We start from the raw sequence: 56,561 nt of genomic DNA, 5'->3' as shown, positions 1-56,561 counted from the left end.
CGATGACCACCGCGGGTCGAACGCGCGGGCGTCGTAGTCTTCGCCGTTGTAGATGTCGGCGGAGCTGATCGGCCCCGTCCCGGCGGTCCACTCAGGGCCGGTGCCGATGATCTGCCGTGTGCCGTCGGCGTAGTGGATCTCCAGCTGCGCGAGCAAGCTCAGCTGCGAGCCGTAGAGCGCCTTCTTCTCGCCCCATCCGAGGTAGCCGCGCCACCAGCCATCGCCCAGCCAAGCGCCGATCGCATTGTCCCCGGTGTGAACCAGGTCCGTGACGTCGTAGGTGGTGTAGCGCAACCGGGACTCGTATGTCGTCCAGCCGGGGGCGAGCTCATCATCGCCGACACGGGCGCCGTTGATCTCCAACTGGAACAGCCCGTGCCCGGTGGCGTACACGCGTGCCCGCGTGATCGCAGCATCGGTGGTGGCGAAAGCCGCGCGTAGCAGCGGTGCCGGGATGGCGTCGTCAGCCGGGCCCGCCGGCTGCGCGGTCCAGTCCGAATCATCGAGCAGCCCGGCCTCGACAACTGCCCAGGGGCCCCATTCGCATACGACTCCGTCCGCGCCTATGACGCGGACCCGCACTTCGTGACGCTCGCGTGAGCTGAGCCGAGAGAACGGCCACGGCACCAGCACCGACTCCGGGGACGACACAGAGACCACGTCGCGGTCGCGCTGCTCTATTTCGTAGCCGGCCTGAACCCACCCCGTCGGGGCGTTCGTGGTCTGCCAGGACAAGCGCGGCTCCGCGTCATCGATGCCGATTGCGTTGCGGTGATGTTCGAAGCGAATGGGCGTCACGGTGAGGCTCATAGTGTGCTTTCTCGGTCGGGAGGTGTCAGCGGGCGGAGCGGATGCGGAGGATGACGAGGCCGCCGAGGAGGACGAACGCGGCGGCGATGAAGAACAGCAGGGAGTAGTCCTTGTCTGCTCCGGTGACTCCGATGAGCAGGATGCCGGAGGCGATGAACGGGGCGGCTGCCTGGGGGATGGATGTCGCGAAGCCGGTGATGCCCATGAAGCGTCCCGCATCCGTCTGCTTCTCGGGCAGCACGTCGAGCAGCAGAGCCATATCTACGGCGGCGAACAGGCCGATGCCGAGCGAGACGATCAGCGACCCGGCGAAGAGGAACGGCAGGTCCGACGACAGAGCCATGGTGACCATCCCGACCGCCATGATGGCGCCGCCGATGACGAGGAAGACCTTGCGGCGGCGGAAGCGGTCGGACATGAACCCGCCGCCGAGCGCGCCGGCGGTGGTGGCGAGGACACCGATGCCGCCGAGGGTGCCGATCACGCCGGAGACCTCGGTGATGGAGATGCCGAGCCGGTCGGCGAAGAAGAAGGCCGTGAACGTGGTGTTCAGCGTCAGGCCGAAGTAGAAGAAGAACCGTCCGAGCCAGTTCCACGAGAAGTCGGGGTACTTGCGAGGGTTGTAGACGTACTTGCGCAGCACCCCGGCAGCGCCGATGCGCTCAAGCGGCAGCCCGCGGCTGTCATCCTCGTGCACCAGGGTCACGAAAAGGGTGACGAGCACGACACCCACCAGACCCGGAACCAGGAAGAGCAGCAGGGCGTTCCCGGTGAGGCCCATAGTGGCGATGACACCGATCACGGGGGCGACCTGCGTGGCGAATCCGGTCAGTCCGGCGACCTTGCCGCGCTGGGCTTCGGGGAGGCGGTCGGCGGTGGAGTTCTGCAGGTTGCCGAGGACCGTCCCCCATCCCCACTGCGCGAGGATCCACCCGGCGCCGAGCAGGAGGACCGAGGGCGCGAGGGCCATGACGATCAGGGAGATGACGCCGACGACCATGCCGCCGATCATGAACGGACGGCGTCGGCCGATCCGGGTGCGGGTGCGGTCGCTCCAGATGCCCATGAAGGGGGCGGTCAGCATCACCCAGAGGGCGCCGGCACCGGTGATGTAACCGAGGTACTCCTGGTTGGCCGGAGCCAACTCTCCCAGTCGCACCGCAAGTGAGATGGCGATGGGGGTGATGAAGGCCATGAAGACGCCGAACTGGGCCAGCACCATGAACCAGATGTAGCGGGCGTTGACCGGCGGCAGATCCTCATGCGGGGTGGTCTCGGCGAGGAGCACGTCAGGATCAACCGGCGGAGTGGGAATCGTCGCGGGCATGGGAACGAGGATCGGTTCGTCGCGGTTCGGGTTGGTCACGGCAGGACTCCATCGTCAGGGTACGGCGGACTAGCACGCGCTAGCTACCGAGCTAGTACATACTGGAACTAGCGCGCGCAAGCGAAGGGATTCCGATGACTCTCAAGGACACGACCGTCAAACGCGTGACGGCGGCCGACATCGCTCGCTCGCTCGGGATATCGAGGGCGACCGTCGGCTTCGTTCTCAACGAGACACCGGGGCAGACCATCTCCGCTGCCACTCGTGCCCGTGTGCTGGGAGAGGCCAAGCGCCTTGGCTATCGGCCGAACAATGCCGCCCGCGCGTTGGCGAGTGGGCACAGTCGGATCATCCTTCTGGTTCTGCCGGACTGGCCGCTCGACTACAGCATGCGGGCGAACCTCGACGAAGTCTCGCTCGTCCTGGACGAAGCCGGCTACTCCCTCGTCACCATGACCCCACACCCCGGCGGACACGCTCAGCCCCTCTGGGAAACACTCCGGCCAGATGTCGTGATGGGCATGATGCCGTTCTCGATGGAGCAACTCGCCGAGATCCGAGCGAGCGGCGTCGCGCACATCATCCCCAGCATCAGCGCCGAGGAATTCACACCTGAGCAGCAGCTGGGGTTCGCCGCCGGCCCTCGGATGCAGGTAGCTCACCTCGTCGATCGGGGACGCCGCCGGCTCGCATTTGCCGGATCGACGGACCCCCGCATCGCCGACCTCGTTCAGCAACGCCGCGCAATGGCGCAGGCGAGCGCCACTGGCTTCGCAGGGCAGGCATTGCTCTTCGACGCCGACATCACCGAAGCATCGGTTGGACGATTGGTCGCCGAGTGGGTCGGCGCCGGAGTCGACGGAGTGGTGGCTTACAACGACGACATCGCAGCGCTCGTCGCCGGAGCGGCTCTGCGAGCCGGAATCCGTGTGCCGGAGACACTGGCTGTCATCGGCCACGATGACACTCCGCTGGCGAGACTCTTCGTGCCAGCGCTGTCAAGCGTGCGCGTCGACAGCGCCGGCCTCGGCCGTTACATGGCGCAACTCGCGCTCAGCGCAGCGACCGGGTCTCCTCCTCCCCACGCCGGCCCGGAATCCGAGGCCGTCCTGATTGCACGAGAGACAACCTGACACTTGTCGAAGGGCCTGTTCGGCAGTTCACACATCCGCGCGACCTCCGCCGAAACGAAGGCAGAGGCAGCCAACAGCGATCCTCCGCATGCGCATGTCCCCACCGCGCGTACCCGCACTCAGAACAAACGACGCGGCGATCATCGTCCGTAAGCGGGTCGGCCAACGGACGTTCTGCGTGAGGTCCGCAGTATGTCTGCTCGGCATCCACAGAACCGATCTTCGCGCACAGCGCGCGGGATCATCCGCCGACGGGCCATTCCGCACGGGCTGGACGACACGTCGTGGGTCCGACGCTACGACGCACCCTCTCCCGGAACCCGCAACCCGGTCGACGAACCCCCCTCTCCGAGTGGTGCTCACGCGCCGGGAGGAGGCGAAGTGCCCGTACACTCCGCGCGGTGACAGATACAAGTGTAGGAAACGGTCAGAGTTGTCCACGGCTCGCTTGTGCTCTCGGTCAAGCGAGCCTTAGTTGTCCTTCCGGGATCCACACGGGCTCGCCCCGACATGTCCACGCCAAGGTAGCGATCGTGCCACCTGCGTCCTCGTCTGCTCCCGGCTACACCGCGCCGCTACTTGGTGAAGAGAAATTTCGCCGTGTGTGACGTGCCATCGTCGAGCGTCAGCTGGAAGGTGCCGCACTTGCCCGCCCAGGTCTTGAGCGTCTTCCACACGTAGACGTACTGGCCGGCAACCGCGTCGTACGCGAGAGAGCTGCCGCCGGCCGTCACGGTTTCCTCAATGGCGTCAACCGAGGCGCCCGCCGTGCACGGGGTGAACGTGAGCGACGGAGAACCGATGGCCAGGATGTCGAGGCCCTGGTCGCTGTCGAGGCTGAACTTTATCGGCACGGCGCTGCCGGCCTTGAACGAGTTCACTACGCCCCCCTTGTCGACCGGGCGGAAGAATCCGTCGAAGTGGTACACGACCGAGTAGCCGCATGCGACTTCCTCGGACGTGTTGCCCTCGTCGTCCAGCACCGTGCCGGCCGGGACCGTAGCGGTCTTGGGTCCGACGCTAGAGGTGTTGAGCGCGACGAAACCGCTCGACGGAGACCCGCCTGCGATTCCCGACCCGGGCATCGGGTCGTACGCGGTCCACGTCGCCTCGGACGTAGAACCGAGCAGCACTTCGGCTGCCGGACACGTGAGGACAACGACCGGAGCAGTCCCATCCGCCGGACCCTGCGCAGCCAGGATCGCCAGCGAATGGTACTCGCCGGCGGCGATCGCGACGGCACCGGCGACCCCGGCCGGCACGGTCGCCTGCCCCTGCTCGCTGTTTCCCCAGGCGGTGACGGTCCCGTCGGAGCCGAGCGCAAGGGAAAAGTATCCCCCGGCGGCTATCGCAACCACACCGGCGAGAGGGGCAGGCGGGGCCGCCTGCCCGTAGAAGTCCCACCCCCATCCGGTGACGGTCCCGTCAGAGAGGAGCGCAAGGGAATGCACTCCCCCCGCGGCGATCGCGACCACATCGGTAAGCCCGGCCGGCACATCCGTCTGCCCGAATTCATCCCACCCCCACGCGGTGACGGTCCCGTCGGAGCCGAGCGCAAGGGAATGGTGGAAGCCAGCGGCGATCGCGACCACATCGGTGAGCCCGGCCGGCACATCCGTCTGCCCGCGGTCGTTGTACCCCCAGACGGTGACTGTCCCATCCGAGTCCAGTGCAACGAAATGAATCACGCCGGCGGCGATCGCAACCACATCGGTGAGCCCGACAGGCACCGGAAACGCGGCGGTGTAGCGCCCCCAAGCGGTGACGGTCCCATCGGAACGGAGCGCGAGGGAATGCTCCCCCCCCGGCGGCGATCGCGACCACATCAGTGAGCCCGGCCGGCACACTGGCCTGCCCGGCCTCGTTGCCCCCCCAGGCGGTGACGGTCCCATCCGAGCCCAGCGCGAGGGAATGATACGTGCCTGCGGCGACCGCGACCACATCGGTGAGCCCGACCGGCACAGTCGCCTGGCCTAATCCGTCCCACCCCCATGCGGTGACGGTGCCGGAGGTGACCTGACCACCGGGGGGGATAGTGCCCACCGGCGCAGCCGACGCCGCGGGCGCGACGACCACCGCCACCGCGACCACCAACGCCAGCGCCGCAGCAACCGCTATGACACGGAACCGTCCAGCCGTAATCCCTGTCGAGTACGTCATCGTCGACCACCCATGCTCGGGCCAGCGTCAACGATCGCTCTCGGGCGAAGCGGACGAAATGGCGAGGTGAGCGCAACATACCAGCAGGAGCACCAACCCCAACAGGCCCCACGGTATGGCCCCGTCGCCTACGTGGCAGCAAGCTCCGGACGCCACCGGTCCCGACGACCCGACCATCGACACATCCACGATTTTCACGTCAGATCGGGGCCCAGATCACCAGGCGACGTAAAGGTGTCCGAAATGTCCATTTGGACATCGCGTGGACAAGTCTCCCGCGAAATGGACAACTCCAAAACAGACCTACAGCGCCCTAAACCCCGACCGCCATGTCCATGAAGCGCGAGAAGTGGCCCTGGAACGCGACCGTGACGGTGTCGGTCGGACCGTTGCGGTGCTTCGCCACGATGAGGTCGGCCTCGCCGGCGCGGGGGTTCTCCTTCTCGTACGCGGCCTCACGGTGCAGCAGGATCACCATGTCGGCGTCCTGCTCGAGCGATCCGGACTCACGCAGGTCGGAGAGCGCGGGCTTCTTGTCGGCGCGCTGTTCGGGACCACGGTTCAGCTGCGAGAGCGCGATCACCGGCACCTGAAGCTCCTTCGCGAGCAGCTTGAGCGCACGCGAGAACTCGCTCACCTCCTGCTGGCGGGACTCGACGCGCTTGCCGCTGGTCATGAGCTGCAGGTAGTCGATGATCACCATCTTGAGACCGGCGCGCTGCTTGAGCCGGCGGCACTTCGCGCGGATCTCGACGAGCGTCATGTTGGGGCTGTCGTCGATGTAGAGGGGCGCGTCGTTGATGCGCCCCCGGGTCGCCGCGATTGTCGTCCAGTCACGCGAGTCCAGTGTGCCCTTGCGCATCGCCTGCAGCGGCACGGCGGCCTCCGCGCTCATCAGGCGCATGGCGATCTCGCTCCGCCCCATCTCGAGCGAGAAGAAGATCGAGGGGACGTTGTTCTTGATGGATGCCGCGCGCGCGAAGTCGAGCGCGAGCGTGGATTTACCCAACGCCGGGCGAGCCGCGATGATGATGAGCTGGCCAGGATGCAGCCCGTTCGTCAGCTGGTCGAGCCCCGCGAAGCCGGTGGGCACGCCGGTCATCATCCCGTCGCGGCCCCGAGCGGCCTCGATCTCCTCCACCGCCGCGTCGACGGCGATGGTGAGGGGCACGAAGTCCTCGGTGTCCTGCGTGCCGGTGACGCCGTAGATCTCGGCCTGCGCGTTGTTCACCAGGTCGAGCGCCTCGCCCTGGCCCGAATACCCCATCTGCACGATCCGCGTGCCGGCCTCCACGAGGCGGCGCAGCAGCGCACGCTCGGCGACGATGGATGCGTAGTAGCCGGCGTTGGCGGCCGTCGGCACGATCGACGTCAGGGAGTGCAGGTAATCCGGGCCACCGGCCCGCGACAGTTCGCCCGTCTTGATCAGTTCGTCGGTGACCGCGACGACGTCGGTCGGCTCGCCGTGGGAGTAGAGGGAGAGGATCGCCTCGAAGATGAGCTCGTGCTTCGGCACGTAGAAGTCGGGACCGCGAAGCGACTCGATGACGTCGGCGACGGCATCCTTGGAGAGCATCATCCCGCCGAGAGCGCTCTGCTCCGCGAGCAGGTCATGAGGGGGCGTGCGTTCGCTCGGCCGGGGCCCACCGAGGCGGTCCTCCGAGATGTCGGCGATCGACACGTGCACTCCCCTTCTTCACTTCTGCGGTGTTGCGTTTCGGCTTCGGCGCGCTGGAGCATCGCCTCGGCACACGTGTGGCCGACGCCCATTGTGGGGCGAACCGGGCCCGTGCCGACCACCGCCGGCACACGCTTGAGCACAACACGGATCACCGACATCCGTCTTCGATGACGCATCTCGGTCGGTTCTGCTCGGGCCCACCCCACGCTAGGAGCGGGTTCATTCCGCTGCAACACGTCCTGTGGATAACTCTGTGGAAAGTCTGCGCGAAACGCCGGGGAGCCTGTGTACAACGGCTGTGGAGAACTCTTATGGCCAGGATGATCCTGGGGACGTAATAAGTCCCTGACCTGGGGTTGTCTTTCCCACAGTCTGTGCACTGAGATGTGGTTGAAGTGGGCGTTGAAGGTTGCAGCCGACGCATGTGGGTTGTGTACAAACTGCACGGTCAACGCGGCGACCGCGAGGGGCGCACCGGACGGCGTCGACCTGCGGGGGAGAGAGTTCCGACACCGGACGGCGCCTGCGCGGCCTCCCGGCTGCGCGCCGACACCGAAGAGGGTGCCGGGGGACTTGCGTCCTCCGGCACCCTCGGGCGTGCGTCGCGTCGCTACTTGGCGGCGACGACCTGCAGCGTGATCACGGCGGTCAGGTCGTCGCGCAGACGAACCGTGGCCTCGTGCTCGCCGACCGACTTGATGGACGACGTGATGTGGATCTTGCGCTTGTCGAGTTCACCCAGACCGGCGGCCTTGACCGCGTCGGCGATCTGAGCCGTCTTGACCGAACCGAAGAGTCGTCCCTCGGAGCCGGCCTTGATGGCGAGGCGGACCTTGGTGCTCTCGAGCGCGTTCTTGAGCGACACGGCGTCTTCGTGGTCGTGGATCGCACGGGCGTCACGGGCCGCGCGAATGGACGCGACCTGCTTCTCGCCACCGCGGCTCCAGGCCACGGCGAAGCCCTGGGGAATGAGGTAGTTGCGGGCGAACCCGTCCTTGACCTCGACAACGTCTCCGGCGCTGCCGAGCCCGGCGACCTCGTTCGTGAGAATCAGTTTCGACATATCGGGCTCCTCTACCTGCCGGCGCCGGCGTAGGGCAGGAGTGCCATTTCGCGCGCGTTCTTGATCGCGGTCGCGATCAGACGCTGCTCCTGCACCGAGACACCGGTGATACGACGGGCACGGATCTTGCCGCGCTCCGAGACGAACTTGCGAAGGGTGGCGACATCCTTGTAATCGATGACGCCGACGCGGGTCGGCTTCGCCGGGGCTGCGTTCTTCGCGCCCTTCCGCGGCTTGCGGCGGTCGCCGCTTGACTTTCCAGCCATGTTGTCTTCCTTAGTAAGAGAGTTGTTGAATGCTGCGCTGAAGCGCACAGCCAGCGATACGGCCCCGACCCTTCGACAGGCTCAGGGACCGTTCCCTGTTAGAACGGGGTGTCGTCGCCGTAGGCGCCGGGGGCGGCCCACGAGTCGCCGCCGCCGGCAGCAGCCGGTGCGGCCTGCGAACCGGGGGTCGACCACGGCTCATCGGCGACCTGGCCTCGGTTCTGACCGCCGCCGCCCGCCGCACGGGTCACCTGAGCGGTGGCGTAGCGGAGCGAGGGGCCGATCTCGTCGACCTCGAGCTCGATGGTGGTGCGCTTCTCGCCCTCGCGCGTCTCGTAGGAGCGCTGCTTGAGGCGACCGGTCGCGATTACGCGCGAGCCCTTGGTGAGCGAACCCGCCACGTGCTCGGCGAATTCGCGCCACACCGAGGCGCGGAGGAACAGCGCTTCGCCGTCCTTCCACTCGCTCGTTGCTCGGTCGAAGTTGCGCGGAGTCGACGCGATGGTGAAGTTCGCGACGGGCAGCCCGTTCTGCGTGTACCGCAGCTCGGGGTCGGCCGTGAGGTTTCCCACAACGGTGATGACGGTTTCGCCGGCCATGCGGTTAGGCGTCCTGCTTCACCGGCTTGGCGGGGCGAGCGGCCTTGCGGGCCGCCTTCGCCGCCGAGCGCTCGGCTTCGGCCGCGACCATCGCGAAGGCCTCTTCGGCGCGCAGCACCTTGGTGCGCATGACGGCCTCGCTGAGCTTCAGCTGACGGTCGAGCTCCTGGGTGGCCTCGCTCGTGGCGGTGAAGTTCACGACGGCGTAGATGCCCTCGGTCTTCTTCTGGATCTCGTAAGCAAGACGGCGCTTGCCCCAGATGTCGACCTTGTCGATCGTGCCACCATCATTCGTGATGACCTTCAAGAACTTGTCGAGGCTCGGGGCTACCGTGCGCTCGTCGATCTCGGGGGTCAGAATGACCATGAGTTCGTACTGGTGCGTCACTTACCCACCTCCTTCGGACTAGAACGGCGTTCGGGCATTTCCCGAACGCAGGAGGGTGTGTGCACGTGTCGCGGGCTTCTGCAGACATGGCTGCTGCCGGACAACCTCCACAGTCTACCCGACACTTCGTCTCGCTTCGCTCGCTCAGTGCAGGCGCGCCCATCTGCCCCGATCGGCCGCCCGCCGGCCGGGGGTAGCGTGAAGCGCATGGAGTGGACCGCGGACGTCTCTGCCGGCGATTGGCTGCGCGAGAGGCTGGATGCCGACTGGTCGAGCAGCTCGATGCACCAGGTCGTTCCCCGCGGCTTTCCGGCGTACGCACGCATCTTCCATCGAGCGACCAGGGACCGACCGGCTGACCGGCCGTGGCCGCCGCTTCCCTACGCCGCGCACGCCCGCGAGTGGCGGTTGTTCCAGGCCGCTGACCCGCCGATCGATGTCGAGCGGGTGTCGTGGGCGGAGACCGCGCGGGCCTTCGACACGGTCATGCATCCGCTCGCGCAGTGGCACCGCCTGGTCGGTCACGACCCGGCGGATCCGCTCAGCGAGGACGGGCCGCGGGATCGCAGAGGGTGGCGCTATGGAGATCCACCCGCGGGTGATCTGGATGCCGAGACCCTGAGGGTCGTCGCCGGGGTGCTCGCCCAGCACACCGGCACCCCCGCCGACGGGTGCGTCGGGGTATGGAGCGGGTGGGGCGGGCTCGTGGGCTTCGTCGGAGCGGCGCCTGCGCGCACCCTGTTCCAGCTGAGCGATCAGGATGCCGGTGGCGATGCGGTCGGGGCTGCATCGCTCGCACAGCACAACGACATGCTGGGCCACAGCACGCGCGACCCGTTCAACAAGGTCTTCCGACAGCCGAGTTGGCAGCCGGGCATCCTCCCGGACGAGATCTCGAAGGGGCCGCGGCTCGAGCTGCCCGCACGTGAGCACCTCCTCTTCCGCGGAGGCGTCGCCGAGCTCGCCGAACCCGACTGGACGCAGCGGTCGCCATGGCGCGACCGCGAGCTGGAGAAGCACGGCTTCCCACCCGGTGCCCAGTCGCCGTCGGTCGTGTGGCCAGCGGACCGGGCGTGGGTGCTCGTCAGCGAGGTGGACTACGACTCCACGATCGTGGCCGGCGACGCCGCGCTCGTCCGGGCGCTGGTGGACGACCCGCGCCTCGAGGCGGCGGCCGTCCCGGCCGGCGCCGACCTCTCGTGGGACGGCGATGAGGTGAACGGATGAGCCAGGCGGCGGCATCCGGTCTCACGTTCGACGCCAGGCCACTCGTCGAGCCCATCGACCGGCGCGCCGCGCGCGACTACGCCAAGCGCCTGCGGCAGTCAGGTGCCGTCTCCTCTTTCTACGGGACGGGTACCGGCATCGCCGCGCTGGTCTTCGGCGTGGTGATCGTGGTGGTCTTCGGCTCGGTGTTCCTCACCTTCATCTCCTCGATCATCAACCTCGCGGGCTCATCGACCGGCGGCGGTTTCGGAATCGTCACCCTGGTGCCGTTCCTCGTGATCGCAGCGGTTCTGGTGTTCCTCATCACCCTCGCGGTTCGTGGATCGCTCGGCAGCCAGGAGCGGTGGTATCGCCTGAATCGCTTCGCCGAGGCGAACGGGATGCAGTACGTCCCGAATCTGGCCGGGCCGAGGCTGCCCGGAATGATCTTCGGGGTCGGGAGCGCCCGCGCGGCCAGCGACCTCCTTCGGGGCGAGGAGCCACGGTTCGTCGAGTTCGGCAACTACCGCTACACGACGGGCTCGGGAAAGAACCGGACCACGCACACCTGGGGGTATGTGGCCATCAAGCTCGACGTGCCGCTGCCGAACATCGTGCTCGACGCCGTCGGCAACAACGGTCTCTTCGGCGCGTCGAATCTCACGGCCGCGTTCGACCGCGATCAGCGACTCAGCCTGGAAGGCGACTTCGACACCTACTTCTCCCTGTACTGTCCGGAGGGCTACGAGCGGGACGCGCTCTATCTCTTCACGCCCGACATCATGGCGCGCTTCGTCGACAGCGCCGCAGCGCTTGACGTCGAGATCGTGGATGACTGGCTCTTCCTCTACGCTGAGCGGGATCTTTCCACCCTCGACCCGGCGATGTGGGCGTGGCTCTTCTCCTGCGTGCAGGCGCTGCTGGCGAAATTCGACCAGTGGGCGCGCTGGCGCGACGAACGCCTCGAGCCGACGGCTCAGGCGTTCGCTCCCGGGTCGGGACCGCTGTCGGTGGCAACGGATGCCGCGGCATCCACCCCACCGATGATGCTGCGCCCCCCGCCCGGCGTGGCAGAGCCCGGCCGCCGCCTCAAACGGACGGTGCCCTGGTGGTCCTACGTGATCGCGGGCATCTTCGTGGCGTTCTGGCTTCTCATGCAGGTGCTCCCCGACCTGCTGCCCTGATGACGCGGCGCCGAGGACCAGGTGGGACCGTCACCGGCGAAGCGCGTCGTCCACCTTCTCGGTCAGCGACCGGAACCGCTCGTTCTGCGCCAGGTCGTCGAGGAGGACGGCGGTGCCGGCTGAGTCGGCGAGCGGCACCCGCCAGTTCGGATACTCGTTCTCCGTGCCCGGCTGGTTCTGCACCCGCCGCTCCCCGACGGCATCCACGAGCGCGACTCCGAGCAGCTGGGACGGCGATGCGACAAGGTGCAGGTGCAATGCCTCGACGATCTGCTGCTCCGTGGCGTCGGCCCCGAGAAGGCCGCGTTCACGCAGCGTCGACAGCATGGCATCCCGCTCGGCGACCGCCTCGGCACGCGCCTGCTCGACCGGCTCGACCAGCAGGCCCAGCCGCGCGCGAAGGTCGACGTGCTCGCCCGCCAGGTACCCGGCGGTGGGTGGGAGATCGTGGGTGTTCACCGTGGCGAGCACGGCCCGACGGTAGTGCTCCGGTGGCTTGAACCCGTCGTTCTCGTACTCGAACCACAGCACGGAGGTGCCCAGGATGCCCCGCAGCGAGAGGTAGTCGCGGACCCAGGGCTCCACGTTGCCGAGGTCTTCGCCGATCAGCACAGCACCGGCGCGGTGCGCCTCGAGAGCGAGCACGCCGATCATGGCCTCGTGGTCGTAGCGCACGTAGGTGCCCGCCGACGCACCGAGGCCGGCGGGTATCCACCACAGCCGGAACAATCCGATCACGTGGTCGATGCGAAGTGCTCCGGCGTTGCGAAGCAGCGTGCGGATCATGTCCCGCAGGGGCGCGTAGCCGCTCTCCGCGAGAGCGTGCGGCAGCCATGGGGGCTGATTCCAGTTCTGGCCCTGCTCGTTGTACATGTCCGGCGGAGCGCCCACAGTGATGCCCGCCGCGTACATGTCGCGCAATGACCAGGCATCCGAACCTCGGGTGTGCACACCCACCGCAAGGTCGTGCATGATCCCGATGCGCATGCCGGAGGCCTTCGCGGCGGCCTGCGCGGCGGCGAGCTGCTCATCGACGATCCACTGCAGCCAGGAGTGGAATCGCACGCGCCCGGCCAGCCGCGCACGAAGCTGCTCCACGAGCGGCGACGCGATGTCCCACGCCTCGGCCGGGCGCTCCCCGGCGGAGCCGAGTGTGGCGTCGAAGTGGTCCTCGAGGGCGCACCACAGCGCGAAGTCGAGCAAGGGCTGCCCCTCGCGCGCCACGTATGCCTCGAGCAGAGCCTGTCGTGCCGGCGATCGCGGCACGGCGAAGATCAGCTCCAGGGCCGCCCGTTTGGCCGCCCAGGACGCGTCCCGGTCGATGCGCTCGGCATTCGTGTCGGACGCGGCCACCGGCTCGCGAAGCGCGTCGAGCGTCGCGCGGTCGGACGGAGCGAGGTACGCCGCCTCGCGGATGTCCTCCGGGCGCACATAGAGCGGCGCCAGGAACCGCCGCGTCGCCGGGAGGTAAGGGGACGGTTCGATCGGCGAGGTGACGTCGGCGGCGTGCACGGGGTTGACGAGAAGGAAGTCCGCCCCCCGCCCTCCGGCGATCGAGGCCAGGTCACCGAGGTCCGCGAAGTCGCCGACACCCCACGAGCTCCGCGAGCGCACCGAGTACAGCTGCGCCATCAGCCCCCACGACCGCCCGTCGCGCTCGGCGCGCGACGGCGGTGGGGACAGCGTCTCCGGGGTGACCACGAGCACGGCTTCCGCTGTGCGATCCGGCTCTCCCGCTCCGTGCAGGCTCTGGGTCGCGTGAACGGTATGCCAGCCGAGGGGCAGATCGTCGGGAAGGGCCACGTCCAGCCGCCACACGGTGCCGTCGTGGAGGGTGCGGCGTGTGGCATCCTGTTCCGGAATCGGGATGTCGCGCACCGAACCGTCTTCGAGCGTCACGGTCAGCGCGACGTCGTGACCATCCGCGACATGCACCTGGAATCGGCCCGACCCCTGGCGCACCACGACCGACGGCGGCAGCAGCCGGCGCCACGGTCGGTGCTGGACATCCGCGAGCGCGGCGGCGGCACCCTGATCGGTCTGCACGTCGACGCCCATCGCAGCGAGGATCGTCGTCAGCGTCGCCGCCGGGACGTGCACCCGGTCACCGAAGAAGGACCAGTACTCGGTGGCGATCCCGTACGCCTCAGCGAGCGCGATGAGCGCGGCCGTCGGGGGTTCACCGGTGCCGATGTCGTTGCTCATGCGCGTCTCCCAGCGTGTTCGTACGATCCTGCCAGCCCTCGGCCCCTGAGGGGAGGGGTCTGGCACCCCGATCGCGCCCGCGCTTCGAGTCCGCGCAAGCCGGGGCCACTCAGCCCTGAGCGGCCCACCACTCGAGCAGGCGGCGCTGCGCCTCGTCCGGCCCGAGCACACCCTCGTCGAGCCGGAGGTCGAGCAGGAACCGGTACGCGCGGCCCACCTCGGGGCCTGGTCGGATGCCGAGCACCTGCTGGATGCGGTTGCCGTCGAGCTCCGGGCGCATCGCACCGAGTTCCTCCTGCTCGCGCAGCTCGGCGATCCGGGACTCGATGTCGTCGTACGCGCCGGCCAGCACCGCGGCCTTGCGCCGGTTGCGTGTCGTGACGTCGGCGCGGGTCAGGATGTGCAGACGGTCGAGCTGATCGCCGGCGTCGCGCACGTACCGTCGGACGGCCGAGTCGGTCCACGCGCCCTCGGAGTACCCGAAGAACCTCAGGTGCAGCTCGATCAGCCGGGCGACGGCATCCATCGTGTCGGAATCGAAGCGAAGCGCCTGCAGGCGCTTCCGCGCCATGCGAGAGCCCACGACGTCGTGGTGATGGAAGGTCACGGCACCACCGGGCTCCAGCTTGCGGGTGCGCGGCTTGCCGATGTCGTGCAGCAGCGCCGCGACGCGGAGCGCGACATCCGGCGGGGTCTCCGGGAACCGCTTCTTCTCGTGAGCGATCGCCTGGGTCAGCACCGTGAGCGAGTGCTCGTAGACATCCTTGTGATGGTGATGCTCGTCGACCTCGAGGCGGAGGGCCGAGACCTCCGGGAGGAACTCGTCGATCAGCCCCGTGTCGACGAGCAGACGGATGCCGGGCACCGGGTCATCCGTCTGCAGCAGGCGCACGAGCTCGCCGTTGATGCGCTCGGGGCTGACGATTCCCAACGTCTCGCGCAGCTCGATCATCGCCGAGACCGTGTCTTCGTCGACCTCGAACCCGAGTTGCGACCGGAACCGTGCCGCGCGCAGCATCCGAAGGGGATCGTCCCCGAAGCTCACCCGCGGATCCCCGGGAGTGCGCAGCACGCCCGCCACGAGATCCTCGACCCCGCCCGCCGGGTCGACGAGCTGCACCGCAGGTACACGCAGCGCCATGGCGTTCACGGTGAAGTCGCGTCGAGCCAGGTCGGGGTCGAGCGTCCCGCCGAACTCGACGGTGGGCTTGCGGGTGACGCCGTCGTACGAGTCGGCGCGGTACGTCGTGATCTCCACCTGCTCGCCGCGCACCTTGGCGCCGATCGTGCCGAACGCACGGCCGATGTCCCACCGCGCGGTGCTGATCGGAGTCACGACGCGCAGGATCTCGTCGGGCGTCGCATCGGTGGTGAAGTCGAGGTCATTCGTGGTGCGTCCGAGCAGCGCATCGCGCACGGGACCGCCCACGATCGCCAGCTCGTGCCCCGCGTCGGCGAAGGCCCGGGCGAGGGTGGAGACCACCGGCGACGCGGCGAGCTCGCCGAGGCGCGCGACACCCTCGGCCATGTTCAGCATGCTTCGAGCCTATCGAGCGGGCTCACGCGAACCCGAGGAAGCCGGTGAAGACGAGGTCCCGCACACGCGGCAGCACGTCCGCCCGCAGCGCCGCCGGGTCGACGTCGAGCAGCTGCGCGACGGCGTCGACCAGCACCCCGAGCGGCAGCTCGCCGTCGCACGCCCCGACGACGGCCGCGAGTGCCGAGTCCACCTCGAGCCTGCGGGCCAAACCGCCGCCCTGCCGCAGCTCGAGGACGCTCGGGCCCTCCTCGCCCGGCAGGTGATGGCGCGCTTCGGTGACATCCGGAGCGACGAGAAGACGGGATGACGCGAGCGCCTCGCCGTCGAGCGTCACCAGTCGGTCGTGCGCGGCGAAGGCCCCCGAGACGAGCCCCGAGAGAGTGCCCGGGGCGGACCCGACCGCTTCATAGCGGGCGAGTGTCGGTGCGTCGGCCGGGCGGCGGAGCAGCATCCACCCGAGGCCCACCCCCGTGACGCCTCGCCGGTCGAAGTCATCCAGCCACGCTCCCAGGAGGGTGTCGTAGGCCTCCGATCCTGGCCGCGTGCCGCCGTCGCGCACCCACACCTCCGCGTATCGGGCCGGGTCCAGCCGCTCGCGCTCCAGAACCCACGCATCCAGCGGCACCGGCGAGCCATCGACCCATCCCCGCACCCGGTCGAGTCCGGCAGCATCCTCCCTCGTCTCCCAATTGCCCAGCAGGGTGGCTACGCCTCCCGACGCGAGGAGCTCTCCCACCGAGCCCACGACCGCGGCCATCAGGTCGTCCCCATCGAGTCCGCCGTCCCTGTACTCGTATCTCGGCACGCCATCCGTGCGCGGCGTGATGACGAACGGCGGGTTCGCAGCGATCCGCTCGAAGACGTCGCCGGCGACGGGGTCGAACAGGCTCCCGAGGCGGGTCTCGATGCCCGACACGCCGTTCAGGGCCGCGTTGAGCGAGGTGAACCACAGCGCGCGGGCGGAGATGTCGGTCGCCACGACCCGCGCAGCGTGCCGGCTCAAGTGCAGGGCCTGGATGCCGCATCCGCAGCCCAGATCCAGCGCCGACGCGACGGGTTCCTCGCCGAGCAGCCCCGCGAGGGTGCGGCCGGCGCCGCCGACGCCGAGCACATGGTCGTCGCGGAGCGGCGAGACGCCGGCGAGCTCGTCGAGGTCGCTCGCGATCCACCACTCATCCTCGCCGTTCGCGTCGGTGAATCCGTACGGCCGGATCGCCGCCGTCGCACGCACGTCGTCGCCCACGCGTTGGAGGAGTCCGAGTTCGGTGGCCCCCTCGATGCCGACCTGCGAGAGCGCCACGGCTACGGCCCGCGATTCGGACGCGTCGCCGACGAAGAACAGGGTGGCCAGCGTGGCAAGGGGGGAGTCCGGATGCCGCCCGAGCGCGCGACGGGCGGGCACGGCGTTCCCCCGGCTGAGCGCGTCGTCGGCGACATCGCCCCACAGCTCTCTGAGCGAGCGGGAGCCGTAGTCCGCGTCGGCCAGATCGTGGGCGAGCGATGCGGCAAGGGCGCGCTGAGCGGGAGACAGGTCGTGCACCCGTCCATTCAACCGCGCTCGGGCTCCAGGACCGGCGGCCGCTCACCCTCTTGACGCCCCCCGCCGCGCCGCACGGGAGTCTCCGAGGGTGCCACCCTAGAATCGAGGCTGATCGTGCGGTCGCAATCGCACATGAGCAGAACGCCAGCATGACCGTGACCCTCCCCTCTTCTGGCACGACCGCGCGTCGGTGGCGCCGCACCCTCGCCGGCGCCGTCGCAGCGCTGGGCGTCGCGTTGACGACGGTCGTGGGAGCACCTGCGGTCGGAGTCGAGCCCCGTCCAGCCGTGGTCGTCCGCTCGGCGGAGGCGGTGGACCTCGTTCTCGCCCCCGTCGGTCAGGGCATCGTCGGCCCCGGGGAGCCTCTCAACGTCTCGATGACGATCATCAACGACACGACGCTTCCCTTGGCGCCGGCCGCGGTCGCGCTCTCCCTCGGGACCGTCCCGCTGGCCGACAGGTCGGAGCTGACCGCCTGGCTCGACGAGGGCGCGGCACTGGATCTGCAGGAGGTCGCCACCGGGCCGAGCGAAGCCGTGGCCGCGTCTTCGTCGAGCACGTTCGGACTCTCCGTGGCGGCGGACTCTCCGGCGCTGCTCGGCAGGGTTCCGGGCGTCTATGCGCTCCAAGCCATATACGTCGGCAATGCCGGCCCCATCGTCGCGAACAGCGCCATGATCGTGCCCGAGCCGAACGCTCCTGCCGCTCCGATCGGCGTGGTCGTTCCCATCACGGCGCCGCCGATCGAGACCGGACTGCTCACACCCGCCCAGCTCACGGAACTCACGGGCACCGGGGGCAGTCTTCGCGCTCAGCTCGATGCCGTCGACGGCACGCCTGCGATCCTCGCCGTCGACCCGGCGATCGCCGCCGCGATCAACGTCCTGGGCTCCTCCGCACCGCCGGAGGCGACCGAGTGGCTGCAACGCCTCGAAGCGCTGGCGAATCCGCGGTTCGCGCTGCAGTTCGGCGACGCCGACGTCTCGGCCCAACTCGCGTCCGGGCTGCCGCGCCCGATGGCCCCGGTGTCGCTGCGGTCCCTCCTCGATCCGGCGTTCTTCGTGCCTCCCGAGCCCACGGCGGCACCGACGCCGGGCCCCACCCCCGACTCGACGCCGACCGCCGCGCCCACGGAGCCGGTGCTGCCCGACCTCGAGACCCTTCTCGGCATCGGGGGCAGTCGCACCAACGTGTTCTGGCCGCCGGCGGGCTCCGCCGGGCCGGGCATCGTCGACACGCTCGGGCGTCTCGGCACCGACGCCGTCCCGTCGCTGACCCTCCTTCCCTCGTCGGGAACGGTCGAGGGCGCGGCCGGCGCGACCGTTCCCGCGCGCGGTGCGACACCCGACGGCGCCGCGGTGCTGGTCTACGACGCCGAGATCTCCGCCGCGCTGGGCCAGGCATCGATGATCGACGAGTCGGCGATGCGCGGCGCCGCCCTGACCCGCGCGACCGCGCTGCTGACCTTCGCCACCCAGGACGCCGCCGGCGCCCCGATACTCGTGACCCCCGACCGTGGGCAGGACCGCTCCCTGGTTGCGCTGGGTGTGACCATCGCGAGCGTCGGCAGGGTCCCCGGTGCCCAGCTCGTGCCCCTGGCGGCGCTCACCGAGGCGTCTTCATCGCCCGTCGCTGTGGCGGACGCCTCTCCCGAGCAGGCCAGGGTCGACGCGGCATCCGCCCTCACCGCCGAACAGGACCTCCTGACCGACTTCTCCAGCATCCTGGACGAGCCGGCCCTTCTCACGAGTCCCGAGCGCATCTCCATCCTGCAGCTCCTCGGGATCGGGTGGTCTCCCGAGCCCGAGCGGTGGGCGACCGCCTTCGCCACCCACCGTGAGCGGACGGCGGCCACCCTCGGGGCCGTCGGCATCCAGCCGCCCAGCACGATCCAGCTGCTCAGTCCCGAGGCACCGCTCCCGGTCTGGGTGCGAAACGATCTCCCGTACCCCGTCAACGTCGTGCTGTATGCCGAGCCCGATGACCCGCGTCTGGTCGTCACCCCGCAGACACAGGTGCTGGCCTCCGCCGCGGCCAACACGCGGGTGCAGGTGCCCGTCGAAGCCCGGGTGGGAAGCGGCGAGGTCGTGATCGAGCTGCGCCTGCTCAGCCCTACGGGCGTTTCCATCGGTGAGACCCAGTCCGCCGATGTGACCGTCCGAGCGGATTGGGAGGGCATCGGCCTCATCATCCTCGCCGTGCTCATCGTCGCCTTCCTCGGCCTGGGCGTCGTGCGCATGGTGCTTCGGCGACGTCGTACGAAAAGCGCGGATGAGTAGCCTCGGTCGCGCGAGCGCGGTCATCGGGGCCGGCACGATCGTCTCCCGCATCACCGGGCTGCTGCGCACGATCGTGCTCGTGAGTGCCATCGGGGCTGTCAACTCGCGGGCCGGCGACGCGTTCGCGGTCGCCAACCAGCTGCCCAACAACCTCTATGCGATCATCTCGACCGGCATCCTGACCGCGGTGATCGTTCCGCAGATCGTCAAGGTCAGTGCCGACCCCGACGGTGGTCGCGCGTTCATCTCCAAGCTCTTCACCCTGGGCACCGTGGTCCTGGTCGCCACAACAGCGCTCGCGATGGCGGTCGCGCCGTTTCTCGTGCAGCTCTACGCGAACCGCTTCGAGCCCGACCAGCTGGCCCTCGCCACCGCGTTCGCCTACTGGTGCCTGCCGCAGATCTTCTTCTACGGTCTCTACGCGCTCGTCGGGGAGACGCTCAACGCCCGGCGGGTCTTCGGTCCGTTCACGTGGGCGCCGATCGTCAACAACGTCGTCTCCATCGCCGGGTTCCTGCTGTTCATCGTCGTCTTCGGCTCGGATCTGGTGGCGGTCTCGGAGTGGACGCCCGACGCGATCGCGTGGCTCGCCGGCACGGCCACTCTCGGCATCGTGGTGCAGGCCGGGGTGCTGCTGCTCTTCTGGCGGCGCACCGGCATCCGGGTGCGCCCCGACTTCCGCTGGCGTGGGGTGGGGCTCAACCACATCGGCCGACTCGCGGGCTGGACCTTCCTCATGGTTCTCGCCGGCCAGCTCGCCGGTCTCGTGCAGACCCTGATCGTCGGAGAGGCATCAGGGTCCGGCGCGTCGGTCTTCGCCATGCAGAACGCGTGGCTGATCTTCATGCTTCCGTACTCGATCATCGTGCTGTCGATCGGTACCCCCTATTTCACGCAGCTCAGCGAGCATGCGGTGGCCGGTCGCGACGACGAGGTGCGGAGCGACATCGGGCGCAGCATCCGCATTCTCGGCCTCTTCATCGTGCTCGCCACGGCGGCGCTCGGGGTGGCGGCGATCCCGGCATCCCGCATCTTCACCAACTCGAGCGAGCATGCCGTCGCCGCCGCCGTCGTGCTCCTGTGCTACCTCGTCGGGTTGATCCCGCTTGCGGTGCTCTTCGTCGTGCAGCGCACGTTCTATGCGTACGGCGACACCAGAACGCCGTTCTTCTTCACCCTCTTCCAGTGCGTCGTGGTGGTGCTCACGGCGCTCCTCGCGTCGGCCCTCGTCGCCGGCGGCATCCTGCCGCTCGAGTATCTCGCCGCTGCGGTCGCGCTCGGTCAGTCCCTTGCGAGCGTGCTGCAGGTGATCGTCGCCTCGTGGCTGCTGCACCGCCGCCTGGGTGACCTGGGCATGCGCCGCACGCTGCTCACCCTCGGCCGGTTCACGCTCGCCGCCATCCCCGCCGGCGCCGTCGGATGGCTGACGTTCCAGCTTCTCGGCGGTGTCGACGGCTGGACTGTCGCCGACAAGCTGACCGGCGCGATCGGAACGATGCTGATCGGTGGCGCCTGCTCGCTGGTCTATGTCGCCGTGCTCGCCCTCCTGCGCGCGTCCGAACTGAAGACCGCCACCGACCTCGCGCGGCGTCTGTTGAAGCGCGGATGACGGTGTTGAAGCGCGGATGACGGTTCCCTGAGAAGGCGGCAGTCCTGCGCGCGGCGCGGAATGCCCCGCGGCTACCATGTGTTGAGACACGTGGACGAAGCAAGAGCGAGTGTCCGTCAGTCTTTTCAGGGGGTTTTCGTGCGTCAGGTCATCATCGTCGGTTCCGGTCCCGCGGCTCTCACGGCGGCGATCTACGCCGCCAGGGCCAACCTCGAGCCGCTCGTCGTCGCGAGCTCCGTGGAGGTCGGCGGAGAGCTGATGAACACCACGGATGTCGAGAACTTCCCCGGCTTCCCCGAGGGCATCCAGGGCCCCGAGCTCATGCAGAAGATGCAGGAGCAGGCCGAGCGCTTCGGCGCCGAGATCCTCTACGACGACGTCGTGGAGCTCGATCTGGCCGGCCCGGTCAAGCACGTCAAGCTGGGCAGCGGCGCGGAGCACGAAGCGTCGACGGTCATCTACGCGACCGGATCCGCCTACCGCAAGCTGGGCCTCTCGGGCGAGGAGCGGCTGTCCGGCCGCGGCGTGTCGTGGTGTGCGACGTGCGACGGCTTCTTCTTCCGCGACCGCGTCATCGCCGTCGTCGGCGGCGGCGACTCGGCGATGGAGGAGGCGACCTTCCTCACCCGGTTCGCCTCGAAGGTGTACGTCATCCACCGCAAGGACTCGCTCCGCGCCTCCAAGATCATGCAGGAGCGGGCCTTCGCGAACGAGAAGATCGAGTTCATCTGGAACACCGAGGTCGTCGACATCCTCGGCGACGACGCGGTGAACGGGGTGCTGCTCGCCTCCACGGTCGACCGCTCCACCCGCGAGCTCGCGCTCGACGGCCTCTTCGTGGCGATCGGCAACGATCCGCGCACCCACCTGGTGCACGATTCGCTGCGGCTCACCCCGGAAGGCACCATCTGGGTGGACGGCCGTTCCTCCCGCACATCCCTGCCCGGTGTCTTCGCCGCCGGCGACGTCATCGACCCGACGTACCGCCAGGCGGTCACCGCCGCGGGCAGCGGAACGGTGGCCGCGCTCGACGCCGAGCACTTCCTGGCCGCGCTGGAGCAGGCGGGCGGAAACGCTCAGGCCGCCGAGGACATCGAGGTCGCGACGGAGACGCCCGATCGCGAGACCGACGAAGCAGAGACCAGCATTCCTGTCGCCTGAGACCTCGCTGGGTGGCGGAACAATCCGCGCCTCAGGAGCGTTTCGACAGGTGACAGACTTACTGAAGGAGAACAAGATGACCGCCAAGTCGACCACGTCCGCCACGTTCGAGCAGGATGTCCTGCAGGCCGATGGGCCCGTGCTCGTGGACTTCTGGGCCGCCTGGTGCGGACCGTGTCGCATGGTGTCGCCGGTGCTCGATGAGATCCAGGCGGAGAACCCCGACAAGATCACCGTGCTGAAGCTGAACGTCGATGAGAACCCCGACCTCGCGATGAAGTATCAGATCACGTCGATCCCCGCCATGAAGGTCTTCAAGGGGGGTCAGGTCGAGACGACGATCATCGGCGCCAAGCCGAAGTTCGCGCTCGAGAAGGACCTCGCCGCCTACCTCGCCTAGGACGATCGGCCGCGCCCCGCGCTCGTCCGTGTCAGCCCCGGTCATCTTCACGATGGCCGGGGCTTCTTTCTGTCCGGATCGGCTCCGACGTCCGCGCACCGGCGGCCGCGTCATCCTCGTTTCCGGAATTTCTGGCCAGAATGTCGATATCGTCCCCTCTCGTTCGACGTCAGGGATGAGGGGGTTCACCGGGACTCCAAGAAGGAGAGCGAAATGCGTTACATGCTGATCATGCAGGTGGAGCCGGAGGCCGCTGCCCGCGCCGCCGAGACGCTCGACATGGAGCAGATCGTCGCCGCGATGGGGGCGTACAACGAGGAGCTCCAGAAGGCGGGTGTCTACCTCTCGGCCGAGGGGCTGACGGATGCCGGCGAGGGCTTCCGCGTCGACTTCTCGTCCACACCGCCCGTGGTCACCGACGGGCCCTTCGCCGAGGCACGCGAGGTCTTCACCGGCTTCTGGATCCTCGAGGTCTCCAGCCGGGAAGAGGTGGAGATGTGGGCGAAGAAGTGCCCGCTCGGCCCCGGCGTCTCACTCGAGGTGCGGCGCGTGCAGGAGATCTCCGAAATCGGCCTCGACCCCGACAACGAGTGGCTCAGCAAGGAGCAGGAATGGCGGGCCAGCCAGGTGTGATGGCAGGGCTCGCGTGTGGGCGGATGCCGTCAGGAGGCGTCGCCGACACCCACGACCGCGTCCCAGCGGCGGTGGGTGTTGGCATCGCCCAGCAGGCGCCACACGGCACGGGTGAGGGGCGGGTACTCGAGGGCGATCTGCCGCAGAACCCGGTAATGACGCGCCGGCGAGGGTCGCTGGCCGCCGTTGGATTCGATGTTCTCGGCCCGCAGCATGAACACGACGAGCTCGTCGACCGATGGCAGGTCCTCCATGAAATCCCAGGGGTCTTCCCCCGAGCGGAGTCGTTCGTGCACCAGCGCCGCAAGCTCATCGGAGGCCTCGGCGCGCAGCACTTCGAGACTCGCGCGGCGGCGCAGGGCATCGTGTGGCTGGACCATCCTCCAAGCCTACGACGACCTTTTGAGGGTCGGCGTCGAGCACCTCGGCATGCCGCCGTACGCTGAGGTGATGGATGCTCGCACGGCGGTCGACACGCATGCGCGCCGCGCGGTGGAGGCGGTGTGGCGTGCGGAATCGGCGCGTATCGTGTCGGCCCTCACCCGCCATACGGGCGACTTCGCCTGGGCCGAGGATCTCGCCCAGGAGGCGCTCGTCGAGGCGCTCGCGCGATGGCCGCAGGCGGGCATCCCCGATACACCCGGGGCGTGGCTGCTCTCCGTGGCCAAACGTCGCGCGATCGACGGGTGGCGGCGACGCGAGCGCCTGCAGGCCCGCGAGGCGGTGATGGCCCACGACCTGCGCGAGGTGGAGGCGCGGCACCCGGTCGAGGCGGACGGCGACCCGGACCGCATCGACGACGACGTGCTGCGACTCGTCTTCGTGGCCTGCCACCCCGTGCTGCCTGCGCAGGCGCGACTCGCCCTGACGCTGCGAACCGTCGCCGGCCTCACCACCGAGGAGATCGCCCGGGTGCTGCTGACCACCGTGCCCACGGTGCAGCAGCGCATCGTCCGCGCCAAACGGAGCCTCGCGGAGGCGGGCGTGCCCTTCGAGGTTCCCGACAGATCGGAGCGCCCCGCGCGTCTCGCCAGCGTGCTGCAGGTGCTCTATCTGCTCTTCACCGAGGGATACGCCTCCGCGACGGGCGACGCCGCCATCCGGCCCGATGTCGCGCGCGAGGCGGTGCGGCTTGGTCGCGTGCTCGCCGCGCTGATGCCGACCGAACCCGAGATCTTCTCCCTGATCGCCCTCATGGAGTTCCAGTCCTCGCGATTCGCCACCCGCATCGGCGCTGACGGGCTGCCCGTTCCGCTCGCGGAGCAGCACCGCGGCTCGTGGGATCGCTCGGCCATCGGCCGGGGCAGGGCGGCTCTCGCGCATGCGGAGTCGTTCGGCCGAGGACTCGGCTACTACGGCCTGCAGGCCGCGGTCGCGGAGTGCCATGCGGTCGCCCCGACGTTCGACGACACGGACTGGGCGCTCATCGTTCGCCTCTACGACGCCCTCGACGGGCTGGCGCCGTCCCCCGTCGTCCGACTCAACCGCGCCGTGGCCGTCTCGATGGCGGCCGGACCGGACCAGGCGATGCTCATCGTCGAGGATCTCGTCGCCGATGGGTCGTTGGATGACTTCCGGCCGCTGCATGCGGTACGCGCGGAACTGCTCGAGCGGCTGGGCGAGCCGGATGCCGCGGCCACGGCGTTCCGCCATGCCGCCGACCTGCCGGGGAACGAGGCCGAGGGGCGCGCGCTGCGCGCCCGGGCCGATGCTCTCGGTTGATCGTGAGCAGTGCGGGCCTACGCCTGACCGTACCCGGTCTCACCGATCTCCGTGAGGATGCGGTTGAGATCCTGAACCGTCGCGAAATCTATTATGACCTGGCCTTTTCTTGCTCCGAGTGAGACGCGTACCTTCGTGTTCAGACGGTCGCCCAGCCGATCCGCGACCTCGTCGAGGTGCGCTCGGCGGGCCCCGGCCTGAGGCTTGAACGACGGCCGTTGTGCGGCATCCCCCAACTTGGCCGCCGCTTCCGCGGCCCGTACCGAGAGGTCCTCGTTGACGATCTTGTCGGCGAGGCGCTGCATGGCCTCGGGAGTTTCGAGCGAGAGGATGGCGCGGGCGTGGCCGGCGGTCAGCACCCCGGCCGCGACGCGCTGCTGCACGGGTAGGGGCAGCTTCAGCAGACGAATGGTGTTGCTGATCTGCGGACGGGAACGACCGATGCGGCTGGCGAGCTCCTCCTGGGTGATGCCGAAGTCCTCGAGCAGCTGCTGATAGGCCGAGGCCTCCTCGAGGGGGTTCAGCTCGGAGCGGTGCAGGTTCTCCAGCAGCGCATCGCGCAGCAGGTGCTCATCCGCGGTGTCCCTGACGACCGCGGGTATGGTCCGCAGGCCCGCCTCGCGGGCGGCGCGGGTGCGGCGCTCCCCCATGATCAGCTCGTACGTGCCGGATTCGTCGTCGCGCGCCCGCACCACGACGGGCTGCAGCACTCCGAACTCGCGCACACTGTGCACGAGCTCGGCCAGATCGTCCTGATCGAAGTGCGTACGCGGCTGCCGCGGGTTGGGCACGATGTCGTGCGGGTCGAGCAGCATGAGATGCGCGCCGGGAACCTCGACCAGCTCCTCCGTCGCGACGGACGCACCGGGGAAGAACACGTCGACCGGGCGCGACTCGCCCTCGGCCGTGGGGATCAGCGCGCCGATTCCTCGGCCCAATCCGGTTCGCTTCGCCATTAAGGTGCTCCTTCTTGCGACGCCGCCGCGCCGCGTCGAGCGATCTCGACGGCGGCCTCGCGGTATGCGACGGCCCCCGCCGACTGCCCATCGTAGGTGATGACGGTCTGGCCGAAACTCGGTGCCTCGGAGACGCGTACGGATCTGGGGATAACTGTGTGGAGAACTTCCTGAGGGAAGTGCGTGCGCACCTCTTCGGCGACCTGTTGAGCCAGCCGGGTGCGCCCGTCGTACATCGTGAGCAGGATCGTGGACATCCGCAGCCGCGGATTCAGGTGCTTCTGGATCATCCGCACACTGCCGAGCAGCTGGCTGAGGCCTTCGAGCGCGTAATACTCGCACTGGATGGGAATCAGCACCTCGTGCGCGGCCGTGAAGGCGTTGATGGTGAGCAGCCCGAGCGACGGCGGGCAGTCGATGAGCACGAAGTCCAGCTCAGGCGTGGCCGCGAGATACTCCTCGAGCGCGGTCTTGAGACGGTGTTCGCGGGCGACCTGCGATACGAGTTCGATTTCCGCGCCGGCGAGGTGGATCGTGCTCGGGGCGCAGGAGAGGTTCGGGGACTCAGGGCTCGGCTGAATGATTTCGGCGAGCGGAAACTCGTCGATGAGGACGTCGTAGACGCTCGGGATGTCGGCAGTATGTGGCACACCCAGGGCCGTGGAGGCGTTTCCTTGAGGGTCCAGGTCGATCACGAGCACGCGCGCCCCCACGCTGGCGAGCGCGGATGCCAGATTGACGGTCGTCGTGGTCTTGCCGACACCGCCCTTTTGGTTCGAGACGGTGAGAACCCGCGTCTTTCCGCCGAATTCGACGGTGGCCGCCTCGAGCGCGCGCCGCCGCGCTGACAGATCGGCCAGTTCGCGAGCGAGAGGGGTGTCATCCTCGAAAGATGTCGGAGCACCCACTTCCTCGGACTGTTTCACGTGAAACACTCTCCCTTTCGCGTGCCGAGCGTGCTGCCTCTCCACTCTAGCCGCGCACCGCGACGCCTCCTTTCACGGCGCCCCGCAACCTCCGTTTTCGTCCCCCCACCGCGACGTTTCACGTGAAACATCGATCGGCGACGCAATTCACCCGGTCCCTGAGCGAGCGCAGCGAGACCAACGGCGCCGAACCGACCGATCGGTCGTCCATGCCGACTCCATCGCCGACGTGATCCGGTCCCTGGGCGAGTACAGCGAGACGAGGGACGCCGATCCGTGCCGGCCCGTCCGGGGCTTCCCTGCCTAAGCGCCGTCGGCGCAGGCCCCGCCCCAAGTCCCTGGTCCGTGCCGAGTGAGGCGAGACGAAGCGGCACGCCCGGCACTGACAGTCCAAATCAGATCCGCGGCGCCGACGCCCGCTTGCTGGATCAAGGCGCCGAGGCACCTGGCCCTCAACGACTCGGCGTTGTCGCGACACGCCCGATCGGCCGCCGATTCTGGTCGTCGGTTCGCCGTGCGGCGCCGAGGACGGATCGCCCCAGCGACCAGTCGCGCGAGTCTGGACGTCCGCGTGTCGGACGAAGCCGTCAACTCCGTTCTTAGCAAGCCGATCAAGACCGAGGACCTCGGCCTTGAGACCTCAGCGATGTGGACACGTTTGCGGGTACGAGGAAGATGGCCTCTGGGCTGTTTCACGTGAAACGGCTAATTCCGTCGGCGTGGCCAGCTCGCGGGGTGCACTTCGATGTGCAGGGGCACACTACGGCAGGGTATCGTGACGAAGACGGGCCCGCTAGGCGGGACCGATCGCCTGACGAGGTTTCACGTGAAACATGAGTCACTCGAGGCAGGTGTCGCCTGCTCGATCTGAGCCACTCTGCCCCCGGTACGCACATTGCACCCGGCCTGCTGTCTACTTCTTGCGCTCGACTTCCCCTCGCCGAGTCCGTAACCGCCGCCGGATGGGCGTTTCACGTGAAACATTCGTCGTCGGAGAGGAGTGCGACTGCGGCATAGGCTCACGCAACGGTCGCGCATTCATGAAATGGTCAGCACGGCGCCTCCCACTGGCGTGCGGCGCTTCCCCCGCCTGGGCGCCGGCAGGCTTGGGCAGGGCCCCCGCGAATGTGACGAGCAATGACCTTGATTTGTAGCCGTCGAGCACGACCAATGAACCCGCTACCTGTCATGCCCGCGTTCCCCGTGAACAGACAGCCGCGGGTTCCCCAGCAAAACCTTGTTTCACGTGAAACGTCACCGCAGGGCGCTATACGCAACGCACCGATCTTTCCTCCCGCTCGCCGCAGGTCACGGCTGCAGATCGCTGCGTGCATGGGAGCTCGGGCCCACGACACCGAAGGCGCCGGTGTCAACCTCATTCACCATGCGCCTGGCGAAGGCGCTGCACCGCGGAGGCTCTTCCGAGTGAGGGGTCAGCGATGACCGCTTCGGCTGGACTGCGGTCTCGAGGAGCCCTAAGGGGCATCGCATCCACTACGCGCCTCGTTTCGCTTCGCTGCTCAGCGACCGGCGGTTGTTACGCCCGCTCGCTGACCGCCGGATGGGTACACTCGCTCAGCGACCGGGAGTTGGTACGCCGGCTCGGCGACCGCGGGATGGTCCGCTGGCTTAGCGACCGGGAGTTGGTACGCCCTCTGAGCGCCCGCGCGGGATGGGTACGCTCGCTGAAGGGACCGGCGGTGGCGGTTTCACGCCCAGAGCGGCCGTTTCACGTGGAACATCGGCAGAGCGTCCGCGGCTTGCGAGTTCACCGCGTTGTTTTCGTTGCGGCAGCCCTCCAAGACATCGCCACACGCACGAAGATGCGCTTACGTTGTGAAAGAAGAGGCAGCGCACCCCATGGCTTCGGTCTTCGGCGGGATTGGGCGCTTCGTCTCACTTCGCCCGCTCAGCGACCGGGCCTCTCGGGACCGACCAGGAACTGAGCCAAGCCTCGAAGGGGCGTCAAACGACAAGCCGGCAATTGCGGTCTCCCCACGTACGCAAGGGCTGCCTCAGCGCGAAATGGCTCCGCAGACGGCGACCCGGCGCCCTGCGTTTCACGTGAAACAGCCACCCGTCGTCAAGGAACAGCCGGGCTACGCCCCCACCGTCGCACGGACCACGCGAGTCGGCTCCTCGAGCACGCCTTCGCCGAGCAGCTCGACGCGGGTGTTCGTCAGCTTGAACTTGCGGATCTGCTTCTCCGCTGCGCCGATCTCACCGGGCGCGCCGGCGCCCTTCAGGAGAATGAGCTCGCCGCCATCGCGGACGAGGGGAGCGGTGAGGGGAATGAGCGTTCGGAGCGCGCTCACCGCGCGCGCCGTCACCGCATCCAGCACCGGCCCTTCCTTCCAGTCCTCTGCACGGCCGCGCACGACCTCGACGTTGTCGAGCTCCAGGGACTCGACCTGCTCGCGCAGCCACGCCACTCTTCGCTCCATCGGCTCTATGAGCACCCAGCGCACGTCCGGTCGGGCGATCGCCAGCACGAGCCCGGGCAGACCAGCCCCGGACCCCACGTCGCCGACGCGTCCCGAGAACAGAGGCGCAGCGATTGCACTGTTGAGCACGTGCCGGCTCCACAGGCGCGGAAGCTCGAGGGGGCCGATCAGGCCGCGCTCTTCGCCGTGCTCGGCGAGCGCCTCGGTGAACCGGCGCGCCGCGTCGACGCGACCGCCGAAGATCGTCGCCGCGGCCGCGGGTTCCTGCTCGAGTTCGCTCACCATGTCGTGTGAAACGGTTCAGCCGCGACTGATGACCGTGTGGCGGTCAGCGCCTTCGCCGTAGGACTCGGAAACGAAGCCGCGGTCGGCCACGATATCGTGCACCAGCTTGCGCTCGTAGCTCGACATCGCCGGGAGCGAGGCCTGGGTGGCTCCCTCTTCGATGCGCGCCACTGCGCGTGAGACGAGGTCCTCGAGTTCCTGCTGACGCGCGTCGCGCGAGCCGCCCACATCCAGGATGACCCGGGAGAACCGCCCGGTCTTGCTCTGCACCGCGAGCCTCGTCAGCTCCTGCAGCGCCTGGACGGTGTCCGGGTCGGAGATGAGGCGCAAGGCGTCGTCATCCGCCTCGACCGAGACGTACGCGCGCCCTTGGCGCACATCCATCTCCAGGTCACCGTCGATGTCGGCGATGTCGAGAAGACCTTCGAGGTAGTCGGCGGCGATGTCGCCTTCCTCTTCGAGCTGGGCGACCGTCGCACTGACGCGATCGGACCCCGCTAGGGGGCCGTCGTTCACGATCTCGGGCGTGGAGTTCATGCGAGTTCCTTCTTGGGGGAGTGACAGATCAGGAGCCGGTGCCTTGGGCGGCCGCACCGCCGCCGGCATCCTTCGCGGGAGGCTTCACGGCTCCGGGCGCCGCGGGCTTCGCGCCCTGCTTCTTGGCGCGCTGCTTGCCGACGGGCTGCTGGCGCTTCGGCGTAGCGGCACGTGCACGCTCGGCCTCCTCGAACAGCCGCTGCTGCTCGGCCTGGTACTTCTCCATCGGGATGACCTTGCCGGTCGCGTCGAGGGCTTTGCCCTTGCGAGCGAGCCGCTCCTCGCGCATCTTGGCCGCGTCGGATCCGGGAGTCGGCATGTTGCGGATGACGAGGAACTGCTGACCCATCGTCCACAGGTTGCTCGTGAACCAGTAGATGACGACGCCCAGCGGGAAGAAGACACCCGAGAAGATGAAGGCCAGCGGCAGGATGTAGAGCATGATCTTCTGCATCTGGTAGGCCTGGCCGGTCTTCGCCTCGGGGGAGAGGTTCTTCGAGATGATCTGCAACTGGGTGAAGAACTGGGACAGGATCATCAGCACGACGAGTGTGAGCAGGATGCCGACGGTGACCTGCCACCCGGTGTCCTGGGCCTCCCACGCACCGACGAGGGTGTCGTGCAGCGAGGCCACGCCGAAGAGCTTGGCGTTGTAGAACTCCTCGGTGAGCGCCGGTGTCATGGGTCCCACGCCACCGATGCCTGCGGCGGCATGCTTCGTCACGTCGTTCAGAACGCTGAACAGGGCGAAGAAGATGGGCATCTGCACCAGGAGTGGCAGGCATCCCGAGACCGGGCTCGTGCCGTGCTTCTTATACAGGGCCATCGTCTCGCGGCTCATGGCCTCACGAGAGAGCTGATCCTTCTTGCCTTTGTACTTCTCCTGAACTTTTCGCAGTTCAGGGGCAATTTCCATCATCTTTCGCTGGCTCTTGATCTGCTTCACGAAGAGCGGAATGAGCGCGGAACGGACGACCAGCACCAGGCCGATGATCGCGAGCACCCAGGTGATGCCGGCCGCGGCCGGCAGGCCCATGGCGGTGAAGAGCCAGTGCCAGAAGACCAGCACGAGCTCGACGACCCACTTGAGGGGCCAGAGGATGATTCCGATCAGATCCGGCACGGATCAGTCCTTTCTCGGGGAAACAGGTACGACGTAACCGTGCGGGGTGAGGTCGTACCGGAAGTTCTTGTGGAGAGGCACGTCATCGACGCCGCCCTTCGCCCACGGGTGGCACCGTGCGATCCGCGCTGCCGCCATCGCGGATCCCTTCATCGCTCCGTGCTGCTGCACGGCGCCGACGGCATAGGCCGAACACGATGGGTAGTACTTGCACACGTCCCCATACGTATGCGAAATGGTCGCACGGTAACCATGGAGAAGGCTCAACGCCGCATTGCGCGGAACAAGGGGCAGGAAGTGCAAGAAATCGGATGCCGCGAGCCGGGCGTTCCCGGTCGACGCGGACGGAAGGGTGGCGCTCATGCCGCTCTCCGAGCGAGACAGCGCGCGACCTCTGCGTGCAACACCGCGAAGTCGGCCGTCGCGGCGGAAGGCAGTGCCCGGATGACGATGTCCGATCCGGCCCGAACGCCGGGCAGCTCCCGAAGACAGAGCGCCTTGAGGCGACGGCGGACGGTGTTGCGTGTGACTGCTGAGCCGACCTGCTTGCTCACGATGAAGCCGAACCGCACCGCATGGTCGTCATCGGATGCCCGAACGTACGTGACCGTGTGAGCGCCCGCGCATCGAGCGCCCCGCCGGACGACCGCTTTGTAATCGGCTCCGCGGGTGATTCGATTCGGCCTCGAGAGCACCGGGTGGGTCTACGCGGAAAGCTCGGTGCGGCCCTTGGCGCGACGAGCGGCCAGGATGCCACGACCGGCACGCGTACGCATGCGAGCGCGGAAGCCGTGCTTCTTGGCCCGGCGACGGGTGTTGGGCTGGTAGGTGCGCTTGGTCATTGGATCACTCCGGAGATGCTGTCACCGGGATCGCTGCAGCCGGAGACATCGTGGACGGGGAAACTGCCTCGAAGGCATAAGTCAACTAAGTAAGGCTACGTCCTAGCTCCGGTCATCGCAAACCGACAGCCCGCGTGGTGCATTATCCACAATCTCATCCTGTACCCCTGGCAGGGACACGCGGGCGACACCTACAGTGGATTTTGCTCTGTCGGGACGGCTGGCTACCGTGTCACAGGCAGTTATCCACAGGCTCGCGTGATCGATCCGTTTCCAGTCGTGGGTGCCACAACACCCGGGGGGGCCATGTCTCAGCACCAAGTTCCAGATGTTCCGATCTGGTCGGCCGTGCTCGGTCACCTCGACGGCGACGATCGCGTCAGCCCGCAGATGCAGGGATTCCTGAATCTCGCCGTGCCGCAGGGCGTCATGGGCGGCACCCTCTATCTCGATGTGCCGAACGACCTCACCGCAGCGCAGATCAACAAGCGCATGCGGGCGCCGATCATGGAGGCCCTGGCCCGCATCGAGATGGACCCGGCGGCCAGCACGTTCCGGGTCGTGGTGAATCCAGAGCTCGCGGGCAATCACATGTCGGCGCAGCTCCCTGTCCACGAGGAGAGGTCCCCGGCCACGCGGGAGCAGCCGGTCGCCGACCCGCCCGCGTCCTTCTCGTCCCGCAGCGACACGCGCCTGAATCCGAAGTACACCTTCGACAACTTCGTGATCGGCCAGTCCAACCGCTTCGCCCACGCCGCCGCGGTGGCCGTCGCCGAAGCGCCGGCGAAGGCGTATAACCCGCTCTTCATCTACGGCGACTCGGGGCTCGGCAAGACGCACCTGCTGCACGCCATCGGCGACTACGCGCTCAGCCTCTACACCGGCGTCCGGGTGCGGTACGTGTCGAGCGAGGAATTCACGAACGACTTCATCAACTCGATCGCCAACAACCGGGGCTCCGCCTTCCAGGCGCGCTACCGGGATGTCGACATCCTGCTCATCGACGACATCCAATTCCTGCAGGGACGAGCCGAGACGCAGGAGGCGTTCTTCCACACCTTCAACACGCTGCACGATCACGACAAGCAGGTCGTGATCACGAGCGACGTGGCGCCGAAGCATCTGACGGGGTTCGAGGACCGCATGCGCAGCCGCTTCGAGTGGGGCCTCATCACCGATGTGCAGGCACCCGACCTCGAGACCCGCATCGCCATCCTTCGGAAGAAGGCCCAGAGCGAGCGCCTGCAGATCCCGGATGAGGTCCTGGAATACATCGCGACGGTCGTCTCGTCCAACATCCGGGAGCTCGAGGGCGCCCTCATCCGGGTGTCGGCCTTCGCGAGCCTCAATCGTTCGACGCTCGACATGTCGCTGGCCCAGACGGTGCTCCGCGACATCATCGACCAGGCCGAGGACAACGTCGTCTCTCCGACCGACATCATCAATGCGACGGCCGCCTACTTCAAGCTCACCGTCGACGACCTGTACGGGTCGAGCCGCTCGCAGGCGGTCGCCACGGCGCGACAGATCGCGATGTACCTGTGCAGGGAGCGGACCAGCCTCTCTCTTCCGAAGATCGGTCAGCTGTTCGGCAACCGGGATCACACGACGGTGATGTACGCGTACAAGAAGATCAGCGACCTGATGAAGGAGCGCCGCTCGCTCTACAACCAGGTCACCGAGATCACGACGCAGCTCGGCCGCCTGCCTCGCTGAGGCGCTTTTCGATCCATTCCGCTCGCCGGCGACACGCTGGCCAGCGGATGCCGCGGCGCGCACGCCCTCGTACGCCATATGCGCGAAGCCGCGCTTGACACGCGCCCCGGGACGGGCCAATATGCGGTTCTTCACAATGTGGATAACTTGTGGATAAGTCGTGCAGCGGGCCGGCCCGCTGTGCACTCCTGTGGAAACCGAGGTCCTCGACGCCAGGAGGGCGGATGGTCGATCGGGGGCCTGTCCGCACCGCTTCCACATCTCACACGCGTGTAGTTCCGGTGTCCCGACAGGCTTCCACCGACTTATCCACAGTATCCACAGGCGTTAAGACCATTAACGAGTCCCTTCAATGAAATCCCCGTTCGATCACCTCAAGGGCGACAGTGTCGACGGCCTGGCGGCGCGGGCGGTGGGCACTAGCATGGGAGAGCCATGGCCCAGGACGGCAAGGGAGCGCCAGTGAGGTTCCACGTCAATCGCGACGTCTTCAGCGAAGCGGTGTCATTCGTCGTCAAGCTGCTTCCGCAGCGCAACCCTCAGCCGATCCTCGCCGGAGTCCTGATCGAGGCCACCGATAACGGGCTGTCGCTGTCGGCGTTCGACTACGAGGCGTCGGCTCGCACGACGATCGAAGCGACGGTGGACGAACCCGGCACCATCCTCGTGCACGGCCGGCTGCTCTCGGAGATCGCAAGCCGCCTGCCGAACGCGCCGATCCAGGTCTCGGTCGACGACGACGGCGGGATCGCACTCTCCTGCGGTTCGGCCCGGTTCACGCTCGCCTCGATGCCCGTCCAGGAGTACCCGGCCATTCCGGAGGTCTCCGGCGAGTCCGGCCTCGTTCCCGCCGACGATTTCGGCACCGCGATCGCGCAGGTCGCCTTCGCCGCCTCGCGCGATGATGTCACTCCCGTCCTCACCGGCGTGCAGCTCGAGGTGACCGGCCAGCAGCTGAGTCTCGTGGCCACCGACCGATACCGCGTCGCTCTGCGCGACATCCCTTGGGACGGCGGAACAGAAGAGTCCACGAACGCGCTCGTCCCGGCCCGCACCCTTCAGGAAGTCGGCAAGACCTTCGCGCACAGCGGCGACATCTCGATCGCATTCTCCGGCTCGGGCGATCGCGAGATCATCGCCTTCACCGCCGGGAACAAGACCGTCACCTCGCTGCTGATCAAGGGCAACTTCCCGCCCGTTCGCCGACTCTTCCCCGACCAGACCGATCACCACGCCGTCGTCAACACCGCCGAGCTGGCCGAGGCCGTCCGTCGTGTGTCGCTGGTGCTCGATCGCTCGGCGCCGCTGCGCTTCAGCTTCACCACCGATGGAGTGACGATGGATGCCTCCGGCGGCGAGCAGGCCCGCGCCTCCGAAACGGTGGATGCGCACCTCATCGGCGATGATGTGACGCTGGGGCTCAACCCGCAGTACCTGCTCGAGGCGCTCACGGCCGTGAAGAGCGAGTTCGTGCGGATCACGTTCACATCGAGCGACAACGCCAACAAGCTGAGCCCGGTGCTGATCACGAGCCAGACATCCGTCGACAAGGCGGGTGCCGACACGTTCAAGTACCTGTTGCAGCCGAACCTCCTGCTGCGCTGACCCTTCCGGTCGCCGCGCCTCTCGAGGCGTCGACCCCTCCGGTCGCCGAGCTTGTCGAGGCGTCGACCCCTCCGGTCGCCGAGCTTGTCGAGGCGTCGACCCTTCGACAGGCTCAGGGACCGTGCCGCGGCTCAGGGACCGTGCCGCGGCTCGGGGCGTAGACGCGCACGCTCAGGGCCGCCGGCGACGTCACAGGCCACGGGTAGTCTGACGCAGTGATCGTGGAGCATCTGAGCCTGGTGGACTTCCGCAACTATGCGGCCGCCGAGGTCGACCTCCACGGCGGTCCGAACGTCTTCGTCGGGAGGAACGGTCAGGGCAAGACGAACCTGGCCGAGGCGATCGCCTACCTCGCGACGCTGGGTTCGCATAGGGTGTCGAACGATGCGCCGATGGTGCGGGAGGGCCGGGATGCCGCGATCATCCGCGCCCGCCTCGCGCACGGTGACCGCAAGGTGACGCTCGAAGTGCAGCTCAACCGCCAGGGTTCGAACAAGGCGCGGGTGGGCGGCGCCCCCGTCAAGCCGGCCGAGCTGCCCCGCTACGCGCACGTGGTGCTCTTCGCACCGGAGGATCTGCAGATCGTGCGCGGTGACCCGTCGACGAGAAGGCGGTTCGTGGATCAGCTGCTCGTGCAGCGCCGGCCGCGGATGGCGGGAGTGCTCGCCGACTACGACCGCGTTCTCCGGCAGCGCACCGCCCTGCTCAAGTCCGCACGAGCGCGGGGCGTTCGGGGGGAAGGCCTCTCGACCCTCGACGTCTGGGATGACAAGCTCGTGGCGCTCGGATCGGAGATCATCGACGCGCGCAGCGCGCTGGCCGACGAGCTGGCCGAACCGGTCTCCCGGTCGTACTCGGCCATCGCGGGTGCCGACCACGAACCCCGGCTGGAGTGGTCGCTGTCGGTGCGCGGCGCCGATCCGGAGGACGGCGATCCCTCGGAGGCCCCGAGTGCGGACGCATCCACCGCCGAGCTCTTCCGCTCCGCGCTCGCTGCCAAGCGGTCGGCAGAGCTCGAGAGGGGACTCACGATGGTCGGACCGCATCGCGACGACCTCGTACTGCGCGTGCGCGGTCTTCCCGTCAAGGGATATGCGTCGCACGGCGAGTCGTGGTCGGTCGCGCTCGCGCTGCGTCTCGCATCGGCCGAGCTGCTGCGTGCCGACTCCCCTGCCGGGGACCCCGTGCTGATCCTCGACGACGTCTTCGCGGAGCTCGACACCGATCGCCGGGCCCGGCTGGCCTCGCTGGCCGCCGGCTACGAGCAGGTGGTGGTGACGGCCGCGGTGGAGGAGGATGTGCCTCAGGCATTGGCCGCTCGGGTCGTCCGCGTCGAGGCCGGCCGGATCGTGGAGGAGGCTTCGTGATGGATTCGTCGCGCCGCGGCCCGCTCGGTCAGGGCGCCACTGATGCGGTGCCGGAGACCATCGCCACCTACCTGCGCCTGCGGGGGCTCGAGCCCAGTGCGGCCGCTGTCCGCCGGCGCCGGTGGCGTGGTGCCGTCGATGACGAGAACGCGCCCTTCACTCCTGGTCGCGACCCGAAGGGCCTCGGCGATGCGCTGAGCGACCTGACACGGGAGTCGGGGTGGGTTCCCCAGCTGGCGCGCGAAGACCTCGTGCTCCAGTGGAAGGATGTCGCCGGCGAGGACACCGCCCGGCATGCTCAGCCGGTGGCCCTCAGCGACGGAATATTGACGATCCGGTGCGACTCCACGGCGTGGGCGAAGCAGCTGCAGCTGATGCGCTCGCAGATCCTCTCGCAGATCCTGTCGCGACACCCGGATGCCGAGGTGACGGCGGTGCGCTTCGTCGGGCCTGACGTCCCCTCCTGGAAATGGGGTCCCAGAGCCATTCCAGGCCGTGGCCCGCGCGATACCTACGGTTGAGACACGTCGTTTCCTCCCCAGGTCGATTCCATCGCGCCACAGGGGCTTATAGCGCACGTGCTGCGGCCGATAGTTGATAGACTGGAGCGGCCCCGAATAACGATGTGGAGTGCGCCGAGAATATGACGTCTCAGACCCCCGACAGCCTGTCCGAAGACCTCGATCAGCGCACCGCAGAAGAACTGCCAGCCGAGAGAATCCACGCGGACTACGGGGCCGATGAGATCCAGGTGCTCGAGGGTCTCGAAGCGGTGCGCAAGCGCCCTGGCATGTACATCGGCTCCACCGGACCTCGGGGCCTGCATCACCTGGTGCAGGAGATCGTCGACAACTCCGTCGACGAGGCGCTCGCCGGCTACTGCAACCTCATCGACGTGACGATCCTGCCGGACGGCGGCGTGCGCGTCGTGGACAACGGACGCGGCATCCCGGTCGACATCCACAAGATCGAGGGACGGTCGACCGTCGAGGTGGTGCTCACCGTGCTGCACGCCGGTGGCAAGTTCGGCGGCGGCGGGTACGCCGTCTCCGGCGGCCTGCACGGCGTCGGTTCGTCGGTCGTGAACGCCCTCTCCACGCGCTTGGAGGTGGAGGTGCGTCGACAGGGATACGTCTGGCGTCAGTCCTACCGTGACGGCGGGGTTCCCCAGGCCCCGCTGGAGCGGGCCGAGGAGAGCACCGAGACCGGCACCACGATCACCTTCTGGCCAGACCCCGCGATCTTCGAATCGGTCGACTTCGAGTACGACACGCTGCGCACCCGCTTCCAGCAGATGGCATTCCTGAACAAGGGCCTGCGCATCGATCTGCGCGACGAGCGCCCGTCCTCGGCCTACGACGAGGAGACAGAACCGGGCCAGGTCGTCCTGCAGCAGCCGAACGACAGCTTCCTCTACGAACGCGGTCTCGTGGACTACGTCGAGTACCTCAACCGGGTGCGCAAGGCGGAGCACGTCAACGAAGACGTCATCGACTTCGATTCGGAGGACACCGAGCGCAAGATCGCGCTCGAGGTCGCGATGCAGTGGACCACCGGCTACACCGAGAACGTCTTCACCTACGCCAACACGATCAACACGCACGAGGGCGGCACGCACGAAGAGGGATTCCGCGCCGCGCTCACGACGCTCGTGAACAAGTACGCGCGAGCGCAGGGTCTGCTCAAGGAGAAGGACGAGAACCTCTCGGGCGACGACGTGCGGGAGGGGCTGACCGCTGTCATCTCCGTGAAGCTCTCCGAGCCGCAGTTCGAGGGGCAGACGAAGACGAAGCTGGGCAACACCGAGGCCAAGGCGTTCGTGCAGAAGGTCGTGGGCGACCGCCTCGGCGACTGGTTCGATCGCAACCCGGCGCAGGCCAAGAACATCGTGCGCAAGGCGATCGACGCGGCTACCGCGCGCCTCGCGGCGCGCAAGGCCCGGGAGACCGCCCGGCGCAAGAGCGTCTTCGAGAGCGCGGCGATGCCCGACAAGCTCAAGGACTGCACCAGCAAGGACCCGTCGATCAGCGAGATCTTCCTCGTCGAGGGCGACTCGGCCGGTGGCTCGGCGGTGCAGGGCCGGGATCCGCACACCCAGGCGATCCTGGCGCTCCGCGGCAAGATCCTGAACGTCGAGCGCGCGCGGCTCGACCGGGCCCTCGGCAACAAAGAGGTGCAGGCGATGATCCAGGCCTTCGGCACGGGCATCGGCGAAGAGTTCGACATCGGCAAGGCCCGCTACCACAAGATCGTCCTGATGGCGGATGCCGACGTCGACGGTCAGCACATCACCACGCTCCTGCTGACGCTTCTGTTCCGCTACATGCGCGGGCTCATCGAGGCGGGGTTCGTGTACCTCGCGCAGCCGCCGCTGTTCCGGCTGAAATGGTCGAACTCCCCGCACGAGTACGTCTACAGCGACCGTGAACGCGATGCGCTCCTCACGGAGGGCATCGCCGGAGGCAAGCGCATCCCGAAGGACAACGGCATCCAGCGCTACAAGGGTCTCGGCGAGATGAACGACAAGGAGCTGTGGGAGACCACCATGGATCCGGAGACCCGCACGCTCCGCCAGGTGACGATCGACGACGCGGCCGCCGCCGACGAGATCTTCACGATCCTGATGGGCGAAGACGTCGAATCGCGCCGCGGCTTCATCCAGCGCAACGCCAAGGACGTCCGGTTCCTTGACATCTGACACCCCCCTTCCAGCCCCAGCGAGGCAGACGCGGGGTCGCACCCCCGCCATCTCCGCACCGCACGACGCGCACGCCGGCGCAGCGATGCTCCCGCTGAGGCAATCGGGGTAGGGGCCCCGCTCTTGCCTCAGCAGGAGCATCGCGGAGCCGGCCCCCAGCACATCGAACGAAACGAAGAACATGACTGACGCAGAACGACCCGCCGTCCCCGAGCACAACCACGGCCGCATCGACCAGATCGATCTGCAGGCCGAGATGCAGCGCAGCTACCTCGACTATGCGATGAGCGTGATCATCGGCCGCGCACTGCCGCGCGTCGAGGACGGTCTGAAGCCCGTGCACCGCCGTGTGATCTACGCGATGTACGACGGCGGGTTCCGTCCAGACAAGTCGTTCTCCAAGTGCGCGCGTGTGGTGGGCGAAGTCATGGGCCACTACCACCCGCACGGCGATGCGCCGATCTACGACGCCCTGGTCCGCCTCGTGCAGCCGTGGTCGCTGCGGTACCCGCTGGCCCTCGGTCAGGGAAACTTCGGCTCTCCGGGCAACCAGGGCGCCGCCGCGCCCCGGTACACCGAGACGAAGATGGCCCCGCTCGCGCTCGAGATGGTGCGCGACATCGAGGAAGACACCGTCGACTTCCAGGACAACTACGACGGCCAGACGCAGGAGCCCGTCGTGCTCCCTTCGCGCTTCCCGAACCTGCTGGTCAACGGCTCGGTCGGCATCGCGGTCGGCATGGCGACCAACATCCCGCCGCACAACCTCCGAGAGGTCTCCAACGGCGCACTCTGGGCGCTCGAGAACCCCGAGGCCACGCGCGAGGAGCTGCTCGAGGCCCTCATGGAGCGGATCCCCGGGCCGGACTTCCCGACGCACGCGCAGATCCTCGGCACGCGCGGCATCAAGGACGCCTACCGCACCGGTCGGGGCTCCATCACGATGCGAGCCGTGGTCAACGTCGAAGAGGTGCAGGGCCGCACCTGCCTCGTGATCACCGAGCTGCCGTATCAGGTGAACCCCGACAATGTCGCCGTGAAGATCAGCGACCTCGCGCGCGAGGGCAGGATCACCGGTATCGCCGACATCCGCGACGAGTCGTCCGGGCGCACCGGTCAGCGCCTCGTGATCGTGCTGAAGCGGGATGCCGTCGCCAAGGTCGTGCTGAACAACCTGTACAAGCACACTCAGCTGCAGGAGAACTTCGGCGCGAACATGCTCGCGATCGTCGACGGCGTGCCGCGCACGCTGCCCCTCGACGGGTTCATCACGCACTGGATCGATCACCAGATCGAGGTCATCGTCCGGCGCACGCGGTTCCGCCTTCGCAAGGCGGAAGAGCGCATGCACATCCTGCGCGGCTACCTCAAGGCGCTGGACGCGCTCGACGACGTGATCGCGCTGATCCGCCGCTCGCCGACGGTGGACGACGCCCGCGAGGGCCTGAAGTCCTTGCTCGAGATCGACGACATCCAGGCCGATGCGATCCTCGCGATGCAGCTGCGTCGCCTGGCGGCCCTGGAGCGCCAGAAGATCATCGACGAGGCCACGGACCTCGAGGCGCAGATCGCGGACTTCAAGGCGATCCTGGCGGACCCGGCGCGTCAGCGCACCATCATCCGCGACGAGCTCGTCGGCATCGTCGACCGCTTCGGCGATGACCGCCGCACGCAGATCCTGCCCGGCTACGACGGCGACATGTCGCACGAGGACCTCATTCCCGAAGAGGAGATGGTGCTCACCGTCACCCGCGACGGGTACATCAAGCGCACGCGCAGTGACAATTACCGGTCGCAGCACCGCGGCGGAAAGGGCGTCAAGGGCGCCCAGCTGCGCGCGGACGACGTGGTGGAGCACTTCTTCGTGACCACCACGCACCACTGGCTGCTGTTCTTCACCACCAAGGGCCGCGTGTATCGCATCAAGGCCTACGAGGTGGGCGAGGCGGGCCGCGACGCCAAGGGTCAGCACGTCGCGAACCTGCTCGCCCTGCAGCCGGGCGAGGAGATCGCCCAGATCCTCGACATCCGCGACTACTCCGTCGCGACGTATCTCGTGCTGGCTACCCGGGGCGGCCTCATCAAGAAGACGCGTCTGGCCGAATACGACACGAACCGGCAGGGCGGCGTCATCGCCATCAAGCTGCGCGAAGACGACGAGGTGACGAGCGCGATGCTCGTCGAGGAGGGCGATGGCATCCTGCTGATCAGCCGGCACGGCATGTCGCTGCGCTTCACCGCGTCCGACGAGTCGCTGCGCCCGATGGGGCGCTCCACCGAGGGAGTGAAGGGAATGTCGTTCCGCGGACACGACAGCCTGCTCTCCGCCTCGGTGGTCAGGGATCAGGGCTACGTCTTCGTCGTCACCGAGGGCGGCTACGCGAAGCGCACCTCCGTCGACCAGTACCGCGGCCAGAGCCGAGGCGGGATCGGCATCAAGGTCGCACGCCTGAACGATGATCGCGGGGTGCTCGCCGGCGGTCTGATCGTGGGAGAGGACGACGAGGTCTTGGTGGTTCTTGCCAGCGGCAAGGTGGTACGCTCTGCCGTGGCCGAGGTCCCCGCCAAGGGCCGCGACACCATGGGCGTCGTGTTTGCACGCGCCGGCGACGAGGATCGAATCATCGCGATCGCTCGCAACGGAGAGCGCGGCCTGGCCATAGCAGCCGAAGCTGCCGACGATGCAGCCGATGAGGTCGAAGCCTCCACCGACATCCCCGAGGAAAGTACTGACGCATGAGCACCGTAGCCGACAAGCTCGCCAAGAAGTCCACCAGCAAGTCCAGTTCGAAGCAGGTGCGCCTGCGCCTGGTCTATATCGACTTCTGGTCGGCTGTGAAGCTTTCGTTCCTCGCCGCCGTCGCCCTCGCGATCGTCACGGTCGTCACGTTCTTCCTCGTCTACACGGTGGTGCAGACCACCGGCCTGGTCGCCCAAGTCGACGAGTTCTTCCAGAGCTTCTCGGACGGCATCTCGATCCAGTCCTTCGTCGGGCTCCCCCAGGTGATGGCCTTCGCGGCCGTCGTCGCCATCCTCAACCTCATCGTCGTGACGGTCCTGGGCGCCGTGGTCGCCGGCATCTACAATCTCGCGGTCAAGATCACCGGCGGTCTCCTGGTGGGGTTCACCTCGAACTAGGGCCGGTTTCTCGAAACCGAAACCTTCAGGTAAAGTCTTGGAGGTTGACGGGGGTATAGCTCAGGCGGTTAGAGCGCTTCACTGATAATGAAGAGGTCCCAGGTTCAAGTCCTGGTACCCCCACCACCTCGCCTCAGGGGCCTTAGCTCAGTTGGTAGAGCGCCTGCTTTGCAAGCAGGATGTCAGGAGTTCGATTCTCCTAGGCTCCACATGCAGTTCACCCCCGCGTTCGACTGGGCCGAGCGTCAAGTCGAGCGGGGAATCCTTCCCACGGCCGTTCTGGGTATCGCCACGGCCGAAGAGATCATCGACATCCGGGCATACGGGTCCGACGGCCGGCGTGCGGCGACGCCGGACGATGTCTACCCGCTGTTCTCGGTCACCAAGCCGCTCGTCGGACTGGTCGCCCTGCGGGCCGTCGAGCGGGGACGGCTCTCGCTCGAGGCTCCGCTCGATCGGGTCATCCCCGAGCTGCGGGGGCTCGGACGCTCGCCGGTGCGACTGCACCACCTGCTCAGCCACACGAGCGGCCTCTCCGAGCCGGCGTTCGATGTCCAGGGTCCGCTGCTCGACGTTCTTCGCAAGGCCGGCTCGGACTTCGCCCCAGGCAGCGCAACGCGGTACTCATCGCTCGCCTTCGAGGGCGTGCGTGTGCTCGTCGAGGACGCCACGGGCATGAGCCTGGACGAGGGGCTGCGCGAAGCCTTCTCCGCCGTGTCGGCCGCAGGGATCGCCTTCGACCCGGTCTCCGAGCCGCACCGGGTGCATGGCCGTGGAGACTTCGACCCCGCTCGATTCGCGTCGTTGCGGCATCCCGGGGCCGGCCTGTACGGCCGTGCGGCCGACCTGCTCGCCATCGGGCGGTCGCTGATCGCCGACGACGGGGCGATCGTCACTCCCCTCGCACTGTCCGCGTCGCTGGAGCCGCGCACGGGCGGACTCCCGAAGCTGGAGCCGTATCCTGCCGAGCGGGGTCAGGAATGGGGGCTGTCCTGGAACCTGCTGCGGCGTGCTCCGGGCATGCTCGCACGCGACGTCTACGGCCACGCCGGCTGGGCGGGGGCGGAGTTCTGGATGCTGCCCGATGCGGGCGCCTGTGTGGTGCTGCTGACTCACCGGGTGGATGCCCCGGCCGCGGGACTCGATGTGGCGGAACTGCTGAATGCGGTTTCGTCCGGCCTCTGACCGCTCCTGTCTTGGGCCAGATTCTGTCCCCCAAGAGGGGGACAGGCGCCCGATTTGTAGATCACGTCCTCCGTATGGGGGACAGTATGTAGAAGGCGCACAAGGAATGCGCCACCGCATCCTTGCTTTCTCTTCGCACGCCGCTATAGTTTGCGCCCCCGCCGCCGGGAGCCGATAAACCTGCCTCACATACGTCGGACACCGTAGTCCGACTCCTGGGGGGAATCTCATGTTCTGGTCATGGTTGAGGCTCGGGGCTGCGGCCGCCGGCCTGTCAGGGGTAGCCGCTGGATTCGTGGTGAACGTGGATCGCGCCACGAGGCGGGAGCAGGATCTGCCGCTCGTGCTCGCCAACTACTTCAGTCTGTTCACTATCGTCTCGACGCTGCTCAGCGTCGCGGCGCTCACCGCCGCCGCGGCGTGGTGGCGACTGCATCCCGATGTCTCGACCGAGCCGCGGGCGATCGCTCTGGGGATGGCGATCGCCACGGGCCCGATCCTGCTGCTCGGCGTCGTGTACAACGTGCTTCTGCGCGGGGAGCCTTCCGTGGCCGCCCTGGGCGACTCACCTGGTATCGCGATGATGGACTCCTACGCCGTCGAGGTGCTTCACGTGGTGCTGCCGCTGTACTTCCTCGCCGATCTCCTCTTCGCAAGGCGTCGCCGCGGCCTGTCATGGTCGAGCCTCCCGGCGCTCGCGGCCTACCCGCTCGCGTGGCTGGTGCACACGATGGTGCGCGGCGAGCTGGTGGTCGACCCGGCCGGCGAGACGGCGTGGTGGTACCCCTACCCGTTCCTCGACCCGCATGGCGCCGGCGGATGGGGATCCGCGCTTCTCTACATCTCGGCGATCTTCCTGGCGTTCGTGGCAATCGGCGCAGGCATCATCGCCATCGGGCGGTACCGTCAGCGGCGCGCCTTCCGGCGCGTGCCGACGAGTCCGGCCGCTGCACTACAGGGCTGATCTTCCAGCACTGCGGGCTGGTCTTCCTTCCCGCGGCACTCCTCGTCTGCCGGGGAGCGCCGCGGTTAGGGTGTGAACCATGGACCTGCGCGTCGCCGCCTACGCCGTCGTCACCGATGACGAAGGCCGGGTCCTGCTCGCTCACTGGAACGAGGGCCGCCGCGCCGCCTGGACGATGCCCGGCGGCGGCCTGGAGCCCGGCGAAGACCCCGAGATGGCGGCACGGCGCGAGGTGCGCGAGGAGACCGGATACCGGGTCAAGATCGTCGACCTGCTCGGCATCCACTCTCGAGTGATCCCCACCAACCGGCGGGTGCAGCCCGACGCCACGGAGCCGCTCCAGGCGCTGCGCATCATCTACCGCGCGCGGATCACTGGGGGAAGGCTCCGCAACGAGCAGGACGGCTCCACAGACCGGGCGGAGTGGTTCACCCTCGAACAGGTGAGCGGGCTTCAGCGCGTCAAGCTCGTCGACGTAGCCCTCAAGATGGCCGGCCTTCTGTGATCTCTTGCGAGATGTCGGCCACCGTCGCACCGTAGGCCCGCACGAGATCGTCGGCGTCGACGAAGAGGCTGTAGCCGTGGGCGCCCGCGCCCATGGCGATCCGCTCCCCCACGATCCGCTCGTCGGCGAAGACGGGCCACTCGTTGGTGCTTCCGATCGGCACGATGGTGCCGCGGGCATAACCGGTGGCAGCCAGGGCGCGCTCGGGCTCGGGGAGCTGCAGCTTGTTGACGCCGACGACCTGCCGCAGCTTCGGCCATGAGATGGCGCGATCCCCCGGCACGAGGGCGAACAGATAGGTGTCGTCGGCCCTCTTCACGACGAGCGTCTTGACGATGTCCGCCGGACGCAGGCCGAGGAGCTCCGCCGCCTCGGGCAGACTGCGGGCGGCCGGACGCTCGCGGATCTCAATGGTGAGACCCCGCTCGGCGGCCGCTTCGCGGACGCGCCGAACGGGGTCTTCGACCGGCTCTTCAGCCGATTCGACGTCCTCGGGATCCGATGTCACGCGTCGGGCGCGCGCAGCGGATCATCCGCTACCCAGAGCTCGTCATCCGCGCGGAGCGTCTGCCATGCGGCGTACACCACGCCGACGGCTGCGGCGACGCCGAGCACGATCGCGACGACTCCACCGACGCCGATGCCCTTGGGTGCCGGCGCGGCGACGACCGGAGAGACCTTCTTGAACGGCGCCAGGTCGATGCCACGACCAGCGGCGGCACGCTGGCGGACCTCGTTCGCGGCATCCAGAACCGAGAGGGCGGAGCCCCATGCGGTTCCGACCGTGGGGACGACGCGCTCGTCGAAGATGTTCTTCGTCTTGGAGACGACCGGCGCCAGCGTCTCGCCGTACTTGGCCTGCACGGTCGGCACGACCTGCTCGCGGCGGTAGTTGCCGAGCTGGCGACCCGCCTCACGGGCGATGCCCGCGGCTTCTCCAACGAGGACCTGCTGGGTCTCCCACAGTCTGCTCGCAGAATCCTGCAGCTTGCGGAGTTCCTTCTTACGCTTCCGGCTGAGGCTCACGGGGCCCTCCCTAATCGATGAGGATCTGAATGTCCCATCTTGCCAGACCACGACGGCCACGCGAGGGGTTGCACAGAACTCTGAGAGAATGTACGCATGCCTCAGCACACCGCCGTTGCCACCTTGCACACCAACCACGGCGACATCGTCGTCAACCTCTACGGTGACCACGCACCGCGAACGGTGCAGAACTTCATCGGTCTCGCCGACGGTTCCGGGTCGTGGACCCACCCCGCCACGGGCAAGCCGGGCGAGGGCCCCCTGTACAAAGACGTCGTCTTCCACCGCATCATCCCCGGCTTCATGATCCAGGGCGGCGATCCGCTCGGACAGGGCGTCGGCGGCCCCGGTTACACGTTCAATGACGAGATCTCGGGCGACCTCGACTTCCGTGCCCCGTACAAGCTCGCCATGGCGAACGCCGGTCTGCGTCGGAACGCCATCACCGGGCAGACGGAAGGCACCAACGGCTCCCAGTTCTTCATCACGACCGATCCCACGCCGTGGCTGCAGGGCAAGCACACCATTTTCGGCGAGGTCGCGGACGACGAGTCGCGCGCCGTCGTCGACGAGATCGCCGCCGTCCCGACCGCTGGCGGCGACCGGCCGATCGAGCCGGTTGTGCTGGAGTCGGTCGAGATCTCGCAGGTCTAGAACCAGACCTGTGACGTCGATCACCCCGTGACATCCCCCCAGTTCGCCCGCAACAGCGAGAACTTCTGCTACCGGCATCCGGACCGGCAGAGCTTCGTGCTGTGCCAGCGGTGTCTGCGCACGATCTGTCCGGAATGTCAGACGCAGGCGGCCGTCGGCGTGATCTGTCCGGAGTGCATGCGCGACCAGCAGAAGTCTCAGACCCCCGCCCAGGTCAAGGCTCAGCGACGGTGGTCCAGGGGGTCGGCGTCGGCCGTGGTATCCCGCGAGCGCCCTGTCGTGACCTACAGCATCATCGCGGTGACGGTGCTCGTGTACCTGACGCAGATGATTCCGAATTCGCCCGTGCGGGAAGGGCTCGCCTTCTTCGCACCGTTCCTCTACCCCCAGCTGACCGGCACCTTCCAGCCGTGGCGACTGCTCACCAGCTTGTTGGTGCACGACAACTTCCTGCATCTGGCGCTGAACATGCTAGCCGTCTGGATGATCGGCCGCAGCCTCGAGCCTCTGCTCGGTCACGTCAGGTTCCTGGCGCTGTATCTGATCAGCGGACTCGGCGGCTCCGTCGCCGTGGCTCTGCTCGGGTTCGGAGTCGGTGTCATCGGCGCGTCCGGAGCGGTGTTCGGACTGCTGGGCGCTCTGTTGGTGATCGGACGGCACATCGGTGCCAACATCACCTTCATCGCGATCATCCTGGGGATCAACCTGGTGCTGGGATTTCTTCCTGGCAGGAACATCTCCTGGCAGGCGCACGTCGGGGGCCTGGTCACCGGAGCGCTCATCGGGCTGATCTTCGCGCGCACCCGCAGTCCGCGCCTGCGAGGGCTGCAGATTCTGCTGCTCTGCGCACTGGTCGCCGGGCTCGGCGCACTGCTGCTGATCCCGCTAACGATCTACACCTGAGCCGCGAGCGTCGGAGTCGTCTTCGGCGATGGGGCGGAGTTATCCACAGGTTCATCCACACATGTGGACGAATGACACGCCTGTAATTCCCGCTATCTCCAGCGGGTGGTCATCAGGAACCCGATGAAGGCGATGCCGAAGCCGATGACGAGGTTCCACGCGCCGATGCCTGGGATCGGGAAGGCCATGTTGCTCAAGTAGAAGACCAGCACCCAGACGAGGCCCAGGAGCATGAAGCCGATCATCACCGGCTTGAACCACACCGGGTTGGGTGCGACATCCGCTTCGCTGCGTTCGATTTGCTCGTCACCCTTGTCAGATCGTGCCATGCCGCCATTCTACTGCCAGGCTCCGTACGGGCGTGCTCGGTAGACTCGCCCTGTGGATGGGCGAACCGCTGCCTCCCCGGAGGCGCCTCTCGGACGGGCCCGTCGGCGCACGTCCGTCACCGGCGTGCTCGGTGAACTCCTCATCACGCTGGGGATCGTCGTGCTGCTCTACGTCGGCTGGCAGCTCTGGATCGGCGACATGATCTACGGCGCGCAGAACAACGCCGCGGGCCAGGAGCTCTCCGAGGAATGGGATGCATCCGCCGACGAGGTTCCCGTACCGGTACCGGCCGCTCCAGACCCGGCCGGCTCGCCCGACCCGACCGGCTCACCCGACCCGTCCGCGACGACCGCTCCGGAACAGGTGTGGGAGCCGATCGTGCTCGACCAGCCGGGCAACACCGAGGTGTTCGGGATCATGCGGATCCCGCGGTTCGGCGCCGAGTACGCCACCATGATCGCCGGGGGCGTGACACGCGCCGGCACCCTCGATCACATCGGCATCGGACACTACCCGGACACGGAGATGCCCGGTCAGGTCGGCAACGTCGCCCTGGCGGCACACCGAACGACATTCGGAGCGCCGTTCGCCCGCCTCGCCGAGCTGCATGTCGGCGACGCGGTCGTCATCGAGACGCCCGTCGGGTGGTACACCTACCGGTTCCGCAACCTCGAGTACGTGCAGCCCTCGGAGATCGACGTGCTCGAGGACGTGCCGCAGGCGCCGGGGACCCCGGCGGACGGGCGCTACCTGACGATGACGAGCTGTTCGCCCAAGTTCTCGCTGGCCGAGCGCATCGTGGGCTACAGCATCTTCGAGTCGTTCCGGCCTCGGGCCGAGGGACCGCCCACGTCGCTGACGGACGCGGCAGTCTGATGTACGGGGCGCTGTGGCGGGTGCTGCCGGGCCCGTGGTGGGTACGGGTTCTCATCCTGCTGATCCTTGCCGTCGCCATCCTCTACGCCCTCTTCTTCTTCGTCTTCCCCTTTGTGAGCCAGATCGTGAATCCGCAGGAGGTGACCGTCGAGTGACGGTCGCAGGGTGTGCCCCCGGCGGGATCTCGCGTTCGCAGGAGACGACAGGCGGGACATGAGTACGCGGGTGCTGGTCGTCGACAACCACGACAGCTTCGTGCACACCCTGGTCGGCTACGTGGAACAGCTCGGCGCCGAGGTGCACCTCATCGAGGCCGACGAGATCAGCGACCCGGCGCGCGCGATCCAGGGGTACGACGGCGTGCTGGTCTCGCCGGGGCCGGGTGCTCCCGCGGATGCCGGGGTGTCCATCGCCGTCGTCCGTGCGTCCGCCGAGTCGCGGATGCCGCTGCTCGGCGTCTGCCTCGGTCACCAGGCGATCGCCGAGGCATTCGGCGCCACCGTCGGGCACGCACCGGAGCTCATGCACGGCATGACATCGCTCGTCCATCACGACGGCTCGCCGCTCTACGACGGGCTCCCTGACCCGTTCACCGCGACGCGATACCACTCGCTGGCCATCGAGCCGGAAACCCTTCAGAGGGAACTGGTCGTCACCAGCCGCACCGACGGTGGGGTCATCATGGGCATCGCCCACCGCTCGCTGCCGATCTGGGGAGTTCAGTTCCACCCGGAGTCGGTGCTCACCGATGGGGGCTACCGGCTGCTCGCGAACTGGCTGTCTGCGGTCGGGATGCCGGGTGCCGTGCTGGCTTCGTCGGCGCTGCACCCGCTGCCTACGGCGCCGGAATCGTCAGCGGCCGAAGCTCGGGAGCGATCGAGCTAGGACCCGGAGCAGTAGGTGAGGGTGATGGTGGCGTGCACGGTCGCCTCTCCCGGCGGGATGGACTGGGCGACGACGATAGCGGGGTCGGACGCCGCGCAGGAAGGATCTTCGAGGGGCTCGACGAACAGCTGGGAATCCTCGGCCTCGAGCGCCCGCGTAGCCGCCTCCACAGTGAACCCCCGGTAGTCGAGGAGCACCACGCGGCCCGTGGCGAGCACGAGATTCACGGGCGTCGCACGATCGACCTCGTCGCCGGACTCGGGATCGGATGAGATCACGGTGCCCGCAGCCAGGGCAGGATCGTTGCGCTGGGTGATGGCGCCGATGGACAGGCCTGCAGCGGTGATCGCGGCACGTGCCGGTTCTTCGAGCAGTCCCTCGAGGGGCGGAACCACGCTCGTTTCGGGGCCCCGGGACACGTAGAGCGTCACCCTCTGGCCGGGGGACACAGATGCCCCGACTTCGGGCTCGCTGCGGATGACGTCGCCGAGGGCGACATCGTTGCTCGCCTCTTCGGCGCGATACGCGACCAGGTCCTCGGCCTCGAGCGCCTCGTTCGCCTCCTCGTACGTCATCCCGGTCACATCGGGAATGATGCGAGCGTTGGTGGGCACCTCCGAGGCCGGTCGGATCGTGACGGCCCAGAAGAGCACCGAGATGAGCAGAACCGCGAGCACGGCCACGCCCGCCCAGATCCACGCGACCGGCGGACCGCTCTGCGTGCGCGTCATCGTCGTGTCGGTGGTGAGCTGGCGGAGCGAACGGGCGGTTTCCGCCGCCTGGCGGGGGTTGGGTCCGTAGAGCTCGCTGGTGAGGGAGCCGAGCTGGCGCTTGGAAGGCGCCTTGCCATCGACGGCGCCATCCACCGCCTCGCGGAACGAGGCGGCGTCCTGGTATCGATGGAACGGATCCTTCGCCAGGGCGCGCAGCACGACCGCGTCCAAGGCGCGCGGAACGGTCGCGATGACCTCCGACGGCGGGACCGGTGTCTCGCTGACGTGCTGGTAGGCGACGGCCACGGGCGAGTCCCCGCGGAACGGGGTGCGACCCGTCAGCAGTTCGTAGAGCACCACCCCTGTCGAGTAGAGGTCGGCCCGGGCATCCACCGACTCGCCCTTCGCCTGCTCTGGCGAGAAGTATGCCGCGGTGCCGATGATCGAGGTCGTCTCCGCCACGGTCGACGAGGAGTCCGAGACGGCGCGGGCGATGCCGAAGTCCATCACCTTCACCTGGCCGGAGTCCGTCACCATGACGTTGCCCGGCTTGATGTCGCGGTGCACCACACCGGCGCGGTGGGAGTACTCCAGCGCCTCGAGGATGCCGTCGACAAATCGAACGGCGTCCGTCACCGGCACCGGGCCCGCCGCGATGATGTCCTTGAGCAGAGCACCGTGCACGAGTTCCATCACGATGTACGGAGCGGGGTGGGTGCCGGAGGCGTCGGTGACGGTGTCTTCTCCGGCGTCGAAGACGCGCACGATCGTGGGATTCGCCATGCGCGAGGCAGCCTGCGCCTCGAGCCGGAAACGCGTGCGGAAGGCGTTGTCGTTCGCCAGGTCTCGACGGAGGATCTTGATGGCGACGCTGCGACCCAGCGTGATGTCATACCCGCGGTAGACGCTGGCCATGCCGCCGCGTCCGATGAGTTCGTCGATGCGATACCTGCCCGAAAGGACGCGCGGTTCGCTCGACACGGATCGACTCCCAGGGTGGTGAAACAAGCTTCGAGCCTAGCCTAGGCGGACACGGCGAACACTCCCCGTCACTCGCCGCCCTCCTCCCCCTCGTCGGTCCCGGCGTCGGTGATCAGCACATCCATGGGTGGGGACGGATCGGACTCGCGCGGACCGCCGTTGCACGTGGCGGTATAAATGGCGGTCACGTTCTGCCCGACCGCGTCCTGGCTCACCACGATGTTGGCCTGCCGCACGTCCGGCGGGAAGACCTGCTCGTCCGGCTGATTCTCCGTGAACGTGGCGTTCGTCAGCGCGACGGTGTATTGGCTCAGGGTTCCTGTACCGGATGGGCAAGTGAAGTTCTGCCAGTTCAGTCGTGCAGTCGAGCCTGCGGGGATCGGAGGCGTAACAGGATTACCGTCGGTCGTCGTCAGGGTCGGCGCGCTCTGCGGACCGCCGATGGCGACGACGGGGCCGTACACCGTCACCGTCACCTCGGTGCCCTCGGCGAGCCTTCCGCGGGGCTGGAAGTCGTAGACGAGACCAACCTGGTCGTCGCTCGTGGCGGCGTTGCCCGTCGCGCACTGTGCGACAAGTTCGGCATCGACGAGAATCGAGCGTGCCTCGTCACAGGTCTTCCCTGTCAGCGCGAGTGCGTCCACATCGACCCGCGTGTCCACGGGCGTCTGCGACGGCGTCGCGCTGGGAGTGGGTGGCAGCGACGGTGGGGAGCTCGATGTGGACGGAGCCGCCTCGGGCGTCTGATTGGTCAGCACCGCCCAGAGCGTTCCGCCGAGCACGAGCAGCAGCAGCACGATGAGGGCGATCAGGGGCCAGGTCCACGGGCTGCGCTTGCGTTTCACCGGTTCTTCGACCGGCACGGCCGCCGTCGAGGGGAGCAGACGCGTCGCGTCCTCGCCCGCCGCGCCGAGCAGCTGCGTGGCGTCGTCGCCGACCACTCCGGTCGCGATCGCCGGCACGGCCGCAGCGGCGGCCGCGACGTCTCCGCGCCGCAGAGCGCTGGCCGCACGGGCGACGGCCGCGGCGGAGGCCGGCCGGTCCTCGGGCTTCTTGGCGATCATCGCCATGACCAGGTTCTGCACCGGGACGGCGACCGTCGGGGGCAGCGGTGGCGGCTGCTCGTTGATCTGGGCCATGGCGATCGCCACCTGCGACTCGCCCGTGAAGGGGCGCTTGCCGGCGAGGCACTCGTAGGCCACGATGCCGAGCGAGTAGGTGTCGGTGGCCGGCGACGCGGCGTGACCGGAGGCCTGCTCCGGCGAGAGGTACTGCACGGTGCCCATGACCTGACCGGTGGCGGTCAGTGGCACCTGGTCGGCGATGCGGGCGATGCCGAAGTCGGTGATCTTCACGCGCCCATCGGGCGTGATCAGCAGGTTTCCCGGCTTGATGTCGCGGTGCACGAGACCGGCGGCGTGCGCAGCCTGGAGCGCGGCGGAGGTCTGCGCGACGATGTCGAGGGTCTTGTCGGCGCCGAGCGCTCCGTCGCGCTCGATGATCGTCGACAGGGCCTCGCCCGGTACGAGCTCCATGACAAGGAACGCGCTGCCGTTCTCCTCGCCGTAGTCGAACACGCTGGCGATGCCCTCGTGATTGACGAGAGCGGCGTGACGGGCCTCGGCGCGGAAGCGCTCGAGGAACCCGGGATCGCCCATGTACTCGTCCTTGAGGATCTTGATGGCGACCGTGCGGCCGATGACGTGGTCTGTGGCCTCCCACACCTCGCCCATGCCGCCGATCGCGATCCGAGAGATCAGTTCGTAGCGGCCGCCGAAAGACACACCCTGTGTTGGCCTCATCTGTTCAGCACCGCCTCCATGACCTTCTTCGCGATCGGAGCCGCGATGGTGTCACCGCTGCCCGACTGCCCTTGACCGCCGCCGTTCTCAACCACGACCGCGACGGCTACCTGCGGGTTGTCAGCGGGGGCGAACCCCGTGAACCACAAGGTATATGGTTCGCGTTCGCCGTTCTCCGCCGTGCCCGTCTTTCCGGCCACATCGACTCCTTCTATTCTTGCACCCGAGGCCGCGCCGTCACTGACATTGCGCACCATGAGGGCGACCATCTCCCGGGCGATCTCGGCGTCCAGCGCCCGCCCGAACTCCGTGTCGTCGAACGTCTGCTGCACCGCGAGATCGGGTCCGATGACGCGGTCCACCATCCGGGGATTCATCACCACGCCCTCGTTGGCGATCCCCGCCGAGACCATCGCCATCTGCAGGGGCGTGGCGATCACCTGCCCCTGACCGAAGCCCGTCAGGGCGGTCTGCGCGTCATCCAGCGCCCGCGGGTACTCCGACGGCGTCGAGACAAGGGGCGATTCGAACGAGTCGTTGAAGCCGAACGACTCGGCCATCTCGAGGATCGCCCGGTCTCCCAGCTGGACGGCGAGCTCCGCGAACGGGATGTTGCAGCTCAGCCGCAGCGCCTCGGCGATGGTGACTTCCGCGCCGGGACCGCACGTGCCGCCCCACGCGTTCTGCACGGTGCTCGATGACTGCGGGAGCTGGTAGATCGCGGGGTTGGGCAGGGTCGACTGCGGCGTCCATTCCCCCGAGGCGAACGCCGTCGCGGCCGTGACCAGCTTGAACGTGGATCCGGGCGGGTTGAGGTTGCCGGCGATCGCGCGGTTGGACAGCGGATCTCCGGGGTCGGCGTCCAGCGCGTCGTAGGCGGCGAGGGCGTCCGTCGTGTTGTGCGTCGCGAGCAGGTTGGTGTCGTAGCTCGGCGATGTCGCCATCGCCAGAACGCGGCCGGTCGCCGGTTCGATGGCGAGCACGGCGCCCTCAAGACCCTGCAGGGCGTCGTATGCGGCGCGCTGCGCGTCCGCGTCGAGCGTGAGCAGCACGTTCGAGCCCCGCGGCGGCTGCCCGGACACGATGCGTTCGATGCGGGAGAGGAACTGCGACCCGTCGGTGCCCGAGAGCTCGGGGTTCATCGCCTGTTCGATGCCGGTAGCAGAACCCAGCGCCGGATTGATGTATCCCGTGACGGGAGCCCACATGCCGGCATCCGTATAGACCCTCTGGAAGGAGTAGACGTCCTGGGATGGAACGGAGGTCGCGATGGCGACGCCGCCGACGATGATCGAGCCCCGCTGCACCTCGTAGCTGTCGTAGAGCGCGCGGGTGTTACGGGGGTGCTCGGACAGCGTCTCCGCCTGGACGACCTGTATCCAGCTCGTCGATCCGAAGAGGGCGAGGAACATCACGAGCATGACGATGCTCAGCCGCCGGAGTTCTTTGGTCACTCGGCACCTCCCTGGGGGAGCAGGATTCGCACGGGGCTCATCCGATCACCACCCTCGGCTGGCGGCGAACGCCGTCGGAGATGCGGAGCAGAAGCGCGACGATGAGCCAGTTCGCGATCAGCGACGACCCGCCCGCGGTGAGGAACGGCGTCGTCAGGCCGGTCAGCGGGATCAGACGCGTGACGCCGCCCACCATGATGAACACCTGCAGGGCGATCGTGAACGAGAGCCCCGTCGCCAGCAGCTTGCCGAAGTCGTCCTGGCCGGCGAGGCCGATGCGCATCCCTCGGCTCGCGAACACCATGTAGAGGCAGAGGATCGCGAACACTCCGACGAGCCCGAGCTCCTCGCCGAGGCTCGCCAGGATGTAGTCGCTCTGGGACAGCGGCGTGAGGTAGGGACGGCCCTGACCGAGGCCGGTGCCGATCAGCCCGCCCTGCGCGAGGCCGAAGATGCCCTGTACGAGCTGATAGCTGCCGCCGCCTCTGTCGATGATCTCGGGGTTGAAGGCATCGAGCCAGTTCGCGAAGCGCCCGCCGACGTAGCTCAGCACCTGGGATGCGAGCAGGGCGCCGGCCACGGCGAGCCCGACACCGATGACGACCCAGCTGGTCTTGCCCGTCGCGACGTAGAGCATCGCCACGAACATGCCGAAGATCAGCAGCCCGGTGCCGAGGTCGCGCTGCAGCACGATGATGCCCAGGGAGATCAGCCAGATCACGAGCAGCGGCCCGAACTCGCGTGCGCGCGGCCACGTCATCCCGAGGAAGCGCGTGCCGGTCGACGCGAGGCTCTCGCGCGTTCGCACCAGGTAGCCGGCGAAGAAGATCGCGAGCAGGATCTTCGCGAGCTCGCCCGGCTGGAAAGAGAAAACCCCGGCGATCGTCACCCAGACATCGGCACCGGCGTCGTCCACACCGAGACCCGGGATGAAGGGAAGAAGCAGCAGGAGGATGCCGGCGAGGCCGGACACGTAGGTGTAGCGGAACAGCACCCGGTAGTTGCGGAGGAAGAACACCACCGCGCTCGCCCCCACGACCGCGATCGCCGTCCACGCGAGCTGCTTGGTCGAATAGGCCTCCCAGCCCTGCAGGTCGACCGCGATGTCGATGCGGTAGATCATCGCTATGCCGAGGCCCGTGAGCAGCGTGGCGATCGGCACCACGAACGGATCGGCATCCGCGGCACGCAGACGCAGCAGGATGTGCAGGGCGAACACCAGTACGGTGAGGCCGCCGCCGTAGAACAGGAACGTCCACTCGATCTCACGCAGCGCGCCGAGCTGCACCAGCGCCATCGCCGCGGCATTGATGGCGCACGCGAAGATCAGCAGGCCCAGTTCGCGGTTGCGCTGGGTCTGCGGCAGGCGCATCTTGCGGAGCGCCCGCAGGACCGTCGTGTCGGCCGAGACGTCGGATGTCGCCGTCATCCGGTCTGCTCCGCGGTCTCGCGCAGGCGCTCGATGATCGCTTCCGCGTTCGCGAGGGATCGTGCGCTGATCGTCTCCTCCACGGTGCTCCGTTCGAAGGAGGGGAGGTCATCGAGCAGGATGCCGGTGTCTTCGTAGGGCGTGGACAGCGAGATCGGACCGATTCCCTGCTGGATGCCGCGGAACACCACGACGGTGTCGTCATCGGCGCCGACGTAGAACAGCGTCTGTGTCCAGTTGTAGGCGCCGAGGACGGCGGCGGCGAGCAGACCGAGCACGACGACGAGGCCGATGATCCAGCCGACGCGGCG

Annotated in this window: 52 protein-coding genes, 2 tRNA genes and 1 pseudogene (2 of these 55 cut by a window edge); 26 read left to right on the top strand and 29 right to left on the bottom strand. The window is 68.0% G+C overall.

Annotation, left to right across the window (positions count from 1 at the left end; genetic code table 11):
* Positions 1-798, bottom strand: the 5' end (the start) of a protein-coding gene (locus tag ACLQ2Q_RS17720; protein WP_425822292.1) for a family 78 glycoside hydrolase catalytic domain. Its footprint begins 4,281 nt before the window's first position; 798 of the gene's 5,079 nt are visible here — the first part of the coding sequence; the start codon lies at positions 796-798; its stop codon lies off the left edge, out of view.
* A gap of 37 nt (positions 799-835) precedes the next feature.
* Complete coding sequence (locus ACLQ2Q_RS17715) at positions 836-2,176, bottom strand: MFS transporter (RefSeq protein ID WP_425822290.1); 1,341 nt, start codon at positions 2,174-2,176, stop codon at positions 836-838.
* A gap of 95 nt (positions 2,177-2,271) precedes the next feature.
* Here ACLQ2Q_RS17715 and ACLQ2Q_RS17710 point away from each other — a divergent pair, with 95 nt between their 5' ends.
* Positions 2,272-3,270 carry a LacI family DNA-binding transcriptional regulator gene (locus tag ACLQ2Q_RS17710; protein WP_425822288.1) on the top strand — a complete coding sequence of 333 codons (999 nt, stop codon included), beginning with the start codon at positions 2,272-2,274 and terminating at the stop codon, positions 3,268-3,270.
* A gap of 575 nt (positions 3,271-3,845) precedes the next feature.
* Here the strand turns inward: ACLQ2Q_RS17710 and ACLQ2Q_RS17705 are convergent.
* The 7 genes and pseudogenes from ACLQ2Q_RS17705 to rpsF form a co-directional block, all read right to left on the bottom strand.
* Positions 3,846-5,000: a PxKF domain-containing protein gene (locus ACLQ2Q_RS17705; protein WP_425822286.1), complete on the bottom strand. Its 1,155-nt coding sequence runs from the start codon at positions 4,998-5,000 to the stop codon at positions 3,846-3,848.
* Between the two features lie 133 nt (positions 5,001-5,133).
* Positions 5,134-5,430 (bottom strand): annotated as a pseudogene (locus ACLQ2Q_RS17700) (hypothetical protein); the annotation flags it as partial.
* A gap of 313 nt (positions 5,431-5,743) precedes the next feature.
* Positions 5,744-7,111, bottom strand: coding sequence for a replicative DNA helicase (gene dnaB / locus ACLQ2Q_RS17695; RefSeq protein WP_425822284.1), 1,368 nt, complete (start codon positions 7,109-7,111; stop codon positions 5,744-5,746).
* 610 nt (positions 7,112-7,721) lie between these two features.
* Positions 7,722-8,174 carry a 50S ribosomal protein L9 gene (gene rplI / locus ACLQ2Q_RS17690; protein ID WP_425822282.1) on the bottom strand — a complete coding sequence of 151 codons (453 nt, stop codon included), beginning with the start codon at positions 8,172-8,174 and terminating at the stop codon, positions 7,722-7,724.
* An 11-nt stretch (positions 8,175-8,185) separates the two neighbouring features.
* The gene (gene rpsR / locus ACLQ2Q_RS17685; protein WP_292815389.1) at positions 8,186-8,440 is read right to left on the bottom strand and encodes a 30S ribosomal protein S18; all 255 of its coding nucleotides are present in this window, start codon (positions 8,438-8,440) and stop codon (positions 8,186-8,188) included.
* Positions 8,441-8,538: 98 nt separating this feature from the next.
* Positions 8,539-9,039, bottom strand: coding sequence for a single-stranded DNA-binding protein (locus tag ACLQ2Q_RS17680; protein ID WP_425822279.1), 501 nt, complete (start codon positions 9,037-9,039; stop codon positions 8,539-8,541).
* 4 nt (positions 9,040-9,043) lie between these two features.
* Entirely contained in the window at positions 9,044-9,427 is a 384-nt protein-coding gene (rpsF, locus tag ACLQ2Q_RS17675) for a 30S ribosomal protein S6 (RefSeq protein WP_425822277.1), read from the bottom strand.
* 207 nt (positions 9,428-9,634) lie between these two features.
* On the opposite strand from rpsF, the gene ACLQ2Q_RS17670 reads away from it, so the two are divergent.
* Together ACLQ2Q_RS17670 and ACLQ2Q_RS17665 are read left to right on the top strand one after the other, a co-directional pair.
* Positions 9,635-10,654, top strand: a complete 1,020-nt coding sequence (locus ACLQ2Q_RS17670; protein ID WP_425822275.1) for a hypothetical protein — start codon at positions 9,635-9,637, stop codon at positions 10,652-10,654.
* Positions 10,651-11,817 (top strand): hypothetical protein, encoded by a 1,167-nt coding sequence (locus ACLQ2Q_RS17665; RefSeq protein ID WP_425822273.1) that lies wholly within the window; start codon positions 10,651-10,653, stop codon positions 11,815-11,817. Before ACLQ2Q_RS17670 ends, ACLQ2Q_RS17665 begins: the two co-directional genes overlap by 4 nt.
* Positions 11,818-11,847: 30 nt before the next feature.
* On the opposite strand, the gene malQ is transcribed toward ACLQ2Q_RS17665, so the two are convergent.
* From malQ to ACLQ2Q_RS17650, 3 genes are all read right to left on the bottom strand, one after another.
* Complete coding sequence (malQ, locus tag ACLQ2Q_RS17660) at positions 11,848-14,022, bottom strand: 4-alpha-glucanotransferase (RefSeq protein WP_425822271.1); 2,175 nt, start codon at positions 14,020-14,022, stop codon at positions 11,848-11,850.
* A 109-nt stretch (positions 14,023-14,131) separates the two neighbouring features.
* Positions 14,132-15,559: a CCA tRNA nucleotidyltransferase gene (locus ACLQ2Q_RS17655; protein ID WP_425822269.1), complete on the bottom strand. Its 1,428-nt coding sequence runs from the start codon at positions 15,557-15,559 to the stop codon at positions 14,132-14,134.
* A 22-nt stretch (positions 15,560-15,581) separates the two neighbouring features.
* Positions 15,582-17,102: a DUF7059 domain-containing protein gene (locus tag ACLQ2Q_RS17650; RefSeq protein ID WP_425822267.1), complete on the bottom strand. Its 1,521-nt coding sequence runs from the start codon at positions 17,100-17,102 to the stop codon at positions 15,582-15,584.
* 149 nt (positions 17,103-17,251) lie between these two features.
* On the opposite strand from ACLQ2Q_RS17650, the gene ACLQ2Q_RS17645 reads away from it, so the two are divergent.
* From ACLQ2Q_RS17645 to ACLQ2Q_RS17625, 5 genes are all read left to right on the top strand, one after another.
* Entirely contained in the window at positions 17,252-19,381 is a 2,130-nt protein-coding gene (locus ACLQ2Q_RS17645; RefSeq protein ID WP_425822265.1) for a DUF6049 family protein, read from the top strand.
* On the top strand, positions 19,374-20,990 hold the full coding sequence (gene murJ / locus ACLQ2Q_RS17640) for a murein biosynthesis integral membrane protein MurJ (RefSeq protein ID WP_425822263.1): 1,617 nt from the start codon (positions 19,374-19,376) through the stop codon (positions 20,988-20,990). The genes ACLQ2Q_RS17645 and murJ overlap by 8 nt, the downstream gene beginning before the upstream one ends.
* A 138-nt stretch (positions 20,991-21,128) precedes the next feature.
* Positions 21,129-22,151, top strand: coding sequence for a thioredoxin-disulfide reductase (trxB, locus tag ACLQ2Q_RS17635; protein ID WP_425822261.1), 1,023 nt, complete (start codon positions 21,129-21,131; stop codon positions 22,149-22,151).
* A gap of 76 nt (positions 22,152-22,227) precedes the next feature.
* Positions 22,228-22,551 carry a thioredoxin gene (gene trxA, locus ACLQ2Q_RS17630; protein ID WP_425822259.1) on the top strand — a complete coding sequence of 108 codons (324 nt, stop codon included), beginning with the start codon at positions 22,228-22,230 and terminating at the stop codon, positions 22,549-22,551.
* A 213-nt stretch (positions 22,552-22,764) separates the two neighbouring features.
* Complete coding sequence (locus ACLQ2Q_RS17625) at positions 22,765-23,184, top strand: YciI family protein (protein ID WP_425822257.1); 420 nt, start codon at positions 22,765-22,767, stop codon at positions 23,182-23,184.
* Positions 23,185-23,213: 29 nt separating this feature from the next.
* Here ACLQ2Q_RS17625 and ACLQ2Q_RS17620 read toward each other — a convergent pair whose 3' ends face one another.
* Entirely contained in the window at positions 23,214-23,564 is a 351-nt protein-coding gene (locus ACLQ2Q_RS17620) for a tryptophan synthase subunit alpha (RefSeq protein ID WP_425822255.1), read from the bottom strand.
* Between the two features lie 70 nt (positions 23,565-23,634).
* Between ACLQ2Q_RS17620 and ACLQ2Q_RS17615 the strand changes: the two genes are divergently transcribed.
* Positions 23,635-24,906, top strand: coding sequence for an RNA polymerase sigma factor (locus tag ACLQ2Q_RS17615; RefSeq protein WP_425822253.1), 1,272 nt, complete (start codon positions 23,635-23,637; stop codon positions 24,904-24,906).
* Between the two features lie 17 nt (positions 24,907-24,923).
* Here ACLQ2Q_RS17615 and ACLQ2Q_RS17610 read toward each other — a convergent pair whose 3' ends face one another.
* The 8 genes from ACLQ2Q_RS17610 to rpmH all read right to left on the bottom strand — a co-directional run bounded on the left by ACLQ2Q_RS17610 (position 24,924) and on the right by rpmH (position 32,019).
* A complete protein-coding gene (locus ACLQ2Q_RS17610) occupies positions 24,924-25,862 on the bottom strand; it encodes a ParB/RepB/Spo0J family partition protein (RefSeq protein WP_425822251.1) in 939 nt (312 codons plus the stop codon).
* On the bottom strand, positions 25,862-26,788 hold the full coding sequence (locus tag ACLQ2Q_RS17605; RefSeq protein ID WP_425822249.1) for a ParA family protein: 927 nt from the start codon (positions 26,786-26,788) through the stop codon (positions 25,862-25,864). Before ACLQ2Q_RS17605 ends, ACLQ2Q_RS17610 begins: the two co-directional genes overlap by 1 nt.
* 2,099 nt (positions 26,789-28,887) lie before the next feature.
* Positions 28,888-29,517: a 16S rRNA (guanine(527)-N(7))-methyltransferase RsmG gene (rsmG, locus tag ACLQ2Q_RS17600; protein ID WP_425822247.1), complete on the bottom strand. Its 630-nt coding sequence runs from the start codon at positions 29,515-29,517 to the stop codon at positions 28,888-28,890.
* A 15-nt stretch (positions 29,518-29,532) separates the two neighbouring features.
* Complete coding sequence (locus tag ACLQ2Q_RS17595; protein WP_425822245.1) at positions 29,533-30,054, bottom strand: protein jag; 522 nt, start codon at positions 30,052-30,054, stop codon at positions 29,533-29,535.
* A 28-nt stretch (positions 30,055-30,082) separates the two neighbouring features.
* Positions 30,083-31,177, bottom strand: coding sequence for a membrane protein insertase YidC (gene yidC / locus ACLQ2Q_RS17590; protein WP_425822243.1), 1,095 nt, complete (start codon positions 31,175-31,177; stop codon positions 30,083-30,085).
* 3 nt (positions 31,178-31,180) lie between these two features.
* Positions 31,181-31,540, bottom strand: coding sequence for a membrane protein insertion efficiency factor YidD (gene yidD / locus ACLQ2Q_RS17585; protein WP_425822241.1), 360 nt, complete (start codon positions 31,538-31,540; stop codon positions 31,181-31,183).
* Entirely contained in the window at positions 31,537-31,872 is a 336-nt protein-coding gene (gene rnpA, locus ACLQ2Q_RS17580; protein WP_425822239.1) for a ribonuclease P protein component, read from the bottom strand. The genes yidD and rnpA overlap by 4 nt, the downstream gene beginning before the upstream one ends.
* Positions 31,873-31,881: 9 nt before the next feature.
* A complete protein-coding gene (gene rpmH / locus ACLQ2Q_RS17575; RefSeq protein WP_325483440.1) occupies positions 31,882-32,019 on the bottom strand; it encodes a 50S ribosomal protein L34 in 138 nt (45 codons plus the stop codon).
* 306 nt (positions 32,020-32,325) lie between these two features.
* Here rpmH and dnaA point away from each other — a divergent pair, with 306 nt between their 5' ends.
* From dnaA to ACLQ2Q_RS17515, 12 genes are all read left to right on the top strand, one after another.
* Positions 32,326-33,735 carry a chromosomal replication initiator protein DnaA gene (gene dnaA / locus ACLQ2Q_RS17570; RefSeq protein ID WP_425822237.1) on the top strand — a complete coding sequence of 470 codons (1,410 nt, stop codon included), beginning with the start codon at positions 32,326-32,328 and terminating at the stop codon, positions 33,733-33,735.
* Positions 33,736-34,197: 462 nt separating this feature from the next.
* Positions 34,198-35,340, top strand: coding sequence for a DNA polymerase III subunit beta (gene dnaN / locus ACLQ2Q_RS17565; RefSeq protein WP_425822336.1), 1,143 nt, complete (start codon positions 34,198-34,200; stop codon positions 35,338-35,340).
* A gap of 215 nt (positions 35,341-35,555) precedes the next feature.
* Entirely contained in the window at positions 35,556-36,707 is a 1,152-nt protein-coding gene (recF, locus tag ACLQ2Q_RS17560; protein WP_425822235.1) for a DNA replication/repair protein RecF, read from the top strand.
* On the top strand, positions 36,707-37,228 hold the full coding sequence (locus ACLQ2Q_RS17555) for a DUF721 domain-containing protein (protein ID WP_425822233.1): 522 nt from the start codon (positions 36,707-36,709) through the stop codon (positions 37,226-37,228). The genes recF and ACLQ2Q_RS17555 overlap by 1 nt, the downstream gene beginning before the upstream one ends.
* Before the next feature lie 122 nt (positions 37,229-37,350).
* Positions 37,351-39,405, top strand: coding sequence for a DNA topoisomerase (ATP-hydrolyzing) subunit B (gyrB, locus tag ACLQ2Q_RS17550; RefSeq protein ID WP_425822231.1), 2,055 nt, complete (start codon positions 37,351-37,353; stop codon positions 39,403-39,405).
* 181 nt (positions 39,406-39,586) lie between these two features.
* Entirely contained in the window at positions 39,587-42,145 is a 2,559-nt protein-coding gene (gene gyrA, locus ACLQ2Q_RS17545) for a DNA gyrase subunit A (protein ID WP_425822229.1), read from the top strand.
* Positions 42,142-42,543, top strand: a complete 402-nt coding sequence (locus ACLQ2Q_RS17540; RefSeq protein ID WP_425822227.1) for a DUF3566 domain-containing protein — start codon at positions 42,142-42,144, stop codon at positions 42,541-42,543. The genes gyrA and ACLQ2Q_RS17540 overlap by 4 nt, the downstream gene beginning before the upstream one ends.
* A 49-nt stretch (positions 42,544-42,592) precedes the next feature.
* Positions 42,593-42,669: transfer RNA gene (locus ACLQ2Q_RS17535), tRNA-Ile, on the top strand.
* 10 nt (positions 42,670-42,679) lie between these two features.
* Positions 42,680-42,752: transfer RNA gene (locus ACLQ2Q_RS17530), tRNA-Ala, on the top strand.
* Position 42,753: 1 nt separating this feature from the next.
* The gene (locus ACLQ2Q_RS17525; protein ID WP_425822225.1) at positions 42,754-43,728 is read left to right on the top strand and encodes a serine hydrolase domain-containing protein; all 975 of its coding nucleotides are present in this window, start codon (positions 42,754-42,756) and stop codon (positions 43,726-43,728) included.
* Positions 43,729-44,023: 295 nt separating this feature from the next.
* Positions 44,024-44,692, top strand: a complete 669-nt coding sequence (locus ACLQ2Q_RS17520) for a Pr6Pr family membrane protein (RefSeq protein ID WP_425822223.1) — start codon at positions 44,024-44,026, stop codon at positions 44,690-44,692.
* A gap of 79 nt (positions 44,693-44,771) precedes the next feature.
* On the top strand, positions 44,772-45,197 hold the full coding sequence (locus ACLQ2Q_RS17515) for an NUDIX hydrolase (RefSeq protein ID WP_425822221.1): 426 nt from the start codon (positions 44,772-44,774) through the stop codon (positions 45,195-45,197).
* On the opposite strand, the gene ACLQ2Q_RS17510 is transcribed toward ACLQ2Q_RS17515, so the two are convergent.
* A complete protein-coding gene (locus tag ACLQ2Q_RS17510) occupies positions 45,175-45,609 on the bottom strand; it encodes an aminoacyl-tRNA deacylase (RefSeq protein WP_425822334.1) in 435 nt (144 codons plus the stop codon). The genes ACLQ2Q_RS17515 and ACLQ2Q_RS17510 overlap by 23 nt on opposite strands.
* Before the next feature lie 92 nt (positions 45,610-45,701).
* Entirely contained in the window at positions 45,702-46,223 is a 522-nt protein-coding gene (locus ACLQ2Q_RS17505) for a DNA helicase (RefSeq protein ID WP_425822219.1), read from the bottom strand.
* A 96-nt stretch (positions 46,224-46,319) separates the two neighbouring features.
* Here ACLQ2Q_RS17505 and ACLQ2Q_RS17500 point away from each other — a divergent pair, with 96 nt between their 5' ends.
* Together ACLQ2Q_RS17500 and ACLQ2Q_RS17495 are read left to right on the top strand one after the other, a co-directional pair.
* Positions 46,320-46,877: a peptidylprolyl isomerase gene (locus tag ACLQ2Q_RS17500; protein WP_425822217.1), complete on the top strand. Its 558-nt coding sequence runs from the start codon at positions 46,320-46,322 to the stop codon at positions 46,875-46,877.
* A 27-nt stretch (positions 46,878-46,904) separates the two neighbouring features.
* Complete coding sequence (locus tag ACLQ2Q_RS17495) at positions 46,905-47,780, top strand: rhomboid family intramembrane serine protease (RefSeq protein ID WP_425822215.1); 876 nt, start codon at positions 46,905-46,907, stop codon at positions 47,778-47,780.
* A 92-nt stretch (positions 47,781-47,872) separates the two neighbouring features.
* On the opposite strand, the gene ACLQ2Q_RS17490 is transcribed toward ACLQ2Q_RS17495, so the two are convergent.
* A complete protein-coding gene (locus ACLQ2Q_RS17490) occupies positions 47,873-48,109 on the bottom strand; it encodes a cell division protein CrgA (RefSeq protein ID WP_425822213.1) in 237 nt (78 codons plus the stop codon).
* A 52-nt stretch (positions 48,110-48,161) separates the two neighbouring features.
* Between ACLQ2Q_RS17490 and ACLQ2Q_RS17485 the strand changes: the two genes are divergently transcribed.
* From ACLQ2Q_RS17485 to ACLQ2Q_RS17475, 3 genes are read left to right on the top strand one after another with little or no spacing between them, the layout of a single operon-like run.
* A complete protein-coding gene (locus ACLQ2Q_RS17485) occupies positions 48,162-48,986 on the top strand; it encodes a class E sortase (protein WP_425822211.1) in 825 nt (274 codons plus the stop codon).
* The gene (locus ACLQ2Q_RS17480; RefSeq protein ID WP_425822209.1) at positions 48,986-49,141 is read left to right on the top strand and encodes a hypothetical protein; all 156 of its coding nucleotides are present in this window, start codon (positions 48,986-48,988) and stop codon (positions 49,139-49,141) included. The genes ACLQ2Q_RS17485 and ACLQ2Q_RS17480 overlap by 1 nt, the downstream gene beginning before the upstream one ends.
* A gap of 58 nt (positions 49,142-49,199) precedes the next feature.
* Entirely contained in the window at positions 49,200-49,871 is a 672-nt protein-coding gene (locus ACLQ2Q_RS17475) for an anthranilate synthase component II (RefSeq protein ID WP_425822207.1), read from the top strand.
* Here ACLQ2Q_RS17475 and pknB read toward each other — a convergent pair.
* The 5 genes from pknB to ACLQ2Q_RS17450 form a co-directional block, all read right to left on the bottom strand.
* Entirely contained in the window at positions 49,868-51,565 is a 1,698-nt protein-coding gene (gene pknB, locus ACLQ2Q_RS17470) for a Stk1 family PASTA domain-containing Ser/Thr kinase (RefSeq protein WP_425822205.1), read from the bottom strand. The genes ACLQ2Q_RS17475 and pknB overlap by 4 nt on opposite strands.
* Positions 51,566-51,633: 68 nt before the next feature.
* Positions 51,634-53,367, bottom strand: coding sequence for a serine/threonine protein kinase (locus ACLQ2Q_RS17465; protein ID WP_425822203.1), 1,734 nt, complete (start codon positions 53,365-53,367; stop codon positions 51,634-51,636).
* Positions 53,364-54,821, bottom strand: a complete 1,458-nt coding sequence (locus ACLQ2Q_RS17460) for a peptidoglycan D,D-transpeptidase FtsI family protein (protein WP_425822201.1) — start codon at positions 54,819-54,821, stop codon at positions 53,364-53,366. Before ACLQ2Q_RS17460 ends, ACLQ2Q_RS17465 begins: the two co-directional genes overlap by 4 nt.
* 37 nt (positions 54,822-54,858) lie before the next feature.
* Entirely contained in the window at positions 54,859-56,250 is a 1,392-nt protein-coding gene (locus tag ACLQ2Q_RS17455) for an FtsW/RodA/SpoVE family cell cycle protein (protein WP_425822199.1), read from the bottom strand.
* Positions 56,247-56,561, bottom strand: the end of a protein-coding gene (locus tag ACLQ2Q_RS17450; protein ID WP_425822197.1) for a Stp1/IreP family PP2C-type Ser/Thr phosphatase. The gene runs 924 nt beyond the window's last position; 315 of the gene's 1,239 nt are visible here — the last part of the coding sequence; its start codon lies beyond the right edge, outside the window; the stop codon is at positions 56,247-56,249. Before ACLQ2Q_RS17450 ends, ACLQ2Q_RS17455 begins: the two co-directional genes overlap by 4 nt.

Source organism: Microbacterium sp. DT81.1, from assembly GCF_049844955.1.
Lineage (GTDB): Bacteria > Actinomycetota > Actinomycetes > Actinomycetales > Microbacteriaceae > Microbacterium.
Note: the sequence above shows the minus strand (reverse complement) of the source record. Positions and strands in the feature narration are given on the sequence as shown.

What these genes read in the sequence shown, in the direction of transcription:
- ACLQ2Q_RS17710 (WP_425822288.1), top strand. Translation starts at nt 2,272, where the DNA reads ATGACTCTCAAGGACACGACCGTCAAACGCGTGACGGCGGCCGACATC.
- rplI (WP_425822282.1), bottom strand. Translation starts at nt 8,174, where the DNA reads ATGTCGAAACTGATTCTCACGAACGAGGTCGCCGGGCTCGGCAGCGCC.
- rpsR (WP_292815389.1), bottom strand. Translation starts at nt 8,440, where the DNA reads ATGGCTGGAAAGTCAAGCGGCGACCGCCGCAAGCCGCGGAAGGGCGCG.
- ACLQ2Q_RS17680 (WP_425822279.1), bottom strand. Translation starts at nt 9,039, where the DNA reads ATGGCCGGCGAAACCGTCATCACCGTTGTGGGAAACCTCACGGCCGAC.
- ACLQ2Q_RS17670 (WP_425822275.1), top strand. Translation starts at nt 9,635, where the DNA reads ATGGAGTGGACCGCGGACGTCTCTGCCGGCGATTGGCTGCGCGAGAGG.
- ACLQ2Q_RS17665 (WP_425822273.1), top strand. Translation starts at nt 10,651, where the DNA reads ATGAGCCAGGCGGCGGCATCCGGTCTCACGTTCGACGCCAGGCCACTC.
- malQ (WP_425822271.1), bottom strand. Translation starts at nt 14,022, where the DNA reads ATGAGCAACGACATCGGCACCGGTGAACCCCCGACGGCCGCGCTCATC.
- ACLQ2Q_RS17655 (WP_425822269.1), bottom strand. Translation starts at nt 15,559, where the DNA reads ATGCTGAACATGGCCGAGGGTGTCGCGCGCCTCGGCGAGCTCGCCGCG.
- ACLQ2Q_RS17645 (WP_425822265.1), top strand. Translation starts at nt 17,252, where the DNA reads ATGACCGTGACCCTCCCCTCTTCTGGCACGACCGCGCGTCGGTGGCGC.
- murJ (WP_425822263.1), top strand. Translation starts at nt 19,374, where the DNA reads ATGAGTAGCCTCGGTCGCGCGAGCGCGGTCATCGGGGCCGGCACGATC.
- trxA (WP_425822259.1), top strand. Translation starts at nt 22,228, where the DNA reads ATGACCGCCAAGTCGACCACGTCCGCCACGTTCGAGCAGGATGTCCTG.
- ACLQ2Q_RS17625 (WP_425822257.1), top strand. Translation starts at nt 22,765, where the DNA reads ATGCGTTACATGCTGATCATGCAGGTGGAGCCGGAGGCCGCTGCCCGC.
- ACLQ2Q_RS17620 (WP_425822255.1), bottom strand. Translation starts at nt 23,564, where the DNA reads ATGGTCCAGCCACACGATGCCCTGCGCCGCCGCGCGAGTCTCGAAGTG.
- ACLQ2Q_RS17615 (WP_425822253.1), top strand. Translation starts at nt 23,635, where the DNA reads ATGGATGCTCGCACGGCGGTCGACACGCATGCGCGCCGCGCGGTGGAG.
- ACLQ2Q_RS17610 (WP_425822251.1), bottom strand. Translation starts at nt 25,862, where the DNA reads ATGGCGAAGCGAACCGGATTGGGCCGAGGAATCGGCGCGCTGATCCCC.
- rsmG (WP_425822247.1), bottom strand. Translation starts at nt 29,517, where the DNA reads ATGGTGAGCGAACTCGAGCAGGAACCCGCGGCCGCGGCGACGATCTTC.
- ACLQ2Q_RS17595 (WP_425822245.1), bottom strand. Translation starts at nt 30,054, where the DNA reads ATGAACTCCACGCCCGAGATCGTGAACGACGGCCCCCTAGCGGGGTCC.
- yidD (WP_425822241.1), bottom strand. Translation starts at nt 31,540, where the DNA reads ATGAGCGCCACCCTTCCGTCCGCGTCGACCGGGAACGCCCGGCTCGCG.
- rpmH (WP_325483440.1), bottom strand. Translation starts at nt 32,019, where the DNA reads ATGACCAAGCGCACCTACCAGCCCAACACCCGTCGCCGGGCCAAGAAG.
- dnaA (WP_425822237.1), top strand. Translation starts at nt 32,326, where the DNA reads ATGTCTCAGCACCAAGTTCCAGATGTTCCGATCTGGTCGGCCGTGCTC.
- ACLQ2Q_RS17555 (WP_425822233.1), top strand. Translation starts at nt 36,707, where the DNA reads ATGGATTCGTCGCGCCGCGGCCCGCTCGGTCAGGGCGCCACTGATGCG.
- gyrB (WP_425822231.1), top strand. Translation starts at nt 37,351, where the DNA reads ATGACGTCTCAGACCCCCGACAGCCTGTCCGAAGACCTCGATCAGCGC.
- gyrA (WP_425822229.1), top strand. Translation starts at nt 39,587, where the DNA reads ATGACTGACGCAGAACGACCCGCCGTCCCCGAGCACAACCACGGCCGC.
- ACLQ2Q_RS17540 (WP_425822227.1), top strand. Translation starts at nt 42,142, where the DNA reads ATGAGCACCGTAGCCGACAAGCTCGCCAAGAAGTCCACCAGCAAGTCC.
- ACLQ2Q_RS17525 (WP_425822225.1), top strand. Translation starts at nt 42,754, where the DNA reads ATGCAGTTCACCCCCGCGTTCGACTGGGCCGAGCGTCAAGTCGAGCGG.
- ACLQ2Q_RS17515 (WP_425822221.1), top strand. Translation starts at nt 44,772, where the DNA reads ATGGACCTGCGCGTCGCCGCCTACGCCGTCGTCACCGATGACGAAGGC.
- ACLQ2Q_RS17500 (WP_425822217.1), top strand. Translation starts at nt 46,320, where the DNA reads ATGCCTCAGCACACCGCCGTTGCCACCTTGCACACCAACCACGGCGAC.
- ACLQ2Q_RS17490 (WP_425822213.1), bottom strand. Translation starts at nt 48,109, where the DNA reads ATGGCACGATCTGACAAGGGTGACGAGCAAATCGAACGCAGCGAAGCG.
- ACLQ2Q_RS17480 (WP_425822209.1), top strand. Translation starts at nt 48,986, where the DNA reads ATGTACGGGGCGCTGTGGCGGGTGCTGCCGGGCCCGTGGTGGGTACGG.
- ACLQ2Q_RS17475 (WP_425822207.1), top strand. Translation starts at nt 49,200, where the DNA reads ATGAGTACGCGGGTGCTGGTCGTCGACAACCACGACAGCTTCGTGCAC.
- ACLQ2Q_RS17465 (WP_425822203.1), bottom strand. Translation starts at nt 53,367, where the DNA reads ATGAGGCCAACACAGGGTGTGTCTTTCGGCGGCCGCTACGAACTGATC.
- ACLQ2Q_RS17455 (WP_425822199.1), bottom strand. Translation starts at nt 56,250, where the DNA reads ATGACGGCGACATCCGACGTCTCGGCCGACACGACGGTCCTGCGGGCG.